Raw genomic sequence first — 57671 nt, forward strand, 5'->3', positions numbered from 1 at the left:
ATCGCGGAGACGCTGAAGGCGCAGAGCGCAGACATCGACACGGTGTCCGGCGCGACCATCACCAGCGACGGCTACAAGCAGTCGCTCCAGGCCGCGATCGACGACAACACGAAATCGGCCTCCTCTTCGCCCTCCCCGTCGGCATCGGCGTCCGCCTCCGCGACCACCGCCGCTTCCCGGACGGTGGCGGGCTCGACGGTGAACACGGACAAGGGGCCCGTGCAGGTCCAGGTGACCTTCTCGGGTGACAAGATCACGGCTGTGAGGATGCTTCAGCAGCCGAACCATCCGCAGACGACGGCCGCGGTGCCGAAGCTGATCGCGGAGACGCTGAAGGCGCAGAGCGCAGACATCGACACGGTGTCCGGCGCGACCATCACCAGCGACGGCTACAAGCAGTCGCTCCAGGCCGCCATTGACGCGAAGGGCTGACCGGTATGCACCGCGTCGAACACGTCATGGGTTTCCCGGTGTCGCTGCGGGTCGACGACGAGGGCTTCGACGAGACGGGGGCGTCGGCCGCCGACGCGGTCTTCGCGTGGCTGCGCGAGGTCGACGCCCGGTTCAGCCCGTTCAAGGCCGACAGCGAGGTGTCCCGCTACGACCGGGGAGAGCTCGAACTCGCGCAACTCAGCGATGAGTTGACCGAGGTCCTCGACCTGTGCGAGCACTATCGGGCCGCCACCGGCGGCGCGTTCGACGTACGGCTGCCGGGGCGGGGGCTCGACCCCTGCGCGGTGGTCAAGGGCTGGTCGGTGCAGCGCGCGGCGGACCTGCTGAGGGCGGCCGGGGCGAGGCGCTTCGTGCTGAACGCCGGGGGCGATGTGGCCGCCTCCGGCGGGCCCTGGCGCGTGGGCGTACGGCACCCCGTCCACGCCGACAAGCTGTGCACGGTCCTGGAGCTGACCGACGGGGCGGTGGCGACCTCCGCCCGCTACGAGCGCGGCGACCACATCATCGACGGGCGCACGGGGCGTCCGGCGACGGGGTTGCTGAGCATGACGGTCGTGGCGGCCTCGCTGACAGAAGCGGACTCGGTGGCCACGGCGGCCTTCGCGATGGGCGCCGAGGGCATCGGGTGGGCGGCCTCGCTGCCGGGCTGCGAGGTGTTCGCGGTGGACGGCGCAGGGCAGGTGCTGCGGACGGAGGGGTTTCCGGTGGCCGAGGAGTCGTCGACAGCCGCCTGACACTGGCTAACCTGACGCCGTGACCATCGAGTTGACCCTGCTGTCCGCCGTCTCCCACCGCGGCCGGGAGATCACCGCGCCCCGGCTGCGCGGGCTGCTCGCGCTGCTCGCCGGGGAGTTGCGGGCGGGGTGCGGTGCGGCTCGGCTGGTCGACGGGCTGTGGGGGGACGAGCAGCCGGAGAATCCGACGAAGGCGCTGCAGATCCTGGTCTCGCGGGCCCGTAAGCAGCTCGGCGCCGAGGTCATCGCCGGCACTCCCACCGGCTACCGGCTCACCCTGCGCGAGGACCAGGTCGACACCTCGGCCGTGCTGCTGTTCGCCGCCGCTGCCGCCGAGAAGGCCCGGGCCGGCGACCACGCGGGCGCCCTCGCCGAGGCGACGGAGGGGCTGGCGCTCTGGGACGGCGCACCGGCGGAGGGAGAGGCCGAACCCGGCGATCCCGTCGGCGAGTTGCGCGCCGCGCGCGCCTCCACCCACCGCTCCCTCGCCCGCTCCCGTGCCCTCGCCCTCTCCCGTACCGGCCGCCGCGACGAAGCCGTCGGCCCGCTCGCCGAACTGGTCGCGGGCCGGCCCCACGACGAGGAACTCCTCCTGGAGCTGATGCGCTGCCAGACGGCCACCGCCGGTCCCGCCGCCGCCCTCGCCGCGTACGACACCCATCGCCGCCGCCTTCGCGACACCCTCGGCACCGACCCCGGTCCCGCCCTCCAGGAACTCCACCAGGAGCTGCTGCGCGGCGAGGCGCCGGTCGTCCGGCGCGGTGTGCCGCACGAACCCAACCCCCTGCTCGGCCGGGACGCCGACCTCGCCCAGGTGACGCGGCTGCTGCACACCGCCCGCGTCACCTCCGTCGTCGGTCCCGGCGGCCTCGGCAAGACCCGCCTCGCGAGCGCCGTCGCCCGGGACGCCGAGCAGCGTGTCGTGCACCTGGTGCCGCTGGCCGGTGTCCGCGAGGACACCGATGTCGCCGCCGAGGTCGCCTCCGCGCTGGGCGCCTCCGGCACCGATCCGGTCGTCGGCATCGTCGGTGCCCTCGGCTCCGGACCCGCGCTGCTCGTGCTCGACAACTGCGAGCAGGTGGTGCGCGGTGTCGCCGACCTGGTCCAGGCCCTCGTGTCGCGGACCCGGGACCTGCGGATCCTCACCACCAGCCGGGCGCCGCTCGGGCTGTCGTCCGAGACCGTCCATCTGCTCCCCGAGCTGGACCCCGTCACCACCGTGGAGCTGTTCGAGCAGCGCGCCCGAGCCGCCCGCCCGGACGTGGACCTGCCCGCCGATGTCGTGGCCGCACTGTGCGGCCGCCTCGACGGCCTGCCGCTCGCCGTCGAACTCGCCGCCGCCCGGGTGCGGGTGATGTCGGTGGCGGAGATCGCCCGGCGTCTGGAGGACCGGTTCGCTCTGCTGCGGGGCGGCCCCCGGGACGCCCCGCAGCGACACCGCACCCTGCACGCCGTCGTCGACTGGAGCTGGAACCTCCTCGACGAGCCGGCGCGGTCCGCGTTGCGCGCCCTGTCCGTCTTCCCGGCGGGGTTCACGGCCCAGGCGGCCGAGCAGCTCGTCGAGGATGTCTGGGAACTCCTGGAGGACCTGGTCGACCAGTCCCTGCTGAAGGTCGCCGACACGCCGTACGGTGCCCGCTTCCGCATGCTGGAGACGGTCCGCGAGTTCGCCGCCGCGCACCGGGAGGAGGCGGTCACCGGCCGATTCCTGCGCTGGGCGCGGGAGTTCGGCGTCACTCACCACGACGCGCCCTTCGGCACCGACCCGTTCACCTGCTGGCAGCTGATCCGCGCCGAGCAGGACAACCTCGTCCAGGCCCTGCGGCTCGCGCTCGCTCGCGAGGACCTCGACACCGTCGCCCCGGTCACCGCCGTACTCGGCGCCCTGTGGACCACGGAGACCAACTATCCCCGGATGATCGCCCTCACCGAGGACACCGCCCGGCCCCTGTCCCACTACCGGCCCGGCCCCGAGTACGTCGAGCCGACCCGCACCGCCGCCGCCCTGCTCACCGCCAACCTGTACCTGGGCGTCGGACCGGGCGCCGTCCGTACCCTGGTGACCCTGCGCCGGCTGCCGCCCGCCGCACCGGACACGCTGGTACGAGCCATCGCGACGGTGCTGTGCGCCTTCCCGCAGGTGCTCGCCGACCATGACGCGCTCGCCGAACTGTGCGACAGCGACAGGCCGTTGCTCGCGGGTGTCGCCAACTGCGTGGCCAGTTACGTGTGGGAGGGCGAGCACCGACCGGACCTCGCCCTCGCCGCCGCCCGTCGCATGGTCGAGGCGCTCGGCGACGGGGACATCCCGCTGCTGCGGATCTGGCCGGCGTCCCGACTCGCCGAACTGTGCCTGCAGACCGAGCGCGGAGGCGAGGCCCTGGCGCACATGGAGCGTGCGGTGGACGCCCTGGAGGGTCTCGGCGAGTGGAGCGACACGATCGGCATGCGGTGGGGTCTGATGCTCGCCAACCTGCAGACCGGTGACCTCGACGGCGCCGAGCACTGGCTGGAGGAGGCCCTGCGGAACCAGCCCGAAGGCAGCGCCTCCGACGCCTTCACTCCCGACCTGGGCGCCCGTGCCGAGATCGCCCTCGCGCGCGGCGACATCGAGACGGGGCTCGGTCTGTGGCGCCGGGCCCTGGAGCGGCTGGCGCGCACCGCCGACCCGGTCTTCGGCGACGAACTCGTCATGGAGGGATGGGTGTTGGAGCTCCAGTCGGTCGCCCTCACCGCACACGCCCGGCACGGCCGCACCGACCTCGTCGCCCCGCTCGCCGCCGCGCTGCCCGCCCGCCTCACCGCCCTGCTGACCCGCCCCACGGCCGCCCCGCACTACGTGACCGTCGACTTCCCGGTCTGCGGCGCGCTGCTGCTCGCCCTCGGCACGGCCGCCCTGGCCGACGGCGACGGCGCTCGCGGCGCCCGGCTGACCGCCCTCGCCGAACGCTTCCGCGCCCTGCGCAACTTCCAGCCCACGATGTCCTCGGCCCGCGCCCGCGAGGACGCCACGAACGCCGACAGGGCGGCCTACGAGGACGCGGTGTCCACGTACGCCGCCCTGGACGCGGAGGGGCTGCGGGGAGCCGCCCTCGACCTGGTGCGGGTCGCGGCGGAGGGGGCCGCGGCCCGACGGGTCACAGTCTGACCGGCAGGCTCAGCAGGTGGAAACCGTCGCCGGGCCAGTGCCCGAACCGCACGTCGGCGCGGTCCACGGCCAACTCCGGTGCCGCTGACCGTCGTACGAGAAGCTCCTCGAACACCACGCCCGTCACCAGCCGGCCGAGCGCGGCGCCGATGCAGTAGTGCGGGCCGTGCCCGAAGGCCAGGTGGCCGTCGCCCCGCCCGAACTCCCTTGTCACGTCGAGGCGTTCGGGGTTGTCGTAGGCGGCGGGGTCGTGGTCCGCGGCGAAGAGGGCGACCGTGACGGCCTCGCCCTTCGTCAGTCGGGTGCCGGCGAACACGAAGTCCTCCGTGGCGTACAGCGTGGCGCCCATGCGGACCAGGGTGACGTGGCGCAGCAGCTCGGGGACCGCGCGGCCGAGCAACTCCGGCTCTGTGCGCAGTCGTTCGAGCTGGTCCGGGTGGTCGAGGAGGGCGAGGACCGCGTGGGCGAGAAACAGGGCGGGCGGGGTGATACCGGTGTTGATCAGCAGGAAGAAGACGGTGACGATCTCGTCATCGGTCAGGCCGCCGTCCGCCAGCAGGGCCGAGACCAGGTCGTCGGCGGGCTCGGTGCGGCGGCGGGCGACCAGGTCCTTCGTGTACCCGACGACCCCGCCGAGCCCTTCGAGGGCGCGGCTGCCGTCGCCGTACGCGAAGTCCCGGATCCAGCCGCAGACCCTGTCCTGGTCGGCCCCGTCCACGCCGACGAGGGCGCAGATGACGGCCGTGCTCAGCGGGTAGGCGAACTCGGCCAGCAGATCGGCCTGTTCGCGTGCGGCGAGGGTGCCGATCAGCTCCCGGGCCGTCTTCTCGACGAAGGGGCGCAGGGCCGCCACCCGGCGGGCGGTGAAGGCGCGGGTCAGGGGGCTGCGGCGGCGAGTGTGCTCGTCGCCGTCGAAGAGGGCCAGATGGCCGGAGAGATACTGCGCGTATTCGGGCGGGAGCCCGCCTGTGCCCTGTGCCAGCAACTCGGCCTGTGGGTCCGGCATGTCGGAGTCGGGGATGGTGGATCTGTCCCGCACCAGGCGTGGTTCGGTGAGCGCGGCCTTCACGTCCTCGTGGCGGGTGACCAGCCGGACCGGGGTGTCCAGGCCCGGGAGGACGACATGGCCGAGGCCGGGGCGGCTGCGGAGGCCGGCGTAGGCGCCGACGGGGTTCTCGACGAGCTCGGGGGTGAGGTGCAGGGCGTCGGTGGTCATGGCAACTTCCTTTCTCCGGTGGGGTGTTCAGTGGGTGTCGCGGTCGAACAGGCGGAGCGACCACACGAACCCGAGGACCGCGACGGCCATGCTCCACGCCACGGCCATCCAGCCGTTGTGCCCGATCTCCGTGCCGGTGAGCAGTCCGCGCACGGTCTCGACGACCGTGGTGAAGGGCTGGTACTCGGCGAACCAGCGGATCCAGGACGGCATCGAGTCGACCGGCACGAACGTGCTGCTGACGAAGGGCAGCAGGAACGAGATCGGCAGCGGGGCGTTGCTGGCCCCCTCGGGCGTCTTGCTGATCAGCCCGAGGCCGACCGAGAGCCAGGTCAGCGCGGTGACGAAGAGGACGAGCAGCCCGATGGCCGCCACCCACTCCGTGAAGCTCGCGTTCGGGCGGAAGCCGATGGCGACGGCGACCGCGGTCACCAGCACCAGGTTGATCACCGTCTGGACGACCGACCCGACGACATGGCCGACCAGGATCGACGGCCGGGAGATCGCCATCGTGCGGAAGCGGGCGACGATGCCCTCGGTCATGTCCGTGCAGACGGCGACCGCGGTCGGTACCGCTCCGGTGCCCGCGGTCATCAGCAGGATGCCGGGGACGAGATAGGCGAGGTAGGCGGTGCGGCCGCCGCCCTGGCCGATTCCGGTGCCGAGCGCGCCGCCGAAGACGTACACGAAGAGGAGGAGCAGGAAGACGGGGATGAGCGCGACCTGGAGGGTCATCGAGGGGTAGCGGCGGGCGTGCAGGAGGTTGCGGCGCAGCATGGTGAGCGAGTCGCGGGTGTGGAGGGCCTGGATGTTCGTGCTCATCGGGTCTGCACCTTCTCGTGGTCGGGGCGGTCGGTGACCGCGAAGAAGACGTCGTCGAGGTCGGGGGTGTGGACGGTGAGCGAGTCCAGGGCGACGGACGCGCGGTCGAGGACGTCGAGCAGGGCACGCAGGGTGTGGACGCTGCCGTCGCCCGGGACCTGCAGGGCGAGCGCCTCGTCGTCCCGGACGCCCACGCCCAGCACCCGGGCGGCGCGGGCGAGTTCGGCCGGGTCGAGGAAGCGGAGCCGGACATGGCCGCCGGGGACGAGCCGCTTGAGCTCGTCCGGGGTGCCCTCGGCGACGATCCGGCCGTCGCTCAGGACCGCGATGCGGTCGGCGAGCTGGTCGGCCTCCTCCAGGTACTGCGTGGTGAGGAAGACGGTGACTCCGCCGTCGACGAGCTCGCGGATGATCTGCCACATGGAGTGCCGGGCGCGCGGGTCCAGGCCGGTCGTCGGCTCGTCCAGGAAGATCACCTCGGGGGAGCCGACCAGCGTCATCGCGATGTCGAGACGGCGGCGCATACCGCCCGAGTAGGTGGAGGCGGGCTTCCTCGCGGCCTCGACGAGGTCGAAGCGCTCCAGCAGTTCGACGGTGACGCGGCGGCCCTCGGCGCGGTCCAGGTGGTGCAGGTCCGCCATCAGCGCCATGTTCTCCTCGCCGGTGATCAGGTTGTCCACGGCGGAGAACTGGCCGGTGACACCGATCGCGGCCCGCACGGACTGCGGTCGCGCGGCCAGGTCGTGCCCGGCGACTCGGGCGGTCCCGGCGTCGGCGCGGATCAGGGTGGAGAGGATCTGGACGGTGGTGGTCTTGCCGGCGCCGTTCGGGCCGAGCAGGGCGAAGACGGTGCCTCGGGGGACGCGCAGGTCGATGCCGTCGAGGACGAGCTTGTCGCCGTATGCCTTGCGGAGGTCGGTGGCCTCGATCGCCGTTGTCGTCGGGTTCATGCGGCAGAGCGTGCAGGGGGTCGGATTCAGCGTGGCTTCACGGCGGTTTCAGCCGGTGGGGCGGGCTGAAACCAGGCATGCGAAAGGGCGGGCCGCCGGCAGGGGAGTCCGGCGGCCCGCCCGCTGTGGGGGGGATGGGGGGATCAGCTGACGTCGGAGGCGTCCAGGCGGTAGAGGCCGCTGTACGCGCTCACGGCCGTGCCGTGCTTCTTGACCCAGGTCGAGATCTCGGAGTTGGTGCCCTGGCCACCACTGCTGCTGACGACGATGTAGTGCAGCTTGCCCGACTTCACCAGGCTCTTCAGCTTGGCGAGGGTCATCGCGTTGTCGCTGCCGGACCAGCCGCCCATGGAGATGACCGGCTGACCGGACTCCAGGATGATCGAGGAGGCCGTCTGGTCGGTGGCCACCGCGACCAGCCAGGTGGCGCCGTCCTGGTGCTTCTTCAGGTACGTGATCATCGCGGAGGAGACCTGGGTGCCACCGCCCATTCCGCCGCCGCCCGAGCCCTTGCTCGACGAGCTCGACGAGCTCGACGAGGAGCTGGAGTTGCTGCCTGACGGAGGCGTGCCCATCGACGTGCCGCTGCCGGAGCCACTCGGGGCGTTCCCGCTGGGCTTGGTGCCGCTGGAAGCCCCGCCCTTGCTGCCGCTCGGACCGCCGCCCATGCCACCGCCGCCCATGCCGCCACCGGTGTTGGGACCGGCCGTCGGGTTGGTGCCGTTGGTGCTCGCGGTCGTCGCCGCCGAGACCGAGTAGGCGGCCGGACCGGCGAGCAGGGCCACGATCGCGGCCAGTGCCGCGAAGCCGACCAGTTTCTGCCGCTTCATGAACCGCCCGACCAGCAGACCGAGCACCGACGCCGCACCCGCAAGGCCGACGGCGATCTCCGCGACCGTGTACAGCGTGCCGGAGCCGGAGACCCGCTGGAGCAGGACGATCGCCCAGACCGAGCTGACCGCGATGGCGCCCGGGAGCACCCAGCCCCTCCCCCACGCTCGAATACGCTCGCGCGGGGGGACCCCCACCGCCGCCGAGCCGTCCTTGAAGGCGTTGTGGAGCATGACCCCGCCCGCACCGGCCAGAGCCGCGATACCGGGGGCCATGGCGGTGACGTAGTACGGGTGGAAGGTGCCCTCGGCGAGGGCGAAGGTCAGGTAGTGCAGGACGAACCAGCCGCCCCAGAGCATCAGCGCGGCCCGCTTGGCGTCCGTACGCGGCACCCGGCCGCGCAGCACCAGCCCACCGATCAGGGCGATGGCGGCGAAGGGGATCAGCCAGGAGATCTGGCCGCCCATGATGTCGTTGAACATCCGGTAGATGCTCGCGGTGCCGCCGAAGCTCGCGCCGTTGCCCTGCGAGCCGACCGACGAACTCGCCCCGAAGATACGGCCGAAGCCGTTGTAGCCGATGACGAGGTCCCAGACGGTGTTGTCGGTGGAACCGCCGATGTAGGGGCGGGACGAGGCCGGGATCAGGTCGACGATCACCATCCACCAGGCGCTGGAGGCGATCAACGCCACCGTGCCGACGGCCAGGTTGCGGATCCGCCTGCCGAGCGAGACGTTCGCCGCCCACAGGTAGACCAGGAAGAACGCGGGCAGGACGACGTACGCCTGCATCATCTTCGTGTTGAACGCGAAGCCGATCGCGACCCCGGACCACACCATCGGCATCAGCCGCCCGGTGCGCACGGCCTTGAGCAGCGCGGCCGCGCCGAGCAGCATCAGGAAGACCAGGATCGGGTCCGGGTTGGTGTCGCGGTTGATGGCGACGGTGATCGGCGTGAGAGTGAGGGTGAGCGCGGCGATGGTGCCGGCCACGACCCCGAAGTCCCGTTTGACGAGCCGGTACAGCAGGGCCACGGACCCGGTGCCCACGGCCACCATCGGCAGCATCAACTGCCAGGTGCCGAAGCCGAAGGCCCGGGCCGACAGGCCCATCACCCACAGCGCGAACGGCGGTTTGTCGACGGTGATGAAGCTGCCCGAGTCCAGGGCGCCGAAGAAGAACGCCTTCCAGCTCTTGGTGCCGGAGTAGACGGCCGCGTTGTAGAAGGTGTTGCCGGTGATGGAGGAGAGGTTCCAGGCGTACAGGGCCGTGGCCAGGACCAGGATCGCCCACAGCGCGGGGCGGGCCCAGCGGGGGTCCTCGGGGCTGCCCGTGAAGAGCCTTCTCGCGCGGGACACGACGGGCGGGGCGGCGGCCCGGTGCCTGCCCTCCTGGGCGGGCGCGGGGGGCGGGGCGAGGGTCGTCATGACGCGTACTCCAGGTGGGAAGAGGCCTTCGCCCCGGTGGGCAGGGAAGCGGAGGTGGTGCGGGCGGCCGGCACCTGCGGAGTGCTGGTCCGCCGGGGTACGGGGACGCGGGTACGGCCGGTGACGGTGGACCGGAACATCCGGCGCATGCCCCTCAGGTCGTCGAGGGCGGTGCGGACGATGTCGACCCGGCTGTCGGGGTCGTCGGTCCAGTCGACCGGAACCTCGTGGATGCGGAGCCTGTTGCGCTGGGCGAGGACGAGGAGCTCGGTGTCGAAGAACCAGGCGGTGTCGTGGATGTGCGGGGCGAGCGCCCGGAACACGTCCGTGCGGACGGCCTTGAAGCCGCACTGCGCGTCCGAAAAGCGGGCGGCGAGGCCGAGCTTGAGGAGCAGGTTGTAGGAGCGGGAGATGAACTCCCGCTTGGCGCCTCGCACCACGTCCGACTGCCGGTGCAGCCGGCTGCCGATGGCGAGGTCGCTGTGGCCGGAGAGCAGCGGCGCGACCAGGGGCAGGAACCCTTCGAGACCGGTGGACAGGTCGACGTCCATGTAGGCGACGACGTCCGCCGTGGAGTCGGCCCACACCTGCTGGAGCGCGCGGCCCCGGCCCTTGGCCTCCAGGTGCACCGCGTGCACGTGGGGGAGGCGGAGGGTCAGGTCCGTCGCCTCCTGCCAGGTGCCGTCGGTGCTCGCGTTGTCCGCGACCGTGATGCGGAACGGGAACGGGAAGGACTCTTCGAGGTATGCGTGGAGACGGCCGATGCTGTCGGCGAGGACATGCGCCTCGTTGTGGACCGGCACCACGATCTCGACCGACCGCTGCCGGACGCCTCCCGCGTTCGTTTCGTTCATGACCATGACGATCGGGGGCGTCCCTGTGGGATCGCTGAGCGGCTTCTGAGCGGAGAGTGAGAATCAGTGAACTCACAGGTTGGTCACAGAGTGGTGTCCGCTCGGTGCATACCGGATTTCGCCGAACTCGCGACTGAATTCGGCAACACAAGCGGTCTAGACTCTGCCTCCAACAGTCCAGACCCGAAGGGTATTCGGCGTTTTGATACGGATAGAATCAGTCACCAAGCGCTACCCCGACGGCACGGTGGCGGTCGACAACCTCTCCCTGGAGATACCCGACCGTGCGATCACCGTCTTCGTCGGCCCGTCGGGCTGTGGCAAGACGACCACGCTGCGCATGATCAACCGGATGATCGAGCCGAGCGAGGGCACGATCACCATCGACGGCAAGGACATCACGCAGCAGCCGGTGAACACGCTGCGGCGGTCCATGGGTTACGTCATCCAGAACGCCGGGCTCTTCCAGCACCGGACGATCATCGACAACATCGCCACCGTGCCCCGGCTGCTGGGCTGGGACAAGGCGAAGGCCCGCGCGCGGGCACGGGAGTTGATGGAGCGGGTGGGTCTGGACGGCACCCTCGCCAAGCGGTATCCGTACCAGCTGTCCGGCGGTCAGCAGCAGCGCGTCGGGGTGGCGCGGGCGCTCGCCGCCGACCCGCCGGTGCTGCTGATGGACGAGCCGTTCTCGGCCGTCGACCCCGTGGTGCGGAAGGGGCTGCAGGACGAACTCCTGCGGATCCAGGACGAGTTGGGCAAGACCATCGTCTTCGTCACCCATGACATCGACGAGGCCGTGAAGATCGGCACGATGGTCGCCGTGATGCGCACCGGCGGCCATCTCGCCCAGTTCGCGCCGCCCGCCGAGCTGCTGTCCAACCCCTCCGACGCCTTCGTCGAGGACTTCCTCGGCGCCGACCGCGGCATCCGGCGCCTGTCGTTCTTCTCCTCCGCCGGCCTCGACCTCCTCACCACGCCGATCGTCGCCGTCGACGCCACCGCCGCGCAGATCGCCGAGCGCAGCACCAAGGATGTGCCGTACCTCCTCGTCACCGACGTGGACGGCAGGCCCCTCGGCTGGAGCGAGCCGGGCGCCCTGACCGCCGGCGCCGTCGATCCGGCCCGACTCCTGCCCTACGGCCGCCCCTTCGAGCACGGCAAGGAGTCCCTGCGCGCCGCCCTCGACGGTGCCGTGCTCTCGCCGACCGGCTGGGCCGTCGCGGTCGGCGCCGACGGCCGGGTGACCGGCGTCGTCTCCCAGCAGACCATCGGCGAGGCCATCCGCAGCGCCCACGCCGAGGGCCGTAGCGACGAGAAGGTCGCCGGATGAGCGGCGGCCTCTTCGACATACCGAGCGACCTCCAGAACACCTACTGGGGACTCGTCGGACAGCATCTGCGCGAGGCGCTGATCCCGGTCGTCGCCGGTCTGGTGGTGGCGCTGCCGATCGCCCAACTCTGCGTGCGGCTGCGGTGGTTGTATCCGCCGGTGCTGTGGGTGACGACCATCCTCTACGCCATCCCGTCGCTCGCGTTCTTCGTCGTGCTGATCGACTACACGGGGCAGACCGAGACGACCGTGATGATCCCGCTGGGCGTCTACAGCCTGGTGGTGTTCGTCCCGGCGATCGTGGACGGCGTGCGGTCCGTACCGCAGGAGACACTCGACGCGGCAACGGCCATGGGCCTCGGGCCCGTACGCCGCTACTTCCAGGTCCAGTTGCCGATCGCGGCGCCCGCCATCATCGCGGGTCTGCGCGTCGCGACCGTCTCCAGCATCTCCCTCGTCTCCGTCGGCATGCTGATCGGCAACCAGGGCGGGCTCGGCAACCTCCTCAACGACGGCATGATCTACCACCAGAACCGCCTGGTGTGGCTGTCCGTCATCGGTACGGCCGTCCTCGCCATCCTCGCCGACGCGCTGCTGGTCGTCGTACGGCTCCTGGTGACGCCCTGGATGCCGCGCGGCACCCGCAAGCCTCGTCCCGTGGACGAGCCCGAACCCGTCACGGCCGCTCTGGAGGACGCCGTCCGATGAACGTCCTCCACTTCATCAACTCCTTCTTCAGCGACAGTTCCCACTGGCACGGCTACGACGGCATCCCCACCCGGCTGCGCGAGCACGTCCAGTACTCGCTGATCGCCCTCGCCATCGCCGCGGCCATCGGCCTGCCGGTCGGCCTGCTCACCGGCCACACCGGACGGGGCGGCAACACGGTCGCCTTCATCGCCACCGCCGGCCGCGCGCTGCCCAGCTTCGGCCTGCTGGTGCTGATGTTCGTGCTGCTCGGGCTGGGCCTGACCCCGGTGATGATCCCGCTGGTCGTCCTCGCCGTCCCCCCGATCCTGGTGACGACCTACGAGGCGGTGCGCTCCGTCGACCCGTCCCCGGTGGACGCGGCCCGGGGCATGGGCATGGCCGAGTCGCGGGTCCTCTTCCAGGTCGAACTCCCGGTCGCGCTCCCGCTGATCCTCAGCGGCCTGCGCTCGGCGGCCATCCAGATCGTCTCGACGGCCACGATCGCCGCGTACGTCTCGCTCGGCGGCCTCGGCCGGTACATCGTCGACGGTCTCTACCAGCGCAACTACGAGAAGGTGGTGGGCGGCGCGACACTGGTGGCTGTACTGGCCCTGGTCACGCTCGGGTTCTTCGGCCTGGTGGCCCGCTTCACAGTGTCACCGGGGGTCCGCCGAAGCGCCCCGTGAGGGGCGCGGGGAACTGCGCGAGAAGCCCCACCGGGCCGCGGTTGCGCGGACTGCCGGTGGGGCCTTTTCGTCAGCACTCCGTACGCGCCAGCGCCAACTCCAGTACGACCAGCAGCGCGTCCCGTACCGAACCCCTCTCACGCGCGTCGAACACGAGCACCGGAACCCGCTCGGCGACGTCCAGCGCCCAGCGGACCTCGTCCAGGGTGTGCTCGACCTTGCCGTCGAAGGCGTTGACGGCGACCGCGAACGGGATCTGCTTGTGCTCGAAGTAGTCGACGGCGGCGTAGCAGTCGTCGAGCCGGCGGGTGTCGACGATGACGAGGCCGCCGACCGCGCCCTCGACGATGTCGTCCCACATGAAGCCGAACCGCTCCTGTCCGGGCGTGCCGAACAGGTACAGCTTCAGGGTCGGGTCGATGGTGATGCAGCCGAAGTCCATCGCCACGGTCGTGGTGGTCTTGCTCGGGGTGTGGCTGAGGTCGTCCACGCCCGCCGCGACCTCCGTGATGGCGGCCTCGGTGGTCAGCGGCTCGATCTCGGAGATGGAGCCCACGGCGGTGGTCTTGCCCACGCCGAAGCCGCCCGCGATCACCATCTTGACCGGCAGCGGCGGTCTTACGGCGGCCACCGAGGCGGCCTGGAACGTGCCGGCCGGTTCAGTCGCTGTCACGGAGTACCCCTCGGGAGTCGGGGATGGCACGCAGGGCGTCGATCACCCTGCGCAGGACGGAGGCGTCGTGGGTGACGCCGGAGTCGGGGACGTGCACCACCAGATGTCCGGAGGCGCGCAGGTCCTCGGCGAGGACCCGTACGACGTTCAGGTGCAGCCGCAGCCGGGCCGCGACTTCCGCGACGGACTGCGGCTGCCGGCAGGCGGCGACGATGTCGTGCTGCTCGAAGGCGAGGTCGTCGAGCACGGCGAGGCCCTCGGCGGTGGCCACCACCTGGGTCTCCACCGGTACCGGTCGGCCGGACGCGGTGGGCGCGACCCGGCCGGCGGTGACCAGGAACGGCCGTACGGCGGGGGCGGGACCGACCGGTTCCGGGCCGTCCGGCGGTGCGGAGCCGTCCGCCATGGCGTGTCTTCTTCCTCCTCGACCGCGCCCTCGGGATCTGTCTTCGGGGCGGCGACCGGTCAGCGCGCGGTTGCTGCGCCGACGCTGTTCTTGAGCTGGAGCACGAGCTGGGGGCTGAGCGCGCTGCCGGCCCGGTTGGCGAACAGCGTCATCTCGTAGGCGATGTTGCCCAGCTTGGCCTCCTTGTCGGTGACGACGCCGAGGACGGCGCCGCTGCCGATCGCGGAGACCAGGACATGGCCGCCCTCCAGGTCGATGATCACCTTGTTGAGGCCGCCCAGGCCGTAGTTGCCGGAGGCGCCGGCGGCCAGGCTGGTGATGCCGGAGACGATCGCGGCCAGTCGCTCGGAGTCGGCGTGTTCGCGCAGTTCGGACACGGCGATGAGCAGCCCGTCGGAGGAGACGGCGATGGCGTCCACGACGCCCGCGGTCTCGGTCGCGAATCGATTCAACAGCCAGGTGAAGTCGGCTGCGGCGGCCTGCAGTTCGGCCGGCGTGGTGGCTCGCGCGTGGGGAGTGTCGCCTGTCGACGTGCTCACTGCTCGGCTCCTTCCGGGAGGTGCTTCTGGTCGTGCGGGTCGGTGGTCGTTCGCGGGGCGGCTCCGGCACGGCGGTCACCGTCGCCGGTCCCCTCGGCCTCGCCCCGGCTGTCGCGGTTGGCCCGTTCCACGGCCGCCTCGAACTCGTCGAGCGCGTCCCGGACGGCGTCCGCGTCGGCGGGCCGGGCGACCTGCCGGGCCGCGTACTGGGCGGCGGCGTCGGCGGTCGTGTGGAGCGTGGCACCGCGCACCCGACGCCGGAGGGGCCGGGAGCCGTCGCCGGAGGCGATACCGGATACGGGCGTGGACGGCGTTGTCGGGCCCGGTGCGACCTCGGAAGACGATACCGGTCGATCAACATCGCCCGAGCGGCCGGGGGTTACGTCATCGGGGCGGGTATGGGTCACGCCGGCGGCCGCCTCGGTTCGGGCCTGGGGGATGAAGGGGGGCTGGGGGGCGCCGGGAGGGGCAGGGGGTGCCGTGTCCGGGTCCGTGCTCGGCCTGGCCCACGACGGGATGGTGCGTGCCGTGTCGGGGTTCGTGTCCGGCGCGGGGCTGGGAGGGGCGGTGGGCCCCTCGGCCGCGTGCGTGTTCGGCGCCGATGCCGGCGGGGCAGAGGGCGCCCCCTCCGCAGCCGCGCCGGATGCTTCGGCCGCGTCCGTCTCCCGACGGGGCACCCGGCGCGGGAGCGGCCCGGGGTGGCCGTTGCGCGCGGTGTGGTCGGACGGTCCGGTGCCGTTCCGGACGGCGGCACCCGGACGCGGGCCGGAAGCGGCACCGTGTCCCGGTCCATCGTCGGCACCGGAGACGGACAGGCCACCGGACCCGTACACCGACCGGTCGCCGGCACCCGGCGTCCGCGCCGCAGCGCCCGGCGCCGATCCGCCGCCCAGGGTCTTCGGCGTGCCGCCCGTCGTCGAACCGCCGGAGGTGCCCCCCACCGGACTCATCGCCAGCAGCAGCGAAGCCGGTACCGAGACCTCCGCCGTCACACCGCCGCCGGGTGTCCGTGACAGCGTGACGGCGACGTCCCAGCGCCGGGCCAGGGTGCCGACCACGAACAGGCCCAGGACCTTCGTCGGTACGACGTCCAGGCGTTCGCGGCGGATGAGGCGGGCGTTCTCCTCGGCGAGGCGGTCGGCGCCCATGCCGAGGCCGTGGTCGGCGATCACGATCGTCGCGCCGCCCGCGGACTCCTCGCCGGTGGTGTCGCGGACGTACACCTCGACAGGGCTGCCCGCCGGCGAGAAGGACACCGCGTTCTCGATGAGCTCGGCCACCATCAGCGTCAGGTCGCCGATGATGTCCGGTTCGACCATGACCTCGGTGCGCGCGTGCAGCTGCACCCGCCGGAAGCCCTCGATCTGACCGAGCGCGGCGCGTACGACGTTGGTGAGCGCCGTCGGCCCGGAGTCGAGGACCGTCTCGCGGATGCCGGCCAGCAGCATCAGACTGTCCGCGTTGCGGCGCAGACGTACCGCGATGTGGTCGATGGAGTAGAGGCGTTCGAGGAGCGCCGGGTCGGTCTCGCCCCGTTCCACCGCGTCGATCAGGGCCAGTTGGCGGGTCGTGAGGTTGCTGACCCTGCGGCCGACGTTGCCGAACATCTCGGCGACGTTGCGGCGGCTGAGCACCTGGCGTTCGAGGAGCGCGATGGCCGTGGTCTGGACCCGGTTGAACACCTCGGCCAGCTCGCCGATCTCGTCGTTCGCGGTGACCGGCATCTCGCGCAGCTTCGGCGGACTGTCGTCCTCGTCGTCGTCGGCGACCCGGGCGAGCTCGCGGCCGGCCACCTCGGCGACCTCCGTCGCGGCACCGGTGAGGGCCATCACGGGCCGTACCACCGAGCGGCGGACGAGGACCGAGAAGGCGAGCCACAGGACGAACCCGAGCAGGGCCGCGGTCAGCAGCAGACCGGCCCGCCACCAGGCTTCCGTGGACGCGCTGTCCGCGCCGTCGGCGATCTGGTCGATCAGCGACGAGGTGATCCGCAGCCGGGCCTCCGCCTGCTTCGGGTACGCGGGATAGTCGCTCAGCGCGTCCTGGAACGCGGTCTTGATCTCGGCCGGCGTGGTGGCCTGGAGCGTGCTGGGGGCGACCTGGAGCTCGGCGTACGCCTCGGCGATGTCCCGCTGGGCGTCGGTGTGCTCGATGCCCGACAGCTCGTCGGCCTGCTGGTCGGTGGCGAACCGGGCGAACCGTTCGACCTGGTTGTTGTAGAGCTCGTAGGCGCCGACGGCGGTGCTGAACTCGATCTGCGCGTTGGTGTCACCGGTCGTCGCCGAGAACACCCCGGACTCGAACGAGCCGTGCGCGGCGTCGGCGCGCAGCAGGGAGTCCAGCAGGTTGCCGGTGAAGGTGGCCGCCAGCTCCGCGTTCCGGTCCAGGCCCAGACCGCCGATCACGGTCCTGGCCGCGTTGTTGTAGGCCGGGTCGATGTTGCTCGCGGGCAGATAGCTCTGCTCGACGGTCCCGCGCAGGCTGGTGAGGCCCTCGACCTCCTTGAGCGCCTGCGCCTCGCCGGCGGGCAGCCCGTCGCCGAAGACCTCGCGCACCTTCGCGATCTGCGCGTCCACCTTCTTCTGCGTCGTGCGGTAGTCGGCGAGCGTGGACGCGACGCCCCTGCCGCCCGCCTCGTAGCGCACGGACAGCAGGATCGCCAGCTGGTGCTCGCTCTCCAGGTCGTTGACCAGCCCGGCCACCTGCTCGCTGTTGCGCACCAGGTCCGCCGCGGACGCCGCGTCCCGCGCCTGGCCCACCTGGCCGGCGATGAGATAGGAGAGCAGCGCCGCCACGACGGCCAGCGGGATGCCGACCAGGAGGTTGAGCTTGAGCCGGAACGGCCACCGGTCGGCGAAGCCCCGTGGACCTCCGCTCCTGACCTGCGGCGGAGCCGACCGGGGCGGCGCGTCCACCTCGTTCGTGGACACCGGGCCTCCTTCACGGGGGATCTCGATCCATGCGCGACCACGCGCATGACCGATTCTGATCGATGCTGAAACAAGAAGAAAAGGTGCGGATGACATGGCAGCGGCCCCCGTACACCGCTGTGACCGACGCCAACTTGCGTGAGACTACCGCCTCATTGAACGGTCGCGTGCGTTGCCCTACGTCAAGAATCCGTTACAAAGCGCCTCCGGATCCACCCCGCCCTGTTCACACTGCATTCACAACTGATCACGCATTGAGGCCAATTGGTGACCGGGCTGCTCTTGACTGAGTGAGAACTGGCTGGATTGGATCAGTGGCAGAGCTTGTCTCTCATCAATCCCCCGAGTCCGGAACGGGAATCGTGACTTCCAAAGCCCCACGCAGCAGGTCCATCAAGAGCTACCCCGCGGCGGCCGTCGCGCTCGCCGCGACCACGGCCCTGCTGGCGGGATGTGGCTCTTCGAACGACAACAAGTCCAACCCTCTCGACGGGGGCGGCAAGTCCGACAGCAAGACGGTCGTCGTCGGCTCCAACAACTTCGCCGAGTCCATCCTGATCGCCGACATCTACGGCGAGGCTCTCAAGGCCAAGGGTGTCAAGGTCACCTACAAGCCGAACATCGGAAGCCGCGAGACCACCTACGGCCTGCTGAAGAACGGCTCCATCACGGTGCTGCCGGAGTACAACGGCGCGCTGCTCGCCTACCTCGACCCGAAGGCCACGCCGAAGACGGTCGAGGCGACCACGGCCGCGATCGAGGCCAAGCTGGACTCCAAGCTGACGCTCCTGACCCCCGCCTCGGCGCAGGACAAGGACTCGGTGACGGTCAACAAGGCCACCGCCGACAAGTACAAGCTGACCTCCGACTCCTCCATCGCGGACCTCAAGGACATCGCGAAGGACCTCACCATCGGCGCCTCGCCGGAGTTCCAGACCCGGCAGCAGGGCCTGGTGGGCCTGAAGTCGGTGTACGGCCTGGAGTTCAAGGGCTTCAAGGCGCTGGACGCCGGCGGCCCGCTGACGCTCGCGGCACTCAAGAAGAACACCGTGCAGGCCGCGGACATCTTCACCACGGACCCGAACGTCATCAAGGAGAAGTTCGTCGTCCTCCAGGACCCGAAGAACCTCTTCGGCTTCGAGAACGTGCAGCCGCTGGTCTACAAGAGCGGCCTGTCCTCGGACGGCGTCGCCGCCCTCAACGCGGTCTCGGCCAAGCTCGACACCAAGTCCCTGCTCGAACTCGACTCCCAGGTCCAGCTCGAGAACAAAGACCCGCTGGACGTCGCCAAGGCCTGGCTGAAGTCGGCCGGCCTGGACTGAGTCCGCACCTCGGACGACTGGGCGGAACTACCGATGCGGGTGCCCTCCCGGGCGGGGGCACCCGCATCGTGCTGCCCGAACTGCTGCCGGTGCTCGCGGAGTGGGGAGACCTAGTAGCCCACGGAGAAGGTCGCGTCCTGCTGGTCCGTCGTGGTCGAGATCGGGTCGATGCGCAGGACGTAGTTGGAGTGTCGGATGTAGCGGGTCGGGTTGTTGTACGAGCGGAACGACGACCAGGAGGCGTCCGCCAGACCCGCGGTCCGGTAGAAGGTCGCGTCGGCCGCGAACGTCGACGTGCCGTCGTTCACGTCGAGTTGGAGCGCGTAGTTGTAGTGACGGAGGTAGCGGGTCGGGTAGTTGACCGACTGGAAGGAGACACCGGACGAGTCCGCGAGGCCCGGTACCAGCTTCCACAGCGAGTCCGTGTACGGGTCGAAGGCGTACTCGTCGATACGGCCGACGAAGTTGGAGTGGCGGACGTAACGGGCCGGGTAGTTGTAGGACTTGAGCCGGTTCCAGGCGGGCGTGCCCCACGTGGCGACGAGGTTGTCGTACTCGGTCGTGGTGATCGGCTGGATGCCGCAGTGCTTGGAGTTCAACGGCTGGGTGTAGGTCTTCTGGTCCAGCGCCGTCCAGGTGCCGGCGGCCAGGCTGCTGGTCTGCCAGGCGTAGAAGACGCCGTTCGGGGACCAGGTGTCACCCCAGAGGTACCAGGTCGAGCTGGAGGAAAGGGACTTGACCAGGGTCGGCGCCTCCGTGCCGTTGTGCGAGACCGCGGTGCTGAACTCCGTGAAGCTGCCGGGGTCCAGTGAGGTGGAGCGGGCACCGACCAACGTCGAGTTCTTCTTGAAGTAGAGGTAGTTGACGCCGTTCACGCCCACGGCCAGGTCGCCGTCGATGACGTCGTAGCCGGGGTCGAAGAAGACCTGGGGATCGCCGGCGGTGATGAAGTCACCGGTGTAGTTGATCATGATCACGTTGTGGCCGCTGGAGTTGACGGCCGAGTAGATCACGCCGTACGTGCCCCGGCCCGCGTCCCAGAAGGCCTCCGGCGCCCAGCTGTGGGTGTCCATGTCGTGCAGCTTCATCCGCCGGTAGCCGGTGAAGGTGCGCAGGTCGGTGGAGTCCCAGACATGGATGTACTGGCTGACGTAGGTCCAGTCGGTGCCCTTGAGGTCGGTGGCCAGCACCACGAACGTGCCGTCCTGCTTGCGCAGGATGAAGGGGTCGCGCAGGCCCGTGGAGCCCGCGGTCGGGGTGGCGACGGGGTCGTTCTGGTTGAGGGGTGTCCACTGCAGACCGTCCTTGCTGACGGCCAGGTGCAGTCCGTAGTTGGCGGCCAGCATGTCCGGCGACTCGGTGAAGTAGCACATGACATAGGCCGAGTTGGTGGCCGCCCGAGCCGTCCCGGCGCCGAGCGCCAGGGCGCCGGTGGCGGCCAGCGGGACGGTCGCCGCCATGCCGAGGAAGTGGCGGCGGGAGGGGTGGGGGAGGGGGTGCGGCGGTCTGGCGTTCATATGCGCTCCAGTGCGTGCGGGGGCGGGCGTGCGGGGGTGCCCGATGGCCGGTATATCGAACACAGTTCGGTAAACCGATCAGAAGGTAGGGATGTGACGGATGCGCGTCAATCGCGCGGTCGCTCTTGGCTGATTTCCGACCGTTATCCACAGGTAATCAACAGGGAGGATCACGGGATCCCGCGCCGCCCTGGCCGACCGCGCCTATGTGAGGGACGGACGCTGGGCGGGGGAGATGGACTGAGCGAGGGGCGGGCCCGGGGGAATCGGGCCCGCCCCCTCATACCCGCGCGGCCGACCCGAGTTCCGCACGGACCCGCGCCGCCGCCCCGACGGCCACCGCGTCACGGCCGAGCCCGGCGGGCAGCACGCGGACCGGGCGTCCGCTCACCGGAGGCTCGGCGGCCAGCGTCCGTGTGATCGCCGGCTCGACCAGCGCCCAGGAACGGCTGACGCCCCCGCCGATCACACACGTCGTGACGTCGAGCAGGCCGGCCGCGATCAACAGTGCGCGGGCCACGCCGGCCCCCGCCGCCTCGTACACGGCGAGCGCGTCCGGGTCGCCTCGCCCCGCCGCCTCGGCGACGGCGCCGGCGGTCACCGTCCGGCCGGTGCGCTCGCCGTAACGCGCGGCGAGCGAGCGGCCCGAGGCCAGCGTCTCCAGATGCCCCCGCCCCCCACAGGTGCACGGCAGCTCTCCGAAGCCGGGCACATGCCCGATCTCGCCGGCCGCCCCGTGCGGCCCCTCGTACAAGGCCCCGTCCAGCCACAGCGCCCCGCCCACCCCGGTCCCCAGCGTCATGCCGAGCACGTCCGGTTCGCCCGCCACCGCGCCGGCGGTCACCTCGCCGCGCAGGAAGGCGTTGACGTCGTTGTCGAGGAACGCCGGTACGCCCAGAGCCCCTTCGACCTCCGCCGTGACCTCGAACCCGGCCCACCCGGTGAACGAGTCGCTGGCCACCAGAATCCGGCCGGCCCGAGCGTCCACCACCCCGGCAGCCCCGATCCCGACCCCGACCAGCTGTACGGGAGTTCGCTCCAGCAGCCGCCGTACGGCGTCCAGCGCGGCGCCCACCATCGCCGCCCCGCCCTCGGTGGCCGGCGTCGGCACCTCCAGGCGCGCGGTGACGCTCAAGTCCCGTGCACAGAGGACTACTTGGATACTCGTACCGCCGATGTCGATGCCCGCGACGACCCCCGTCACGCGGTGACCCCCGTCCGCCGCTGCCGCTGCACCACCGGATCCGGCACCGGCACGGCCGCGATCAGCCGCCGTGTGTAGTCGGTCCGCGGACGCAGCAGCGTGGACATGGTGGGCCCCTGCTCCTCGACCCGCCCGGCCCGCAGGACGACGACCCGCTGCGCGAACTCCTGTACGACGGCCAGGTCATGGGAGACGAACAGACAGGCGAACCCAAGCTCGCGCTGCAACTCGGCGATCACCTCGAGGACCGTCCGCTGCACACTCACGTCGAGCGCGCTGGTCGGCTCGTCGGCGACCAGCAGCCGGGGCGAGAGCACCAGCGCCCGCGCGAGGCTCACCCGCTGCCGCTGACCGCCGGACAGCTCACGCGGCCCGCGCGCCCCCAACTCCGCCGACAGGCGCACCAGTTCGAGCACCTCCGCGACCCGGGCCCGCCGCTCGGCCGCCGACATGCCCCGCCGGTGCATCCGCAGCGGCTCGGCGACACACTCGGCCACACTCATCCGGGCGTCCAGCGAGGCCACCGGATCCTGCAGCACCACCCCCACCCCGGACAGCAGCGCCCGCCGCTTCCGCCCCCGGGAACGCCCGAGATCGGTACCGAAGAGCGACACGGTCCCGGAGTCCACCGGCACCAGCCCCAGGGCGACCCGTGCCGCCGTCGACTTGCCGGACCCGGACTCTCCCACAAGACCCACGGTCTCGCCGGGCCGGACGTCGAGCGAAACGCCGTCGAGGGCACGCACGGCCCGCGACCCACGCCCGAACTGCACGCCCACATCCCGGAGTTCCACGACCGGAGCGTCCTGACGCGGCGGGGCGTCCTGCCCGCTCAAGGCCAGCCGAGGCACCGCCGCCAACAACGTCCGCGTGTACTCGTGCCGTGGCCGCAGCAGCACCTCCTCCACCGGCCCGGTCTCCACGATCTCGCCCTGCCACATCACCGCCACCCGGTCGGCGAAGTCGGCGACGACGCCCATGTTGTGGGTGACCAGCAGCACGCCGGTGCCGGAGTCGGCCGCCAACCCCCGCAGCAGATCCAGGATTTCGGCCTGCACGGTCACATCCAGAGCCGTCGTCGGCTCGTCCGCGACCAGCAGCCCCGGCGAGTTGGCGATGGCCATCGCGATGACGACCCGCTGCCGCTGCCCGCCCGACAACTGAAACGGAAAGGCGGACGCCCTTCGCTCCGGCTCGGTGATGCCGACGCGACGCAGGAGTTCGACCGCCTCGCGCGCGGCCTCCGCCCGCCCCATGGGACGGTGGTTCCGGATGACCTCGGCGATCTGCGCACCCACCCGGGTGAGCGGATCGAGCGCGGTGGCCGGCTCCTGGAAGACCATCGACGCGGTACGGCCGCGCAGCCGGGCGAGTTCGGCCTCGCCGGCTCCGACGACCTCCGTGCCGTCGACCGAAATCCGCCCCGAGGCACGGGCGTTGGGGGACAGCAGCCCCATCGTGGCCAGTGCCACCGTCGACTTCCCGGACCCCGACTCGCCGACCAGGGCGAGCGTCTCACCGGGCCGGACGTGCAGGGAGACACCCCGCACGGCGGGCACCTCGCCCGTGTCCGTGCGGAAGGTGACGTCGAGTCCTTCGACCTCCAGGATGTTCATGCGCGTCCCTTCACGTCGAAGGCGTCGCGCAGCCCGTCGCCGATGGCGTTGAACGCGCAGACGACCAGGATGATCGCGAGGCCCGGCGGAACGATCAGCCACCAGCGCCCGGAGTACGCCGCCGTCAGCCCGGCCGACAGCATGCCGCCCCAGTCGGTCTTCGGAGGCTGGACGCCCAGCCCCAGATACGAGACGTACGCGATGAGCAGGATCGCGTCGGCGACCTGGAAGGTGGCCGCGACGACGATGGTGGACACCGAGTTCGGCAGGATGTGCCGGGTGACGGCCCGGGTGTGCGTGCCGCCGGTCGCGCGCAGCGTCAGCACGTAGTCACGGCTCTTCAGGGTCAGGGTCTCTGCCCGCACCAGCCGCGACGGCACCAGCCACGACACCAGGCCCAGTACGAGAATCAGCCCGGCCGTGTCCGGAGTGGTGATCGCCGACACGACCAGCAGGATGAACAGCGCGGGAATCGCGATCCCGGCGTCCACGATCCGCATCATCGCCGCATCGACCCATCCGCCCGCGTACCCGGCGACGGCCCCCCACAACGTCCCGATGACGGTCGCGAGAACCCCGGCCGCAAGCCCGACGAGCAACGAGACCCGCCCGCCGTACATGAGCCGCCCGAGCTGGTCATGTCCCACGGCGTCGGTACCGAGCCAGTGGGCCCCACTGGGCGAGAGATTGACCTGCGTCAGATCGGTATGGGTTTGATCGGTGGAGTAAATCAGCGGCCCGACGAAACAGAACAGCAGGAAAAGGGTTACGACAACAACTCCGGCCACTGCAAGCCGATTGCGCGCGAAGCGCGAACCCTTGAGGGGCGCGGGGCTGTGGTGAGGGGCTGCTCCGCCGCGGGGCGCGACCAGCCTCCACCGACCGGCACTCTGAACACTCACGCCCGCCCCCCTTTCACCCGAGGATCCACAACCCGCTGAACGACATCCGCCAGCAACGACCCCACCACCGTCGCCACAGAAATCACCAGCACACACCCCAGCAACACCGGATAGTCGGAAGACTGCGCCGCGCTCCAGAACAACAGCCCCATCCCCGGATAGTTGAAGAGCTGCTCGACCACCAGCGCACCCCCGAACAGCACCGGCACGTAATACCCGAGCATGGCGATCACAGGAGTCAACGAGTTGCGAAACACATGCCGAAGCAGAATCGCCCCCTGCCGAGCCCCGCCCGCCCGAGCCGTACGGACGTAGTCCTCGGACAGGTTCTCCAATGTCGCCGCCCGCATATACCGACTGAACACGGCCACCATCGACGCGGCTCCCGTGACGACCGGCAACACCAGCGCCACCGGATCGGCGAACACCTGGGCCAATGTGTCCCCTTGCGGCGCCTGCGACGGAAACCATCGCAGCGTCTGCGTGAACACCAGCACCAGGACCAGCCCCAGGAAATACACCGGAGTCGAGTAGGCGACAAAGCTCAGCGTCGTGATGACGTAGTCGGCCGGCTTGTTCCGCCGAACCGCCTGCCACATGCCGAGCGGAATCGCCGGCACCAGCCCGACGACCGCCGACAGCACCGTCAACACCAGCGTCTTCGGCAGTCGCTGCCCGATCAGCTGCGACACCGCCTCGTTCAGGGTGTACGACGTCCCCAGGTCCCCGTGCAGCAGAGTCCGCAGGTAGTAGACGTACTGAACCGGCAACGGCCGGTCCAGCCCCTGCTCATGGTTGAACGCGGCGATCTGCTGGGCCGTGGCCTGCGGCCCGAGGATCCCGCGCGCGGGACCCCCGGGCAGGGCGTGCAGCAGGCAGAAGACCACGACCGTGACGATGAGGATCACCACGAGGGCCTGAGCCGTCCGCCGGGCCAGATAGACGAGAGTCTCCATGCCTCAGCTGGTCCACTTCCACTGGGCCGGGTGGAAGTTGGCGAGCGAGTCCTGGGAGAAGCCGCCGAGGCCCTTCTTGATGACGGAGATCTGGTAGTCGGGCTCCGGCAGCCAGATCACCGGCAGGTCCTTGGCGAGGGCGGCGCTGTAGTCCTGCACGGCCTGGTTCGAACTCGACGTCGTGGAGGCGGTGATGAGCTTGTCGACGTCCGGGTTGGAATAACTCCCGAAGTTCGAGCCGCCCTTGGTCTGGAAGAGCGAGTCACCGGTGGGGAAGGCGTTGAAGTACCAGCTGCCCGCCGTGCCGAAGAAGGACAGCTGCCACGTGCAGAGGGACTGGCTCGCGGTACACGGCGGGGTCTGCGAGAGCACCGAGTTGACCGGCGCGGTCCTGATGGAGAACTTGATGCCGGTCTTCGCCAGCGAGGACTGGATCGCGCTCATCATGTTGTCGGTGACGGTCGACCCGGACTGCGAAAGCACCGTCATCTCGAACTTGGTCCCCTTGGCGACCCCGTCACCGCACTTCGCCGGCTCGGTGCAGGTCATCACGCCACCCTGCTCGGCCCAACCATGGCTTGTCAGAAGGGACGTGGCGGCCGACGTCGAGAACGGATATGGATTCCCCTTCTGCGTCGGCGAGACGAAGTCGGACGCCTGCCCCTGCGGCACCGGCCCGTACCCGGGGATCGCCGTCCCGTTGAAGACGACCTTCGCGAGGCTCGTCTGGTCGATCGACCGCTGCACCGCCTGCCGGGCGTACAGCTGCTTGAACACGGCGCCCATGGAAGGGTTGTTGAAGTTGTACGGCATATACGTGATCGCCCACCCCGACCACGGCTTCACCTCATATCCCTGCCCGGTGAAGCTCGCCTTCTGGTCGAGGTCGGTCGGCTCGATGTAGCCGTAGTCGACTGTGCCGGAGCGCAGGGCGTTCTTCTCGGCGTCGGTGGTGGTGAACGGCAGCAGGTTCACCGTGGAGATGCCGGGCTTCTCCCCGCCGTCGTACTTCTTGTTGGCGGTGAGGACGACCTTGCCGGCCGTCGAGAAGGACTTCACGGAGTACGGCCCGCTGATGGTCCTCCAGAGCGGGTTGGAGGCATAATCACCGATGTTCTTGGCGGCGTTGTTGAGGTACGTCCAGGTCTGTTGGGGGTCACCCTTGTCCCAGACGTGCTGGGGCAGCGGGTTGATGGAGTTCAGCTCGTTCGCCAGCATCCACTGCGGGTTGTACGCCTTGTCGAAGGTGATCGTGAAGTGGCGGGCGTCCTCGACCTTGAAGGACGTCCAGTTGTCCGGTGCCTTGCCGGGGTTGTAGCCCGCCCACTGCGCCTTGTTCGCCTTGATGAGGTCGAACCAGAACTTGACGTCCTCGGAGGTGATCGGCTTCCCGTCGCTCCAGTGGCGGTCCCCGAGGGTGATCCTCACGCTCTTGTTGTCGGCGGCGAAGTCGGCGGCCGTGGCGATCGAACCGGCCTTGTTCCAGCCGATCTTGCCGGTCGAGCCGTCATAGGCGATCAGCGGTTCCCAGAGCGTGTTCGCGATGGAGATGTTGTTGGTGTTCAGGTGTGCGGCCGTGCCGATCGGCAGGATCCAGTTCGGCGTGAAGTTCGCGGGCAGCGCGTAGTCGATGGAGTCCTTGGAGGCCGACGACGTGCCGCTCGAACCCGAGCAGCCCGCGAGCAGCAGCGTGCCCGCGGAGAAGGTGACACCGGCGGCCAGGAGTCTCGTGCGGGCAGGGGACATGGCTCTCCTCGAAGAAAGGCGGGCGGAGGCGGGGGCGAGGACAGTCAACGACCCGAGTGTTCGTAGAAACAGACACACAGCTGTAAAAAGCCTGTTACTGCCGTTCTGAAAAAAGCGTGGAGGGGCGCGGGTTGGCCTACGCTCGTCGCTCCGACCGCCGTCGACGGAAGTTACTTCGTCCATGACCGAAAAAAGTCCGCCGCGCCGGAAGAACGGCGCCGGCGTCTCCTCGCTGGCCGAGCGCGTCCTCGAACTCCTCGCCTCCGGACAGGCGTCGACCCGTACGGAGATCGCCGGACTGCTGGGTGCCGCGCCCTCGACGATCTCGTTCACCGTGGCCCAGTTGCTGGACCACGGGCTGGTCGCCGAGGAGGGCACGGTGTCGTCGGCGGGCGGACGGCCGCGCAAGGTGCTGCGGCTGGGCGGCAGCGACGGGTTCGCGGTGGCGGCCGAGCTCGGGGGACGACACGCACATGTGGGCGTGGTGCTCCCGGGCGGCGGGCTGACCGAGGTGTCGACGGTGCCGTTCCCGACGGCGGACGGGCCGCAGGCGGCGCTGCCCGGACTGGCCCAGACCCTCGAAGACCTCGCCGAGCAGCACGGGCGGTCCCTGCTCCGGGGCGTCGGCCTCTCCCTCCCCGGCCCGGTGGACGTGGCCTCCGGCGTCGTCACGCTCCCGTCCCGGATGCCCGGCTGGAACCGTTTTCCCGTCCGTTCCTGGCTGGAGGACCGCTTCGGCGTTCCGGCGGCCATCGAGAACGACGCCAACTGCATGGCCGTCGGCGAGCACACCGTCCAGCCCGTCGAGCGCCGCCAGTCGATCATGGTGAAGACCGGCACGGCGATCGGCGCCGGCGTCATCGCCGACGGCCGCCTCTACCGCGGCGGTACCGGCGCCGCAGGCGAGATCACCCACGTCCGCGTCGAGGCCGCCCACGACATCCCCTGTTCCTGCGGGAACACCGGATGCCTGGAGACCGTCGCCTCGGGCGCGGCCCTCGTCCGCATCCTGCGCGAACGCGGCCTGGAGGTCGCCTCCACCGAGGACGTCGTACGCCTCGCCACCGACGCCGACCCGGAGGCCACCCGTGCGGTCCGCCAGGCCGGCCGCTACCTGGGGCAGGTCCTCGCCGCCAACGTCAACTTCTTCAACCCCGACGCGGTGTACCTGGGCGGCATCCTCTCCACACTGGAGCCGTTCGTCGCCGCGGTACGCAGCCAGTTGTACGAGGGCTGCCATCCGCTCGTCACCGAACACCTGGCGATCGAGCGAGCGAGCCTGGGCGCGGACGCGGGCCTGGTCGGCGCAGGCCAGTTCGCGTTGCAGCGAGCATTGGCACACGCGCTGCAAACGGCCACGGGCGAATCAAGGCCCAGGTGACCGACCTTCTTCGGGGGCGCGGGGCTGCATCGATGTGCGGCTCCGCCGTATGTGCGCGACCAGCCACAACGAATCCGCAGAGAACATACGACCTGGAGCAATCGTGTCTTCTTCCCGTCCCGTCATCGCGATCGCAGGCCTGGGCATCGAGTCCTCGACCTTCTCCCCGGCCCGCACCGAAGCCCCCGCCTTCCACCCCCAGCACGGCGACGACGTCCTCACCCGCTATCCCTTCCTCGCCCCCGGCACCCCACTCCGCCAAGCAGCCGACTGGCACGGCGCGTTGGTCGGCAAGGCGCTGCCCGGCGGCACGGTGACGGCGTCGGCGTACGCCGAACTCTCCGCCGAACTCCTCGACGGACTCGGCCGGTTGGGTCGTATCGACGGACTCTGGTTCGACATCCACGGTGCGATGACGGTCGAGGGCCTGGATGACGCGGAGGCCCAACTCCTCGCCCGCGTCCGGGAGACGATCGGCCCGGACGTCATCGTGTCGACCTCCATGGACCTGCACGGCAACGTCTCCCGCGAGCTCGTCCACCGGAGCGACCTGATCACCTGTTACCGCATGGCCCCGCACGAGGACGCGATGGAGACGAAAGAACGGGCCGCCCGCAACCTCGTCGACCTCCTGACGAGCGGCGAGCCCAGGCCGGTCAAGGCGTGGGTCCCCGTGCCGGTGCTGCTGGCCGGGGAGCAGACGTCCACCCGGATCGAGCCGGCGAAGAGCGTGTACGCGGCCGTGGACGAGGTCGAGGCTGTCAACGGCGTTACCGACGCGGCCATGTGGGTCGGGTACGCATGGGCGGACGAACCCCGCAACCGGGCGGCGGTCGTGGTCACCGGACCTGACCGCGAGGCGGTGGCAGCAGGTGCCGAACACCTCGCCCGCGGCTTCTGGACCGCCCGGCACGACTTCGACTTCGTAGCCCCCACCGGCACGCTCGACGACTGCCTCGACGAGGCCCTCGCCTCCGCCGCCCGCCCGTACTTCATCAGCGACACCGGCGACAACCCCACCGCCGGCGGCGCGGGCGACGTCACCTGGGGTCTTCAACAGGTCCTGTCCCGCCCGGAGTTCAAGGACCCGGCCGGCCCGACGGTCATCTACGCCTCCCTGCCGGGACCGTCCGCTGTCGACACGGCCGAGAAGGCCGGCATCGGAGCGACCGTCACCGTCACCGCGGGCGCCGAGGTCGACGACCGTCACGCGGGACCGCTCACGCTGACCGGCGTGGTCCACGCCATCCGGCACGGGGACCGGGACGCGGAGACGGAGGTCGTGCTGCGGGTGGGCGGCGTGCAGGTGATCCTGACGCGGCTGAGGAAGCCGTACCACCACGAACACGACTTCACCGACCTGGACTTGGACCCGCGCACGGCAGACGTCGTCATCGTCAAGATCGGCTATCTGGAACCCGAGCTCTTCGCCATGGCCGCCGACTGGAAGATGGCTCTGACCCCCGGCGGCGTCGACCAGGACCTGCCCCGCCTCGGTCACCACCGCATCCGGCGCCCCATGTTCCCCTTCGACCCGGACATGCCCGCCCCCGACCTCAGGGCCAGGGTCATCCCGTCCTCCACCGAACCCCTCACCGGCCCGGACGAGTGAGCGTCCCGCCCCCCTCGGCCTCTTCCGCGACGGCGATCAACTGGTCGAGCAGGGCGATGAGTACGTCCCGGCACGAGCCGCGCTCGCGGGCGTCGCACAGCAGGACCTGGACATGGTCCGGCAGGGCGAGGGCGTCGCGGATCTCGTCGGGCGGGTACGGGTGTTCGCCGTAGAAGCCGTTGACGCCGACGACGAAGGGGATGCCCCGGCGTTCGAAGAAGTCGATCGCGGCGAAACTGGACTCCGGGCGGCGGACGTCGACCAGGACGACGGCGCCCAGCGCGCCCAGGGCGAGGTCGTTCCACATGAACCAGAAGCGCTGCTGGCCCGGGGTGCCGAAGAGGTACAGGACCAGGTCGTCGCCTATCGTGATCCGGCCGAAGTCCAGGGCCACCGTGGTGGCCTTCTTCTCCTCGATGCCGGCGAGGTCGTCGATGCCCAGGCCGGCCTCGGTCAGCGGTTCCTCGGTGCGCAGCGGGGCGATCTCGCTGACCGAGCCGACCATGGTGGTCTTGCCGACGCCGAAGCCGCCGGCGATCAGAATCTTGACCGTGTCGGGCGCGGCCCGAGTGACGGTGTCAGAGTCGGCCAAGGCCGTCCCTCACTTTCTGCAGCAGGTCCAGGTCCGGGGTCTGGGAGACCGGGCGCGGCGGGCGGACGGTGATCCGTCCCGCCTCCAGCAGATCGCACAGCATGATCACCACCACACTGACCGGGAGGTCGAGCAGGGCGGCGAGTTCCGCGACGGCGATCGGCCGGGCGCAGTGGCGCAGGATGCGCTGCTGCTCCGGCTGCGGTCGGGTGGCCCAGGTCGGCGGCGGGTCCACCGCGGTCACCGTCGTGATCAGCGTGAAATCGGCGCGGCTCGGCCGGGTGCGTCCCCCGGTCAGGGCGAACGGTCGTACGAGACGGCCTGCCGTGTCGCCTCCGCCCACCTCACGCGCCGGAATCGACGGTGGGGCCGATGCCGGCCCGGGGAGCCGCGCTGAGGTGCTCGCCGATCTTCTTCACCAGCATGTTCATCTGGTACGCGACCACGCCGACGTCCGCTCCCGCGTTGGTGAGGACGACGAGGTGGGCGCCGGGACCGGCGGAGGTGAGTATGAGAAAGCTGTTGGCCATCTCGATGAGCGCCTGCCGGACCGGCCCGCCTCGGAAGTCCATGCTCACTCCCTTGCTGAGGCTCATCAGCCCGGACGCGGTGGCGGCCAGCCGCTCCGCGTCGTCGCGCAGGAACCCGGTGGACTTGCTGACGACCAGGCCGTCCTCGGAGAGCACCACGGCGTGGTTGACCTCGGCGACCCGGTCCACCAGGCCGGTGAGCAACTGGTCCAGTGCGGTGTGGGTGGCGGGGATGGGGCGTGTCATGACGTGTCCTTCGTCAGCGGTCGGCGGGCGGGGGCGAGGGGACGTGGGGGCCGGTGGCGGGCACCTGTGCGGCGGTGGCGGGTGGCTGCGGGTCCGGATCCTGCGGGTCTTCCGGTACGGGGGTCTCCTCCTGGTCGTACTCCGCCGTGCCCTCGTCGTCACGTGCCCGGAGCGTGCCGCGCTGGAACCCGGCGAGCGAGGAGGCGGCCTGCTCCGCGGTGAACTCGTCGACATGCCCGTCCTGCCGGATCTCCGACTCCTCCCGCAACTCGGCGGCCAGGCTGGTCTGGGGGACCCGGCGGGGGAGGGGGGCGAGGCCGGGACGGCGGGTGAGGGGCTGGGGCTCGGCGTCCGCGGGTTCGGCCGCGCCCCTCCGTCCGCCAACGGTGTCGGCACGTCCGCCGCCGACGGTGTCGGCACGTCCGCCGCCGACCGCGTCGGCACGTCCGCCCCCGTCCGCCCGTCCACCGTCCGCGCTCCCGCCGCCGCCCGCCCGTCCGAGGCCTCGGGCAAGCCCTGACTCCCGGTCGAGCCCGGCTTGCTGGCCTGGTCCGGCTCCGCGGCCTTGCCCGGCTTCCCGGTCGAGCCCGGCTTCCTGGCCTTGCCCGGCTTCCCGGTCGAGCCCGGCTTCCTGGCCTTGCCCGGCTTCCCGGCCTTGCCCGGCTTCCCGGTCGAGCCCGGCTTCCCGGCCCTGCCCGGCTTCCTGGTCGAGCTCCGCAGGGCGACCCTGGCCGACTACGTATTCGCCTCCGGGGGCGGAGCCACGTATGGCGTCGGCTGCACGGCCGGTCGCGGCCGTGTCTCCGGCTTCGTCCGCCTCTGCCGGCGTGGCACCAGTTGCGTGCCTGCCTCCGCCGGCGCCGCGCGCCTTCGACGTGCCCTCGGTCTCGTCGGCAGCGCGGGCGGCTGCGGCGTGCCTGCCTCCGCCCGTGCGCGAGCCGTCTCCCGCACGGTCGGCCCCGTCCGCCCCGGCGTCCGCGACCCTGTCCCCACCTGTGCCGCCGCCCATCTGCGCGGAACCCGAGCGCGCGTCGCCTTCCGCCCGCCCGGTGTCCTCGGCGTGGCCGGCCTCTCCCGGGCCGTCGGTCTCCTCGGCGCGGGCGTGCTCGCCTCCGTCCAGGGCGTCCCGGCCACGTGCCGTCGGAACCGAGGCCGAGACCCCGGCCGGTGCCTCAGGGACATGCTCCCGGTCGGCGTCCCACGCCTGTTCAGCGGCTCCCGTGCCCGCGGCGTAGCCCCGTCGGGCACCCCCTCCGGCCCCGGTCCGCTCCCCGCCGTCCGCCGCCTCCCGCACCACGATCTCGTGCGGCAGCAACACGATCGCCGTCGTGCCGCCGTACGGCGAGGCGCGCAGGGTGACGGCTATGCCGTGGCGGGTGGCGAGGCGGGCTATGACGAACATGCCGAGGCGGAGGTCGCCGGCGAGGGCCACCACGTCGAACTTCGGTTCCACCGCGAGCTGTTCGTTGAAGGAGGCGTAGTCCTCCTCGGACATGCCGAGTCCGCGGTCCTCGACCTCGACGACAAGGCCCTTGGCGACCATCGCGGCCCGCACCCCGACCGGCGCCGGCGAGGGCGAGTACGCCGTCGCGTTGTCGATCAGCTCGGCGAGGAGGTGGATCACGTCGGCCACCGCGGGCGGCGCCAGGTAGACGTCCTCGTCGGTGTGCACCTCGACCCGCCGGTACTCGGCGACCTCACCCACCGCACTGCGCAGGATGTCGATCAGCGCGACCGGCTCCCGCCAGCTGCGCCGGGGCTGCTCCCCGCTGATGATGACCAGGTTCTCCTCGTACCGCCGCAACTGGCTTGCCGTGGAGTCCAGTTCGTACAGGCCCTTGAGCACGTCCGGGTCGGTGTGCTCGCGCTCCAGCGCGTCCAGCTTGGTGAGCTGCAGGTTGACCAGGTTCTGCGACTGGCGGGCGATACCGAGGATGACCTTCTGGAAACCCCGCCGGATGTCGGCGAGTTCGACCGCGGTGTGCACGGCCGTGCGCTGCGCCTTGTTGAACGCCCTCGCCACCTGGCCCAGTTCGTCGCCGCCGTAGTCCAGCGGCGGCGTCGCCTCGTCCGCGTCGACCTTCTCGCCCCGGTCCAGCCGCGCCACCACGTCCGGCAGCCGTTCCTCCGCCAGGCTCAGCGTGGCCTCCCGCAGCCCTCGCAGCCGCCGCGACAGCGAGCGGGTGATCCGCCAGGACATGCCCACGCACAGCAGCAGCGCGATCAGGCCGCCCGCGCTCAGCCAGGCGGCGGTGACCAGGAGGCTCTGCGCCTTGTCGGCGCTGTGTTCGAGCAGCCCCGACGTCTGGGCCTGGATCATCCGCCCGTACTCGTCGCCGACCTTCGAGAAGGCGGCCGCCCACTGGTCGCGCGCGTCCGGCAGCGCGATCCTCCCGCCGGCGGCGGAGGCCCGGGCCGCGAGCACCTTGTCCTCGATGTCCTGCACGCCCTGCCACTCGGGGCTCTGCAGGATCCGTTCGGTCTGCGTCTTCGCGCTGCCGGTCAGCGACGGCACGATCTGGTCCTCGACCAGCCAGCGCCGGGTGTTGACCAGCTGCGCGAAGGTGGCCCACTGCTTCTCGCCCAGATGTCCGGACGGCCAGGCGAGGGTCAGCTGCGCGTCCTCCTGCGCCACCAGCTCCGCCGCGTGCTCCAGCGCGACCAGCGGACCGGCCTGCGAGGTGAGGTCGCCGTCGTCGACCTGGGAGAGCTCCTGGAAGGCATGGATCTGGTCGTCGATGATCGAACCGTACTGGTCCAGCGCCTGCGCGGTGGTGATGTCGGTCGGGTCGTCCACCTGCCCCCGGTAGTACTCCAGGCTGCCGACCGAACCGAGCACCGAGTACAGCCGGTCCGAGATGCGCGCCGGCGCCTTGTTGATGGCGTCGGACTGGCCGACCAGCTTGGCGACCGCCTTGTCCGTCACCTTGCGCTGTGCGTCCAGCGCGGCCCGGGAGCCGCGCGGGTCGTGGGCCAGCCAGGCCGCCGACAGACTGCGCTCCCGCTGCAGCGCGAGCGTGGCCTCGGTGCCCATGGCACCGGTCGCCTGGCTCAACTCGGTCTGCGCGCGCAGCCGTAGCCCTTCGGTGAACATCTGGGTCGTCGTCACACCCCACATCGCGGCGAGCGTGACGCTGGGTACCAGGGCCAGCAGGATCAGGGAGAGACGTATGGAGCCGAGCCGGCGCCGGGGACCTTTCCGTGGAGACATCGTCGTCCTAGGCGATCAGCGGAACGGAGAAGGGGAGGGGAGACGGAGACGGGGGTGGCCGTGAGCTGGGAGAGAAGGGGTGCACAGGATGCTATCCGTACAAGTGACCGCACGTGCCACTGGTCTCCGATTCTTTCGCGACATTGCTGTACGAAATGTCGTCCGGCGGCCGGCTCAGCGCGTCCCACGCTCCGCGAACCGGGCGACCGCGGCCACGTTGGTCCTGGTCACGAACGCCGGTCCGGTGAGCACGGGGGAGACACCGCCGCCGCTGATGTTGCCGTTGGTCCGGTACAGCCAGAGCCCGTCCACCGCGAGATAGCCCTGCAGATACGGCTGCTGGTCCACGGCGAACTGCACACTGCCGTTCTGGACGGCCTTCACCAGGTCCTTGTTGAGGTCGAAGGTGGCGACCTTGGCCCTGCTGCCCGACGCCTTCACCGATTTGACGGCCAGCAGCGCGAACTGGGCGCCGAGGGTGACCACTTCGTCGATCGTCGGGTCCTGCCGCAGCCGGGCCGTGATCACGGCGGCGGTCGCGTTCGCGTCGGTGCCCTCGACGTAGAGGTTCTCCAGCTGGCCGTCGAAGGTCTTCTTCATGCCCGCGCAGCGCGCCTCCAGCGCCACGTTGCCGCGCTCGTGGATGACGCACACGGCGTGCTTGGCCTTCAGGCCGTCCAGCTTGGTGCCGACGGCCTGTCCGGCCACGCTCTCGTCCTGCCCGAAGTACTCCAGCAGCCCCTCGGACTTCCAGGAGTCGATACCGGAGTTGATCCCGACCACGGCGATGTCCGCCCCCCGCGCCTGGGCCATCGGCCCCTTCATCGCCTGCGGTTTGGCGAGGGTCACCGCGATGCCGTCGACCTTGTCCCGGATCGCGTCCCGCACCAGCTCGGCCTGCCCGGCCGCGTCCGAGTCGCTGGCGTACGTCAGATCGACGCCGTCCTTGGCCGCCGCGTCCTCGGCGCCCTTCTTCACCAGGTCCCAGAAGGCGTCGCCCTTCGCGCCGTGCGTGACCATGGCGACCTTGATGCGAGCGCCGCCGCCCGCCTTGCCGACGGCGTCCGCCGTGGCGTCCGACCCGTCGCCGGACGCGGAACAGCCCGCCATGAGCAGCCCGGCGACCACGGCCACGGCCGCGAGGCGAACCGGTCTGCGGGAGAGGGGGGATGAAGGAGGAGTCTTCATGGGAGTGCGGCACCTCGCTGTGCGGCCGAGCTGGAGGAACAGCGCGAACACGTCACCGGCCGTTGTCCGGCACGCCGCACGCCGTCCGGGTGACACTCGCTGGCCGGAGCCAATCGCGTGTGACCGCCGGTAGTCAAGTGAGCAGCCACTTTAAGTGAGTCACTGGTGCCGCTTCGTGATGTTTGACGACCCTGGAACGACCGTGCGGTCGTTGCCGGTCGGCACCCATCATGGGATGCCAGTCGGCCCCATGAACGTCAGAGCCGTGCCGAGACGAATTTCCTCACCTTGTCGGCCAGCGCGCCCGGGGCGTCGTCCGACGCCGTGATGGCCGAGACGTGGGCGTGCGAGGAGGTGGTGCCGACGAGAACGAACTGCTGGCGCGGGTTGGCCTTGGCGGCGGCCTCCGTCGCGGGTCTCATCCCGGTGCCCACCGCGAAGATCAGGCCGCAGTGGTGCTGGACGGCGCCGTTGATGTACGGCAGCGCCGCCTTGGCGTCGACGGTGGGGGCCGTGAAGCGCTGTGCGTTGACCTTGCCGGTGTCGGCGGCAGCCCGCAGGCCCTGCCAGGTCGCCCGGGTGAGGGCGGCGTCGGTGGAGTTCGCGGGGGAGTCGAGCAGACAGGCGCGAAGGTTGCGGGAGACATTGGCGGCCCGTGGGGCGGACCGGCCGCCGGTCAGGAACACGGTGAGGAGCACGCCGGTGAGGACGCCCAGGGCGACAGCCGCGGCACTCACTGCGGGGTGGCGGCGGACGAGGGCGGTGAAGGGGGCGACGCGGTGCGGTACCTGCATGCGGATCCTCTGGTCGACGGGGGTGTCAGCGGGTGCGCGGAGCGCGCCGACGACGGCGGTGGACGACGATGCCCGCGGCCACCAAGACGCCCGCCGCCCCGACGGCCCCTGCCGTCCAGGCCGCCCGGCCCGGTCCGGTCGCCGACCCCCGTCCCGAGGGGGCGGCGGCCGAGCCGAGCAGCGGGTTGGCGCGGGACGCCGGTTCCGGCGCGTGGAGCGCCTTGAGCGGGTCCACGACGCCGTAGCCGAGGTGCTCGTCGCGCCGGGGCCCGTCCGCGGAGCGGTCGGCGGTCCCGATGAGCCGGCCGATGATCTGTCCGGCGCTCTCCTTCGGGTACCGGGACCGCAGCAGCGCGGCCGCGGCGGCGACATACGGGGCCGAGTAGCTGGTGCCGTCCTCGGTGAGGTGGCCGCCGCTGTTCTTCGCCGAGTAGATGCCGACCGCGGGCCCGGCCAGGGCGACGTACGGGCCCGACTCGCTGGTCTGCCAGAACGTTCCGGTTCGGGTGGTTCCGGAGACGGCCACGACGCCGGGGAAGGCCGCCGGGTAGGTCACGGGGTTCCCCGCGCGGCCGCTGTTGCCCGCGGCGGCCACGACGACGATGTCGTGCTGGACGGCGTAGGAGACGGCGTCGCGGAGTTGTGGGTCGGCGGTGGTGGTGACCATGGACACGTTGATCACATCGGCCCCGTGGCGGGCCGCGTAGACGATTCCCTGGGCCAGCGCGAGCGGGTCCGCCGCGGTGCCGGAGCTGACCCGCACGGGCAGGACGGTCGCCCTGGGCGCCAGGCCCGCCACCGCTCCGTCCTTGCCGCCGCCGCCCGCGATGACTCCGGCGATGGAGGTGCCGTGGGAGTCGTCGGAGAGGTCCACCTGGCCGGTCGCGGCCTGGTGGGTGAGATCCGTGCCGGGCAGGACCCGCCCGGCCAGGTCCGGGTGACGGGCGTTCACGCCGGTGTCCACCACGGCCACCGTGACGTGGTCCCCCTCGCTGAGCGGCCAGACCCGGGACGCGTCGAAGTGCCGGGCGTCCAGCGGCCATTGCGCGGCGGCGGGTACGGGCGCGGCCGGGGCCGACCCGGTGGACAGCACCAGCAGCGACGGCAGGGCGGCGTACGCCCAGGACCTGACAATCCCCCGCACGGAATTCTTCCCCCGCCTGTGCCCTGACGGCACATCAACTTCCTTGCTTCACAGGAAGATTGGCCTGCAATGTTGGCATGGAACAGTCAAGGGTGACTCATGAGGTCTTCAAACCTGCGTGTGTCATGTGATGTTTCTGTGGTGATGTCCGGAGATAGAAGGCTGTTGCAACGACCCGACCGGCTGATACAACCCCTCGCTGTCAGAAGTTCGTAGACGAACTGTGCGGTGGCGGGGGAATCCACACATGGGCCGCTTCGGGACATCCCATCGGCGTGCGCGCTTTTCACTGAGAGCGACGGCGCTCGTCGCTGCCGGCGCGTTGTTCGGTGCGTTAGCCGGACAGTCGGCACAGGCGCTGCCTGTGTCGGCGGCTCGGCCGGCCACCCCGCGGCAGCCGGCCGGCACGGCGGCGGGCAAGAAGCATGAGGTGTCCGCGTCGGCGACCAAGAGCAGAGCCCGGTCGAACCTCGCCGCAGCGGGCCCCGCCAAGGTGAAGGGCGCCGTCGGCGCCTACCGGGCCCACGGCAGACAGAACACACCGATCGGCTCGGGCAGCAGGATCCACAAAGCCCCGAAGGCCGTCTCCGCCCCGTCGGCGACAAAGCCTCGGGGCTTCCACATGTCCACCAGCGTGGAGCAGCCCAGACTCGACACCGCGACCACCACCGTCTACAAGAACGCCGACGGCACCTATACGGCGCAGATCCACACTCATGCCGTCAACCGCCGGCGCCAGGACGGCAGTTGGGAACGCATTCCCAAGACGGGCACGAGCGCCGCGTCCGGCGCGCACCACGCGGGCACCGCGTCCTACGAGACCGGCCGGACGGCGCGGGCGGCCACCGGCAACCCGACCGGCCAGGGCAACGCCTCCTCCTCGACCTATGTCGAGTCCGGGGTCACCCAGAACTTCCACGGCAACGGGCAGCTGTACGTCGGCAAGTACCAGAGCCACGACTACAACACGTTCCTCCAGTTCAGCGGCTTCGGTACGCAGTTCGCCAACGACTACGTCGTCAACTCGACGCTGTGGCTGGACACCGAGTACTCCGGCCAGGACACCACCGGCACTTGCTCCGCCCAGGCGGTGAACGTGGCGCCGGTCTCCGCCTCCTGGGATCCGACGAAGATCGACACGTACCCAGGTCCCGCGGCCGGAGCGCAGATCGGCACCGCGAGCTTCGCGGCCGGCACCGACTGCTCCAACGGCCGGCAATGGGAGGGCATCAGCCTCGACACCAAGACGGTGATGAACTGGGCCCACGGCTGGGCGTCCAACTACGGCGTGCGGCTCAGCGCGGCCTCCACCGCGGCGGCGGCCAAGGAGTTCTACGCCGACGACCCCTACCTGGCCGTCGAGTACACGCCCAACGGCGCCGGAGCGTCCTACTCCGAGGTCAGCTACGCCTCGCCCTGGAACAACCAGCCCGGCTGGGGCAAGGTCACCGTGCAGAACCGCGGTACCGCCACCTGGACCCCGACCAACGGCTACAAGCTGTCGTACCAGCTCTACACCGTCTCCGGCACCACCCGCACTCTGCTCACCAGCCCCGCCGCGACGCCGGCCGCGATGCCCTCGACAGTCGCGCCGAACAAGCCGGTCACCGTCACCGCGTCCATTCCCGCGCTCACCGCCGGGCAGACGTATCTGATCTGCTGGGACATGTCCTACAACGGGACACTGTTCTCCACCTACGGCGTCCCGCAGACCTGCTACTCCCTGCCGGTGGTGAACAACCCACCGATCATCGACACCTTCACCCCGGGCAACAACGGCTCGGTGTTCAGCCTCACCCCGACGCTGGCGGTGACGGCGCACGACGCGGACAACTACCCGGCCACCGGACTCAGTTACTCGTTCAATGTCTACGCCAACGGGTCGACGGCCGCCCTGGCCTCCTCGGGCTCGCTCACCACGCCCGTCTGGACCGTGCCGTCGGGCAAGCTCGCCTGGGGCAAGACCTTCTACTGGACCGCACAGGTCAGCGACGGAAACGCCGCCTCGCTCTGGTCGGCGCCCGACTACTTCACCATCCCGTCCGCCCCGCAGCCGCTGGTCACCGCGCACCTCGGCGCGGCTCCGTACGACGCCACCGTCAAGGGCGTCGACCCGCAACTGGGCGACTACTCGACCGAGACCACCGACGCGACCGTCCGCGGCCCGGCCGAGGGCCCGACGCTCAGCGTCGACCGCACGTACAACAGCCTGGACCCGGGAGTCTTCAAGGCGTTCGGTGCGGGCTGGTCGTCCGTGTTCGACATGCGGGCGACGGAGGACGCGGACGGCTCGGGCAACGTGGTGATCACCCTGGCCGACGGGCGACAGGAACGGTTCGGCGCCAACGGCGACGGCACCTACAGCCCGCCGGCCGGTGACTACGCCGTCCTGTCGGCGCCGCCGGCCGGATACGGCACCAGCGGCTTCATGCTGACCCAGAGGTCGGGCATGCGGTACCTCTTCCAGAACCAGGTCACCGATCCGGTCACCGGACAGGCGTACTGGGGCCTGACCGAGTTCGGCAACCGCAACGGCCACGGCCTGGACCTGGAGTGGAAGCCGGTCACCCTCACCCTGCCCGACGGCAGCACGATCCAGCCAGAGGAGCCGACCCAGATCGGCTACTCCCTGGACCAGGACAACGGCTTCAACGACGGCGCCACCAACCACCTCCCCGACCAGACCGTCCTGCTCGAACTCACCTGGGGCGTCCAGCAGGTCACGGCGTCCGACGGCACGGTGAAGAACGTGCCGCACGTCGGCCAGGTGACCACCCGCAGGGTCTCCGGGACCGTCAACCCGTGGACGTACGGCTACGACAGCGCGGGCGACCTCACCTCGGTGTGCCCGCCGGCCTCCAGCTCCACCCCCTCGACGGCGTGCACGAAGTACGGCTACACCTCGGGCAGCGGTTCCGGATCGCACTTCGCCTCGATGGTCCTGGACTCCAACCCCACCGACTACTGGCGGCTCGGTGACGCCACCGGCTCCGCCACGGCCAAGGACGCCGTGGTCGTGGGCGAGGGCACCACCGACGCCACCCTGGCCAATGTCACCCTGGGCCAGACCGGGCCGCTGGCCGGCACCCCCGCCACCGCGGGCTCCTTCAACGGCACCAGCTCGTACATGGCGTTGCCCGACAACCTGCCGGCGAACAGCACGAACCTCGCCGTCGGCATGTGGTTCAGGACCACTCAGGCGGGCGGCACGCTCTTCTCGTACCAGAGCGGCAAGCCCGGCACCTCGGTCTCCTCCGGCTACGTCCCGTCGATCTACGTCGGCACCGACGGCAAGCTCCGCGCCGAGTTCTGGAACGGACACGCCGCTCCGATGGCCTCGCCGAGCGTGGTCAACGACGGCACATGGCACTACGTGGTGCTCTCCGGCGCCCGTACCGACCAGACCCTGTTCCTGGACGGTGCCAAGGTGGCCACCCTCACGGGCAGCACCATCAGCTTCGGAGCCTGGCCCTACACCACCGTGGGCGCGGGCGAACTCGCCGGCTCCTGGCCCTCGGTCCCGTCCGGCAACGCGCTGGGCTGGTTCAACGGCCAGATCGAGGACGTCTCCTTCCTCCAGCATCCGCTCGGCCTGCCCGCCGTGCAGCAGGAGTACGCCTCCGCCACCCTCGCCTCCCGCGAACTGACCGGCACCACCCTGCCCTCCGGCAAGACCGCGCTCACCGTCGGCTACAACGCGCTGACCGACCGCGCGTCCACCGTCACCGACGCCGACGGCGGCAGCTACCAACTGGCCGCCCCGGTCACCACCGGCAGCAACGACTACTACTACGGCGCCGTCCGCGGCACCCGCCCCTCGCTCGACTACCCGATGACCGAGTCGTCCGGTCTCACCGCCGCCGACCAGTACGGCATCGACACCACGGCCGACGGCGCCTCCGACGGCATCTACAACGACGTCATGCTCGGCGAACCCGGCATCTTCGGTCCCGGCGGGGACTCCGCGGCCGGGTTCAACGGCACCTCCTCCTATCTGTCGCTGCCGTCCGGGGCCCTCGACGACAGCGGCGGCAGTGCGTCCGTCGCCCTGTGGTTCAACACCAAACAGGCGGGCGGTGTCCTCTTCTCGTACCAGAACGGCCAGATCGGGACCACGCTCAGCGGCAACTACACCCCGGCGCTGTACATCGGCTCCGACGGTCTGCTGCGCGGCCAGTTCTGGGACGGCAGTCTCTCCCCGATGGCGTCCAAGGCGGCGGTCAACGACGGCAACTGGCACCTGGTGACGCTGACCGCGAGCGGCACGACCCAGACGCTGTGGCTCGACGGACAGAGCCAGGCCACCCGCAGCGGCAAGTCCATCGCGGGCCAGGTGAAGACCTGGGGCGAGTCCACCGTCACCGTCGGGGCCGGATACATCGCCGGCTCCTGGCCCAAGCCTCCCACCAACGCGCTCGGCTACTTCACCGGGGAGATCGGCCAGGTCGGGATCTACCGTACCGACATCGGCCAGAGCAGCGTCGAGGCCGCGCTCGGGCTGTACCAGGCCAAGGGCTCGGCGACGCTGCTCATGCCGTCGACCAGGACGACGGTCACCGACCCCGCGCAGCACACCGAGACCTACGCCTTCGACCCGGCGAACGGCTTCCGCACCACCGCCGTCACCGACGCCCTCGGCGGAAAGACGACGTACGCCTACGACTCCCTCGGCTTCCAGGACGCCGTCACCGACCCCGACGGGCACGCGACCAGCCGTCAGCACGACGCGTACGGCAACGTCCTGTCGACGACCACCTGTCGGCAGGTCAACTCCTGCCAGACGTCGTACTTCAGCTACCACACCAACGCGGCGAACCCGATGGACCCGCTGAACGGCAAGGTCCTCTACGCCGCCGACGCCCGCTCCGGCGCGACCGGTACCGCCGACCCGGCCCACCGCACGGCCTACACCTACACCCCGTTCGGCGCCCTGGCCTCCGTGACCACACCGCCGACCGGCGACTACCCGAACGGCCGGACCACCCGCTACCGGTACTACAGCAAGAGCGAGACCTACACCGACAACGTCGGCCGTGTCGACACCGAGCCGTTCGGCATGCTCGCCTCGGTCACCGACCCGAGCGGCAGGGTCACGCGCTACCACTACTGCGGCACCTACTCCCTCGGGCAGGTCTGCAGCGAGACGGCCCCGTCCGGCCAGGTCGCCTACTACGGGATCGACACCCTCGGACACCGCACCTGGAAGGCGGTCGGCTCCGACACGTACCCGGTGACGTTCACCTACTACGGGGCGCCCGTCGGCGGCGTACAGACCCAGTACACGTACGACGCCCTGGGGCGCACCGCCACCATGACCGGCCCGGCGACCACTGACGCGGTCAGGGGCGTCACCCACACGCCGAAGACGACCTATGGCTATGACGCGGACGGCGACCTGCTGTCGACGTCGACCGCCGACACCACCGGCCACGACACCACTCGCGCCACCGTCTACACCTACGACGACAACGACCGCGTCAAGACCGTCACCGACCCGGCCGGCTCCGTCACCGCGTACACCTACGACACCTTCGGCCGCAGGGCGACGCAGACCGACCCGGCCGGCACCACCTACCGCTACGCCTACTCGCCGACGGGTCAGCTCCTCACCACCACCCTGCTCGGCTGGACCGGGGACCCGACCGCGCCCTCCGATCCGACCGACCTGGTCATGGAGTCCCGGGCCTACGACCCGGCCGGGCGGCTCGCGTCCGTCACCGACTCCATGGGCCGGACCACCTCCTACAGCTACTTCGACGACAACCTGCTGCAGTCGCAGACCGATGCCTCCGGCACCTCGTCCGCCGTCACCACCAAGGCGTACGACTACGACGCCGCCGGCAACATGACCTGGGAGTGCGACGTCTGGTCCGGCACGGCCTGCGTCAAGCAGACCCAGTACACCGTGGACGCCGCCGACCGCATCACGAAGACCGCGGTCGACCCGTCCGGCGTCAACCGGATCACCGTCAACACCTTCGACCCGGACGACAACGTTCTGTCCCGCGTCCTCACCGGCGGTGGCCAGACCCGGCAGATCGGCTACTCGTACGACGCCGCGGGAAACCGCACCGCGCAGTCCGTGCGGACCGACACCACCGGCCCGACCGGCTACTGGCCGCTCGCCGAGGGCGCGGTCGGCGCCGCCGACTCCTCCGGGAACGGCTTCACCGGCACCCCGGGCACCGGCGCCTCCTGGGGCCCGCCCGGCAGCAACTACACGTCCTTCAACGGCACCTCCGGCGCGATCCTCACCAGCGGCACACCCGTGGTGGACACCAGCAAGGCCTTCTCCGTCTCGGCGTGGGCCTATCTGAACGCCACCAGCACCACGAAGGACTTCACGGTCGTCAGCCAGCAGGGCGCCCAGAACAGCGCCTTCCAACTCGAGTACAACCACACCACCAAGTCCTGGGCCTTCGTCCGGGCGAGCAACGACACCACCTCCGCCACGAGCTACGTCGCCTCCGCCACCGCGGCTGCCACGGCCGGCACCTGGACCCATCTGGTCGGCGTCTCCGACGCCCTCGGGAACATGAGCCTCTACGTCAACGGCGTCGAGGTCAGCGGCGTCTGCGACGGCTGCACCGCCGTGTCCGACCCCACTCCGATGGCCAGCACCGCGGGCGTGGCGATCGGCCGGGGCAAGGCCGCGGGCGCCTCGGTCAATTGGTTCGCCGGCCGGATCCACGACGTCCAGCTGTACGGACGCGAGCTCACCGGCGCCGAGATCGGCCAGCTCTACTCGTCGTCCACCACCACCGGCGAGTCGCCGGTCTCACTGGGTGCGGCGGGCTGGTGGAAGCTGGACGACGGCGAGAACCCGACCGCCGGCGACCGCTCCGGCGCCGGGAACGCCGGCAATCTCAACGCGTCCACGAGCTGGTCACCGGAGAACGGCGGCTCCGCCGTCTTCACAGGCGCCGGACAGATCACCACGGGCGGGCCGGTGCTCGACACGGCCAAGAGCTTCTCGGTGTCCGCCTGGGCGAAGATCACCACCACGCCCAGCGGCACCTGGCAGACCGTCATGGCCCAGCAGGGCACCCAGGCCGCCGGGTTCTCGCTCGACTACAACCCGACCGCCGGCCGCTGGGCCTTCGACCGCGCCACCACCGATGTCGCGTCACCCACCCTCGCCGGCGCCACCTCCACGGCGGCCCCCACCCTCAACACCTGGACCCACCTGGTCGGCACGTACGACGCGAGCAGCGGAAAGATGACGCTGTACGTCAACGGCACCGTCCAGAACACGGCGACGGACACCACACCCATCGCCGCTTCCGGACCGTTGGTGATCGGACGCGGGTACACGGCCGGGGCGGCCGCCCAGTACTTCAACGGCTCGATCGGCAACGTCCAGACGTACAACCGCGTCCTCACCGCGGCCGAGGCGGCCTCCCTGCACACCTCGGGCGGCACCGCGGGCTCCGCGCCGCAGACCACCTCCTGGACGTATGACCAGCGGGGCCTGCCGCTCACGATGACCGACGCACGCGGTAACGCCCCCGGCGCCACCGCGTCCGCGTACACCACCACCTACACCTACGACGAGGGTGGCCGGCTCACCACCACGTCCTCCCCGCCCGTCAGCACCGAGACGGGCGGGGGCGCCGCCCAACAGACCGTGGCCGTAGCGAAGTCGGGCTACGACACCTTCGGCGACCAGGTCGAGTCCGACGACGCCGACGGGAACATCGTCACCACCACCTACGATCTCGACGGGCGCGTCCAGGCCGTGTCCGATCCCGCGTACACCCCGCCGGACGGCTCCGGCACGATCACCCCGACCACCTCGTACACCTACGACGCGCTCGGCGACGTGCACACCGTGACCGACCCGCTGAACAAGATGGCGTCGTACGTCTACGACCAGCTGGGCGACCAGGTCCGGCAGACCCTGCCCGGCGACAGGGTCACCCACATCGGCTACGACACCGACGGCGAGGTACTGAACACCACCGAGCCGACCGGCGCCCGGACCGAGGCCACCTACGACGCTCTCGGCCGGCGCGCCACCAGCACCCAGGTGGAGCGGAAGCCCGCCTCGGCGGCCTACACGACGACATACGGCTACGACGGGCTCGGCGACCTCACCTCCATCAAGGACCCGCTGGGCAACACGGCCACCGCGACCTACGACGCACTCGGCGAGACCAGCACCGTCACGGACCCGCTCGGCAACACCACCGCGTACGCGTACGACGCCGCCGGGCAGGTCGTCAGGACCACCGCCCCCGACTCCACGGCGACCACCCAGGGCTACGACCAGGCGGAGCGCCTCGTCTCGACCGCACGCCTCGACGCGAACGGCGCCACCCTCAGCTCCACCTCGTACGGCTACGACGCGGCGGGCAACCAGACCTCGGCCACCGACGCGCGGCAGCATACGACCACCGCGACCTTCGACGCGCTGAACCGGACCGTCAGCCAGACCCAGCCGGTGGACGCGACCACCTCGATCACGACCTCCTTCGGCTACGACGCCGCGGGCAACGAGACCCGTTACACCGACGCCGACAAGAACGCGACCTCCTACACCTACAACCCGCTGGGCACACAGGAGACCAGCGTCGCTCCCAGCGTCACCGGCCTCACCTCGGCCGCCGACCGCACCACGACCTTCTCCTACGACGCCGACGGCAACCAGCACACCATCACCCGTCCCGGCGGGGTCACGATCACCGAGACCCATGACGAGAACGGCTTGCTGACCGCCGAGTCCGGTACCGGCGCCGAAGCCGCCACCGCGGCCCGTGCCTTCGGCTACGACGCCGACGGCCGCCTCACCTCCGTCTCCGCACCGACCGGCACCGACACCTTCGCCTACGACGACCGAGGCCTCCTCCTCACCATGGCCGGCCCCGGCGGCACCGCGAACTACGGCTACGACCCGAACGGCGACATCGCCACCCGCACCGACGCCACCGGCACCGCCACCTTCGGCTACGACGCCGACGGCCGTGTCGACAGCGAGTCCGACCCGCTGACCGGCACCACGGCCACGCTCACCTACAACCAGCTCGGCCAGACCAAGGGCGTCAGCTACGGCACGGGCGGCGCCACCCGCAGCTACGACTACAACACGTCCCACCAGCTCACCTCCGACGTCCTGAAGACCCCTTCGGGGACCACGGAGGCGTCGGTGGCGTACACGTACAACGCCGACGGCCAGATCGCCACCCAGACCACCACCGGCACCGCGGGCTCCGGCACCAGCACGTACGACTACGACTACGCCGGCCGTCTGAAGTCCGCGGCCACCGGCTCGGCCACCACCAGCTACGGCTACGACGCCAACGGCAACCGCACCAGCGCCGGTTCCGCCACCGCCACCTACAACGCCCGCAACGAACTGACCTCCGTCACCAGCGGGTCGGCCACCACCACCTACGCCTACACCGCGCGCGGAACGACGTCGAGCGTCACCTCCGGCGGCTCCACGACCACGTACACCTCCGACGCCTTCGACGAGCTGACCGCCACCGGAACCGGCGGCAGCTACGGCTACGACGGCCTGGGCCGTCTGGCCACCGCGACCTCGGGCGGCCGCAGCGCCACCTTCAGCTATGCCGACGGCACCAACAGCCCCGTCTCCGACGGCACCCAGGACTTCGCCCGGGACCCGTACGACGGCGTGCTCGCGGTCGGCGCGGCCGACGGTACGGGCGCCGGCCTCGCCCTGACCAACAGCCATGGCGACGTCACCGGCACCTTCACCGCCACCGGCACCGCGCTCACCGGCTCCACCGCCTACGACGCCTACGGCACGCCCACCTCCACCAGCGGCAGCAGGACCGACCTCGGCTACCAGTCCGGCTGGACCGACCCGGGGACGGGCTACGTCAACGCCGCCGCCCGCTGGTACAACCCCGCCGCCGGAGACTTCACCAGCGCGGACACGGTGAGCAACCCGCCCACCCCGGCGGTCAACGCCAACCCGTACGCCTACGGAAACGACGACCCGCTCGACGCCACGGACACCTCCGGCCACGACGCCTGCTCCAGCGACGACATCAAGGCACAGGAGGAGGCCTACGAGGCCCAGCAGGCCTGGCTCAAGCAGTGGCAGGCGGGCGCCTGGGACCGGCTGGAGAAGTACTCCCGGGACCAGCACGAGGCCTGGGAGCGGGAGAACGCCCGGGAGATGGCCCGCCAGGCCGCCGACGAACGAGCCCTGCAGCAGCAGATCGCCGACCAGGAGCGGCAGTTCCAGAACGAGTTCGACGAGGCGATGAACTGGCAGCCGTCGGTCCACTCGAGCGGCCACGGCTCGGGCTCCGGCAGCGTCTCGTACGGCAACTCCTATGGCTCGTACGGCTCGTCCGGGAGCAACTACTCGTCCCTCTACTACGGAGTCGCGCTCGGCGGCGCGCTGTCCTACGGCTACGGCGCCGCGAGTTCCGCGAGCGGCGGGGCCGCGGCCGAAGGCCTGGAAGCGGTCGGCGACGTCATCTGGGAGGAGCTCGCCTCCGCCAGTGCCGAGGAACTCCTCTTCGGCCTCGCCCTCGCCGCCTCGACGGCCGACGACTGTGGCGCCCACGGCATCCCGACCCGCCCCAAGAACCAGAACGTCGGGGGCGTCAACACCACCCCCGTCATCGGCACCACTCCGGACGAGGACGCGGCCGCGGCCGCCGCCCACCAGGCCACCAGCTCGTCGGCGGCCGTCGACACGGGCGTCGCGACGGCCACCAACGGCTCCGCCGGCAACGGGACGGCGACCGACGAGGACACCAAGTGCGGCACCCTGCCGCGTGACGTTCGCTACCAGTATCAGGACCTCGACGACGAGAACCGGGCCCAGGGGGCGACCGCGTTGATCTGTCCGTCGGACCTCAAACCCAGCGGCAGCAAACGGGACAGCATTTCATCGGTCCCGGTGGCCGGATTCCCGGACGGCCCCTCGAACAGTCTCGGCCCCGGAAGGGCGACCTACAACAAGACCCACATCATCGGTGACCAGTTCAACGGGGCACCGAAGGCCGAGAACCTCTTCACCGGATTCGACCGTATGAACAAGAGCGGCATGCGGCGGTGCGAGAAGAAGATGGAGGCGCAACTCAAGCAGGGCAACTGGGTGCACTATTCCGGAACCCTGGAGTACGCCAACGACACGGACCCCATACCCACCGGAATACACATGACGGCCAGCACCAAGGCCGGGCCGCTGTTCGACGTGACAGTGGAGAACAACTCGAGCTGGCAGGACACATGCTGAACGTTGCGGACCTCGAACGCACCATCCAGGGACTGCGGGCCCTGCGTCCGGCCTCGGCCCGCCGGGTCGACTGGCCCACCCTGGAGCGCTCACTGGGCGTCGGCCTGCCGGCGGACTTCAAGGAGTTCGCCGAGGCCTACCCCCCGGTCGAGATCGACGAATTCCTGCGCATCTGGAGTCCGACACCCGGACGGGAGGAGGAGTTCGTCGAAGGAGTGCGGTACGGCCTTGAGATCCTGCAGGATCTGCGGGAGTCCGGCGACACCGAGGACTACACGGCCTACCCGGAGCCGGGCGGGCTGCTTCCCTGGGGCGAGTCACTCGACGGCGACGTCTTCTACTGGCGTACCGCCGGCCCGGATCCGGAGCGGTGGCCCGTGGTCGCCAGCGGGCGCAACGGCGCCTGGTGGGAGTGCGCGGGCGGCATGCTCGCGTTCCTGGTCGGCGTGGTCGACGGGACGGCCGAGAGGTCCGAGCTGCCCGACGGCGTCCTCGGACCGGCCGCGTCCGTGGTCCTGCTCGGTGCGTGAGGCGGACCGGCCTCCCGCTCACGGCTTCCGCGCCACCGCCCCGTACATCGCGATGTCCTCGTCGCGGATGGTCTCCTCGTCCGTGCCGTCCGGATGCCACTTGTGGACCTGGACGATGCCCGGTTCGACGAGGTCGAGGCCCGTGAAGAACTCCTCGGCCTCGGCGAAGGTGCGCAGTCGCATCGGCATGTCGCGGGCCGCGTACTCGCGGGCGACCCGCCCGACCTCCTGCGGCGCGAACTCCGCGGTGCCGATCGACATCGCCAGGTAGCTGCCGGACGGCAGCGGTTCGAGGAGGCGGCGGACGATGCCGACGGCGTCGTGCTCGTCGAGCAGGAAGTGCACGATCGCGATGACGGTCAGGGCGACCGGCTCGGCCAGGTCCAGGGTGTCGCGGAAGGCGGGCGAGTCCAGGATCGCCGCCGGGTCGCGCATGTCCGCCTCCACGTACGCCGTCCTGCCCTCCGGCGCGCTGTTCAGCAACCCCTCGGAGAGGGCGAGGACCAGCGGGTCGTTGTCGACGTAGACGACCCGGGCGGCGGGGGCGGCCGACTGCGCGATCTCGTGGATGTTCGGCGAGGTGGGAATCCCGCTGCCGATGTCGAGGAACTGCCGAACCCCCGCCTCCTCGGCGAGCCATCGCACCGCACGGTTCATCCAGTCGCGGTTGGCCCGCATATGGATCGGCAGGGCGGGCCACTCCCGGCACATGGCGTCGCCCGCCTCCCGGTCGGCGGGGTGGTGGTGCTTGCCGCCGAGGATGTAGTCGTAGATCCGCGCGGCGTGAGCCGTTTCGTCAACTCCCATGCAGAACAGGGTAGTTGGTGGGCGCCTGGCGCGCTTCGGACGGGGCGTGCGATTTCTTCGATCCGAGTCCGTGTGCTGGAGGAAATCTTCGATCCATCAGCTGTGGCTGGAGTGTGCCCCTGCCGCCCTCCGACGCTGACGAACACCGTCAGAGGACCTCGGAGGAGAGGAAACACCATGACCACCACGAGCAGCCGAGCGACGTCACCGCCCGGCACGGTCCACCCGTGGCGCTGGGCCGCGCTGGTGGCCCTGCTGCTCGGCGAGGCGATGAACCTGCTGGACGCCACCGTCGTGCAGGTCGCCGCGCCCGCGATCCACGCCGATCTGGGCGGGGCGGTGGCGGACGTGCAGTGGTTCGGTGCCGCCTACACCCTGCCGTTCGCGGTGCTGCTGGTCACCGGCGGGCGGCTGGGTGACATCGCCGGGCGGCGGCGGGTGTTCGTCCTCGGGGTCGTGGGATTCACGGTCGCGTCCGTGGCGTGTGCCCTGGCGCCGAGCCCGGCCGTGCTGATCGGCTTCCGGGTGGTGCAGGGGGCCGCGGCGGCGGTGATCATCCCGCAGTCCGTCGGCCTGATCAAGGCGATGTTCTCGGGCCCGGAACTCTCTCGTGCGCTGGGCAGCATCGGGCCCGTGATGGGGGCTCGCGGCGGTCTGCGGACCGGTGCTCGGCGGGGTCCTCACCCACGCCGACCTGTTCGGTTCCTCATGGCGTGCCGTGTTCCTGGTGAACGTCCCCGTCTCCGCGGCCGTCCTCGCCCTCGCGCCCCGCCTCCCCGAGAACCGCGCCCCGCCCGCCCGCAGATCGGCGAGCCGGCGGGCCACGGTGGCCGGGGTCCAGCCGGTGGGCCCGGGCCAGCTCGCCCTGCTCGGCCCGCCCGTCCTTCTGCAGCGCGGCCGGCAACCGGGCGTCGCCGGGCCCGGGTTGACGCGGAACCGGCACGTAACCGCCGCCGGACTCCGCCCGCTCCCGCAACTCCCGCTGCTGCCGTTCGTCGAGCGCGTCGGCGCTGCGGCGCCAGTTCGTGGGGCCGCCCAGGTAGGTGTGCAGCAGACAGTGCGCGGAGACCGCGGTGACGCCGTCGGTGCGCGGAATGTCCTGCAGGAGAAGGGAGTTGTGGGTCGCCTCGGTCGGGGCGTGGATGATCGCCACGATCTCGGTGCCGCCCGAGGCGAGTTTCACCCACGAGGTGTCGGGCCGCCGTACGAGCGCCGCCGCGATGTCCTGCGCCGAGCGCGCCGTCGCCGTCAGCCGCACCAACCACTGTGTACGGCCCGCCTGGTGAGGGTCCGTCAGCCCGACGACCCGCAACGCCGCGTGCTCCCGCAGCCGACGGTGGCGACGGGCGACGGTCTGCGCCGAGACCCCGAGGACGGCGGCGATCCGGCTGAAGGGCACGGCCGTCGATGTGCAGCGCGTGGATCAGCGCACGGTCCACGTCGTCGAGGTGGACGGGGCCGGGAAGGTCGCGGTGCGAAGGGCGGTCGGGGTGGTCGCGCATGGCGCCATCCTCGCGGGTCCGGTGTGTCCCCGGGGCGCAGGTCGGTGCTCGCGGTGCGGCTCAGGCCGGAGGACCGCCCCGCCCCGCAGCCACCCCGCAAGGCTCGCGAGGCGGCCGAGCCGGCCCCGGGGCCCCTAAACTGGTCCGGTTCCTACGGCAGGAGCGCGGACCCGGAAACCCGAGACCGGACAGGAGAGCGACGACGTGGCGGCAGCCGGCAGTGGCTTCGAGGATCCCTCCGCCGACGTGCTCGACCGCGCGGCCGCGGCCTTCGGACTGCTCGCCTCGCCCGCCCGGCTGCACATCGTGTGGGCGCTGGCCCAGGGCGAGAGCGATGTGACGGGGCTCGCCGAGCGGGTCGGCGGCGCGCTCCCCGCCGTCAGCCAGCACCTGACCAAGCTGAAGCTCGCCGGCCTGGTCCGGGCCCGCCGCGAGGGCCGCCGCCAGGTGTACCTGGTCGACGACCCGGACGTGGTGGACGTCGTACGCCTGCTGGTCGACCGACTCTCCGACCGCACGGGCGACATCCCGGCCCCCCGCCTCCGTGGCCTCTGACCGGCACGCCGCTCCCGCGCCCTCCGACCGGCAGCCCGTTTCCGGGGTGTCCGACCGGCCTGCCGCCCCCGGAGCCGGTGACCGCGGTTCTGCCTCTGGGCCCGGCGACCGGCAGCCCGTTTCCGGGGTGTCCGACCGGCCTGCCGTTCCCGGAGCCGGTGACCGCGGTTCTGCCTCTGGGCCCGGCGACCGGCAGCCCGTTTCCGGGGTGTCCGACCGGCCTGCCGTTCCCGGAGCCGGTGACCGCGGTTCTGCCTCTGGGCCCGGCGACCGGCAGCCCGTTTCCGGCGTGTCCGACCGGCCTGCCGCCCCCGGAGCCGGTGACGGCCGTGCTGTCCCCGCGCCCTCCGAGCGAGGCTCCGCTTCCGGGGCCGCCCCTCTGCGTGCCGTTTCCGGAGTCCCTGACCAGACCCCCGCCTCCGTGCCCTCTGCGACGGCCGTCGGCACCCCGCTCCAGGTGCTGCGCCGGCTGGAGAGCGGCCCCCGCGGTCTCACCGACGCCGAGGCCTCGGCGCGGCTCGCGGAGGTGGGTGAGAACACGTTGCCCGAACTGCGTACGCCGTCCTGGCCGCGCCGTTGCGTACGGGGCATACGGGACCCCTTCACCGCCGTACTGCTCGTCCTCGGCCTGGTCTCCGCGGCCGTCGCCTCCTGGGGCACCGCGGCCGTCATCCTCGCGCTGGTCGCCGTCAGCTGTGTGCTGCGGGCGAGCGGCGAGCACCGGGCCGACCGCTCGATGGCCACGCTGCGCGCACTCGTCGCCGGCACGGCCACCGTGCTGCGGCGCGGCGAGGGAGGGGAGTCGGCCCGGGAGATACCGGTCGCCGAACTGGTCCCGGGCGATGTGATCCGGCTCGGCCCGGGCGACCGTGTCCCCGCGGACGTACGGCTGCTGCGCTCCCGCGGCCTCACCGTGCACCAGGCGGCGCTCACCGGAGAGACCGAGCCGGTCCCCAAGGCCGCGGCGCAGGCCCCCGCCGCCCCGGCCGACGGCCCGTTCGCCGAGCCCCACCTGTGCTTCCAGGGCAGCGGCGTCGCCACGGGCAGCGCCACCGCCGTCGTACTGGAGACTGGGGCACGGACGCGGCTCGGCACCACCTACCGGCCCGACACCGGAGCCCCGCCGGAGGGGACCGCCTTCGACCGTTCCGTCCACGGCATCTCCTGGGTGCTGATCCGGTTCATGCTGCTGACACCCCCGCTGGTCCTCATGGCGGGCGCAGCACTGCGCGGGCGGGGGCTGGAGACGTTGCCGTTCGCCGTGGCGGTCGCCGTCGGGCTCACGCCCGAGATGCTGCCGGTGATCGTCACCACGTGTCTCGCGCGCGGCGCGGCCCGGCTCGCCCGCCGCCACGACGTGATCGTCAAACGGCTGCCCGCCCTGCACGACCTGGGCGCGACCGACGTCCTGTGCGTCGACAAGACCGGCACCCTCACCCAGGACCGGCCCGTCGTCGTACGCTCCCTCGACCCGGCCGGCCACGACGACCCGGAGGTCCTGCGCTGGGCCGCCGTAGCCGCCTGGTGGACCCTCCAGCTCGCCGAACTGCCCGCTCCGGACGCCCTCGACGAGGCGCTGCTGGAGGCGGCGGGACCGGTCGCGGAGGAGTACGACGGGGTGGGCGCCGCGCCCTTCGATCCGGTACGGCGGCTCGCCACCGCGGTCGTCCGCGGCCCCGGCCTCGGCACGCACACCGTCGTGGTCAAGGGCGCCGTGGAGGACGTACTGGAGCGGTGCGCGCTCACGCCGGAGGAGCGCGTACGACTGCTCGCCCTCGCCGCGCGCGAGGCGGACTCCGGCCTGCGGCTCCTCGCGCTCGCCACCGCCCGGCGCCCCGCCCGCCCCCGCGACCACGCCCCGGCCGACGAACACGGCCTCGCCTTCCGCGGCTTCGTGAGCTTCCAGGACGCCCTCGCACCGACCGCGGCCGAAGCGGTGCGCGCGCTGACCGCCCGCGGCGTCACCGTACAGATCCTCACGGGCGACCACCCGGCGACGGCGGCTCGCGTGTGCCGGGACCTGGGGCTGGAGCCGGCGGAGGTGCGGGTGGCGGCGGACGTCCTCGAGGGGGCGGACGGGGCCGGCCTGGCCGAGGCCGGCCCCCGCCCCACCGTCGTCGCCCGCTGCACCCCCGACGACAAGGTCCGTGTCGTCGCCGCCCTCCGGGCCGCCGGGCACACCGTCGGGTTCCTCGGGGACGGGGTCAACGACGTGCCCGCGCTGCGGGCCGCGGACGTCGGGATCGCGCCGCGGGACGCCGTGGACGTGGCCCGGGAGAGCGCCGACGTGGTGCTGGCGGCGAAGGACCTCACGGCGATCGGGCACGCCGTCACCGTCGGCCGGTACAGCAGCGGCAACATCGCCTCGTATCTGCGCGTGACGCTCTCCTCCAACCTCGGCAACGTCCTCGCGATGCTCGCGGCCGGCCTGCTGCTGCCCTTCCTGCCGATGCTCCCGGCCCAGGTCCTGGTGCAGAACCTCTGCTTCGACGCCGCTCAGCTCGCCTTCGTCTACGACCGCCCCGGCGCCGCCGCCCTGCGCCGCCCCGCCGGTCTGCGGCCCTGGGCCTTCCTCAGGTTCATCACCGGCTTCGGTGTCCTGAACGCGATCGCCGACCTCGCCACCTTCGGCATCCTCGCGCTCGCCCTGCACGGCTCCGGCCAGGTGGCCGACCAGCCCGTGTTCCACTCGGCCTGGTTCACCGAGAACCTGCTCACCCAGGCTCTGGTGATGCTCCTGCTGCGCACCGGCCGACGGCTTGCCGAGGGCCGCGCCCCGGGCCCGCTCGGCTGGTCCGCGACCGTGCTCGCCGCCGTGGGTCTCCTCCTGCCACCGAGCCCGCTCGGCGCCGCCCTCGGCATGACCGCCCTGCCGGCCGCCTACCACTTCCTCCTCACCGTCGTCCTCGCTCTGTACGCCCTCGCCCTGCTCGCGGCCAGGGGCTGGTACGAGCGCCGAAGTCGCTAGGAAGGGCGGCTCGGCACGCTCCGATGTTGGTTGTACAGTTGCGCAAGGTGGCAACCGTCGACGAGCGTGCGAGCAGCGGCGAGTGTCCTCTGCCGACGTCATGAGAAGTTGAGGAAAGGGAGGGAGCGGCCATGCTCCGCAACGGACTGGAACCCTGGCACCTGCTGGTCGTGGCGATCGTCGTCATCGTGCTCTTCGGCTCGAAGAAGCTCCCCGACACCGCCCGCGCCCTGGGCAAGTCGATGCGCATCCTCAAGAGCGAGGCGAAGGCGATGAAGGACGAGAGCCCCGCGGCGACGCCCGAGACGACCGCGCGGACGGCGCAGACGGTCGTGGAGCCGACGGAGGTCACCAAGAGCGCCCCGGCGGCCTCCTGAGGGGTCCGCTTCCCGAACACGCAGCCAGGCCGACCCGGTAGCGCCGGGGACCGCTTCTCGCGGCCCCGCGTACCGGGTCGGCCTGTCGTGTGTCCTGCGCCGGGGCGACGGACGTCCTACGCCTGGACCGCCTGTGCGGCGGCCCGTGCTTCCTTCTTGCGCTGCCTGCGGCCGACGCGCGGCTCCTGGTCGGGCAGCCAGCCGAAGACCATGCAGCTGCCCACCGCGCCGAGGGCGAGGCCGATGAAGAAGCCGCCCAGGTTCGAGGTGAGCCAGGTGCCCAGGGACGCCAGAACGCCGATGACCGAGTAGAACAGCCGCTGCCCGGGGCTGAACAGCGTCAGCAGCCCGCACAGCACCATCACGGTCGGCAGCAGATAGCCGGCCAGGCCCTGCATCCCGATGTGCATGATGACCTTCAGCGAGGCCTTCTCGGTGAGCAGGATCTCCCCGCCGCCCAGGGTGAGCAGCAGCCCGCCCCAGAACGGCCGACGGGCCCGCCAACCGCGGAAGGCGGGCCGCCACCCCTCGGGTGGAGTGTCGGCGGTGGACATCAGCAACCCGAGTCGCTGAAGCTGAGTTTCAGACCCGGGAGCTTGAACACCCCGGCCGTGGTCGCGTAGTTGGTCTGGCGCAGGTTGTCGATGTGCACCGTGTCGGACTGCTGGCTGAAGACGCCCTTCGGGCCCTTGACCCCGGCCTTGGTGAGCTCGCTCGCGTCGTTGCCGATCTCGATGTTGTTGAAGGACGCGTCGCCCGTGAGCTGCGTCGAGTCGGTGGTCAGGTCGGTCGCCTGCACCTTCGACGAGCCGCTGCCCGCCTTGATGAGCAGGTTGGTGCCGCCGAGGTCCACGCTCTGGCAGAGGCTGTCCAGCGTCGCGGTCTTGATGGCGGAGGTGACGACCAGCACCTGACCGCCGGTGTCGCCCTCGTTGGGGCTGCCGGGGGCCATGCTGTCGAGCGCGCCGAACTGCTCGAAGCCGGTGCCGTCGAGGGACTTGGCGGTGACCGTGAAGGGCATGCCGGAGATCGAGAACGACACCCCCAGAGCTCCCTCGGCGGTGAGGATCCCGAGGCCGGCCAGGGCGAGGACGGCGGGCACCGCCATCACCGCGGCGCGGCGCGCCCGGACCCGGCCGCGTCTGGCGGGCTCGGACGAGGAACCGCTTTCGGGGTTCTCGGGGGTGTGGTCGTCGGACGAGTTCACGTCCGGGGACGAGGCCATTTCTGCTCCCATGTGCATAGTCAGTGCGGGTTGGGCATCAGCGGCGCGTTGTCCTGGCGCGGACAGCCTGCGGGCGCACGGCGGCTCCCAACTCCCGGTGGCTGGAAGGGCTTACTCGTACTCCGCAGTAGCCGTCGAGGAAGTTACCCGTGGTTACTTTCGAGGGTCAAGGCAGTTGTGAAAAAAGGGTGTTGATTATGAGCCGCCTGTGGGACGTGGTTCGACCGTTCCTCCCCTCTTCTTGAGCGAAGTTCTTGAACGATCGTCAACTCCCTTGCTGGAGCTTGACGTTGACTGATCCTCAGGTCTACAACTGCCCGTGGCTTCCCCCGGATCCGTGGCGCCGGATCCAGCCACGCGGCACCGTCCGCGTATCCCGGACAACTTCTGTCCAACGCGGGCGCTTCACCGCCCGACACAAACCCTCCACGGCCCGGCACGGGCACTTCCCCCCTGGTCCACGCCGGGCCGTCTGCCCGGCCCGGACCGACCGGCGGCCCTCCCCACGGGTCGGCGGCCGGTCCCGGCCGGTTGTCGTGGCCGGCCCGTGACGTACGGAGAAGGCGTCACGGACCGGCCATGGCGGACGCTTCCTCGCACCCCAACTCCCGTCGCCCCCAGGCGACTTGGACCCTCAGTCCCCCCACTTCCGAAAGAGGTACTCACGCATGCGCACTCGCACCCTGCTCACCCTGGTCGGTACCGTCGCGGCCCTGTCGATCCCCGCGATCGCCCCCGCCTCGGCCGCCGACACCGCCGTCCTGACCACCGGCTCCGCCGGCGGCACCGCCGTCGCGGTCGGCGACACCCTGTCCGCCCCGCTGGCCAGCGGCA

General features: G+C 71.1%; 40 protein-coding genes and 2 pseudogenes (1 of these 42 running past the window's edge). 16 read left to right on the forward strand and 26 right to left on the reverse strand.

What is annotated here, in order from left to right:
- From ACWC09_RS20230 to ACWC09_RS20240, 3 genes are all read left to right on the forward strand, one after another.
- On the forward strand, positions 1-432 hold a 432-nt coding region (locus ACWC09_RS20230; RefSeq protein ID WP_450851929.1), incomplete at its 5' end, for an FMN-binding protein.
- A gap of 5 nt (positions 433-437) precedes the next feature.
- Positions 438-1187 (forward strand): FAD:protein FMN transferase, encoded by a 750-nt coding sequence (locus ACWC09_RS20235; RefSeq protein WP_450851930.1) that lies wholly within the window; start codon positions 438-440, stop codon positions 1185-1187.
- A 19-nt stretch (positions 1188-1206) separates the two neighbouring features.
- The gene (locus ACWC09_RS20240; RefSeq protein ID WP_450851931.1) at positions 1207-4335 is read left to right on the forward strand and encodes an ATP-binding protein; all 3129 of its coding nucleotides are present in this window, start codon (positions 1207-1209) and stop codon (positions 4333-4335) included.
- On the opposite strand, the gene ACWC09_RS20245 is transcribed toward ACWC09_RS20240, so the two are convergent.
- The 5 genes from ACWC09_RS20245 to ACWC09_RS20265 form a co-directional block, all read right to left on the reverse strand.
- Entirely contained in the window at positions 4325-5551 is a 1227-nt protein-coding gene (locus ACWC09_RS20245; protein WP_450851932.1) for a cytochrome P450, read from the reverse strand. The two genes, ACWC09_RS20240 and ACWC09_RS20245, sit on opposite strands and share 11 nt — an antisense overlap.
- Positions 5552-5578: 27 nt before the next feature.
- Entirely contained in the window at positions 5579-6373 is a 795-nt protein-coding gene (locus tag ACWC09_RS20250) for an ABC transporter permease (protein ID WP_450851933.1), read from the reverse strand.
- Positions 6370-7323 (reverse strand): ATP-binding cassette domain-containing protein, encoded by a 954-nt coding sequence (locus ACWC09_RS20255; RefSeq protein WP_450851934.1) that lies wholly within the window; start codon positions 7321-7323, stop codon positions 6370-6372. The genes ACWC09_RS20250 and ACWC09_RS20255 overlap by 4 nt, the downstream gene beginning before the upstream one ends.
- A 143-nt stretch (positions 7324-7466) precedes the next feature.
- Positions 7467-9581, reverse strand: a complete 2115-nt coding sequence (locus ACWC09_RS20260; RefSeq protein ID WP_450851935.1) for an ArnT family glycosyltransferase — start codon at positions 9579-9581, stop codon at positions 7467-7469.
- Positions 9578-10435: a dolichyl-phosphate beta-glucosyltransferase gene (locus tag ACWC09_RS20265; protein ID WP_450851936.1), complete on the reverse strand. Its 858-nt coding sequence runs from the start codon at positions 10433-10435 to the stop codon at positions 9578-9580. Before ACWC09_RS20265 ends, ACWC09_RS20260 begins: the two co-directional genes overlap by 4 nt.
- 202 nt (positions 10436-10637) lie before the next feature.
- Between ACWC09_RS20265 and ACWC09_RS20270 the strand changes: the two genes are divergently transcribed.
- From ACWC09_RS20270 to ACWC09_RS20280, 3 genes are read left to right on the forward strand one after another with little or no spacing between them, the layout of a single operon-like run.
- Positions 10638-11768 carry an ABC transporter ATP-binding protein gene (locus ACWC09_RS20270; RefSeq protein WP_450851937.1) on the forward strand — a complete coding sequence of 377 codons (1131 nt, stop codon included), beginning with the start codon at positions 10638-10640 and terminating at the stop codon, positions 11766-11768.
- Positions 11765-12475 carry an ABC transporter permease gene (locus ACWC09_RS20275; protein ID WP_450851938.1) on the forward strand — a complete coding sequence of 237 codons (711 nt, stop codon included), beginning with the start codon at positions 11765-11767 and terminating at the stop codon, positions 12473-12475. The genes ACWC09_RS20270 and ACWC09_RS20275 overlap by 4 nt, the downstream gene beginning before the upstream one ends.
- Positions 12472-13143, forward strand: coding sequence for an ABC transporter permease (locus tag ACWC09_RS20280; RefSeq protein ID WP_450851939.1), 672 nt, complete (start codon positions 12472-12474; stop codon positions 13141-13143). Before ACWC09_RS20275 ends, ACWC09_RS20280 begins: the two co-directional genes overlap by 4 nt.
- A 70-nt stretch (positions 13144-13213) precedes the next feature.
- Here ACWC09_RS20280 and ACWC09_RS20285 read toward each other — a convergent pair whose 3' ends face one another.
- Genes ACWC09_RS20285 through ACWC09_RS20300 form a run of 4 tightly spaced genes read right to left on the reverse strand, consistent with a single transcriptional unit; the run spans position 13214 to position 17691 of the window.
- Positions 13214-13816, reverse strand: coding sequence for a GTP-binding protein (locus ACWC09_RS20285; protein ID WP_450851940.1), 603 nt, complete (start codon positions 13814-13816; stop codon positions 13214-13216).
- The gene (locus ACWC09_RS20290) at positions 13803-14222 is read right to left on the reverse strand and encodes a DUF742 domain-containing protein (protein ID WP_450851941.1); all 420 of its coding nucleotides are present in this window, start codon (positions 14220-14222) and stop codon (positions 13803-13805) included. The genes ACWC09_RS20285 and ACWC09_RS20290 overlap by 14 nt, the downstream gene beginning before the upstream one ends.
- Positions 14223-14281: 59 nt before the next feature.
- Positions 14282-14761 (reverse strand): roadblock/LC7 domain-containing protein, encoded by a 480-nt coding sequence (locus ACWC09_RS20295; RefSeq protein WP_450851942.1) that lies wholly within the window; start codon positions 14759-14761, stop codon positions 14282-14284.
- Entirely contained in the window at positions 14758-17691 is a 2934-nt protein-coding gene (locus tag ACWC09_RS20300) for an ATP-binding protein (protein ID WP_450851943.1), read from the reverse strand. The genes ACWC09_RS20295 and ACWC09_RS20300 overlap by 4 nt, the downstream gene beginning before the upstream one ends.
- Positions 17692-18053: 362 nt before the next feature.
- Between ACWC09_RS20300 and ACWC09_RS20305 the strand changes: the two genes are divergently transcribed.
- Positions 18054-19013, forward strand: coding sequence for an ABC transporter substrate-binding protein (locus tag ACWC09_RS20305; RefSeq protein ID WP_450851944.1), 960 nt, complete (start codon positions 18054-18056; stop codon positions 19011-19013).
- Positions 19014-19123: 110 nt separating this feature from the next.
- Here ACWC09_RS20305 and ACWC09_RS20310 read toward each other — a convergent pair whose 3' ends face one another.
- The 6 genes from ACWC09_RS20310 to ACWC09_RS20335 all read right to left on the reverse strand — a co-directional run bounded on the left by ACWC09_RS20310 (position 19124) and on the right by ACWC09_RS20335 (position 26954).
- A complete protein-coding gene (locus ACWC09_RS20310) occupies positions 19124-20530 on the reverse strand; it encodes a glycoside hydrolase family 43 protein (RefSeq protein ID WP_450851945.1) in 1407 nt (468 codons plus the stop codon).
- Between the two features lie 280 nt (positions 20531-20810).
- Entirely contained in the window at positions 20811-21734 is a 924-nt protein-coding gene (locus tag ACWC09_RS20315; protein ID WP_450851946.1) for an ROK family protein, read from the reverse strand.
- On the reverse strand, positions 21731-23350 hold the full coding sequence (locus ACWC09_RS20320; RefSeq protein WP_450851947.1) for a dipeptide ABC transporter ATP-binding protein: 1620 nt from the start codon (positions 23348-23350) through the stop codon (positions 21731-21733). The genes ACWC09_RS20315 and ACWC09_RS20320 overlap by 4 nt, the downstream gene beginning before the upstream one ends.
- A complete protein-coding gene (locus ACWC09_RS20325) occupies positions 23347-24222 on the reverse strand; it encodes an ABC transporter permease (RefSeq protein WP_450852019.1) in 876 nt (291 codons plus the stop codon). Before ACWC09_RS20325 ends, ACWC09_RS20320 begins: the two co-directional genes overlap by 4 nt.
- A gap of 26 nt (positions 24223-24248) precedes the next feature.
- The gene (locus tag ACWC09_RS20330; protein ID WP_450851948.1) at positions 24249-25208 is read right to left on the reverse strand and encodes an ABC transporter permease; all 960 of its coding nucleotides are present in this window, start codon (positions 25206-25208) and stop codon (positions 24249-24251) included.
- A gap of 3 nt (positions 25209-25211) precedes the next feature.
- Complete coding sequence (locus tag ACWC09_RS20335) at positions 25212-26954, reverse strand: peptide ABC transporter substrate-binding protein (protein ID WP_450851949.1); 1743 nt, start codon at positions 26952-26954, stop codon at positions 25212-25214.
- A 181-nt stretch (positions 26955-27135) separates the two neighbouring features.
- Here ACWC09_RS20335 and ACWC09_RS20340 point away from each other — a divergent pair, with 181 nt between their 5' ends.
- On the forward strand, positions 27136-28335 hold the full coding sequence (locus ACWC09_RS20340) for an ROK family protein (protein ID WP_450851950.1): 1200 nt from the start codon (positions 27136-27138) through the stop codon (positions 28333-28335).
- A 49-nt stretch (positions 28336-28384) separates the two neighbouring features.
- A complete protein-coding gene (locus ACWC09_RS20345) occupies positions 28385-29947 on the forward strand; it encodes a M81 family metallopeptidase (protein ID WP_450851951.1) in 1563 nt (520 codons plus the stop codon).
- On the opposite strand, the gene ACWC09_RS20350 is transcribed toward ACWC09_RS20345, so the two are convergent.
- The 7 genes and pseudogenes from ACWC09_RS20350 to ACWC09_RS20380 all read right to left on the reverse strand — a co-directional run bounded on the left by ACWC09_RS20350 (position 29928) and on the right by ACWC09_RS20380 (position 37652).
- On the reverse strand, positions 29928-30539 hold the full coding sequence (locus tag ACWC09_RS20350) for a GTP-binding protein (protein WP_450851952.1): 612 nt from the start codon (positions 30537-30539) through the stop codon (positions 29928-29930). The two genes, ACWC09_RS20345 and ACWC09_RS20350, sit on opposite strands and share 20 nt — an antisense overlap.
- On the reverse strand, positions 30526-30882 hold the full coding sequence (locus ACWC09_RS20355) for a DUF742 domain-containing protein (protein WP_450851953.1): 357 nt from the start codon (positions 30880-30882) through the stop codon (positions 30526-30528). The genes ACWC09_RS20350 and ACWC09_RS20355 overlap by 14 nt, the downstream gene beginning before the upstream one ends.
- Position 30883: 1 nt before the next feature.
- Positions 30884-31315 carry a roadblock/LC7 domain-containing protein gene (locus ACWC09_RS20360; protein ID WP_356353792.1) on the reverse strand — a complete coding sequence of 144 codons (432 nt, stop codon included), beginning with the start codon at positions 31313-31315 and terminating at the stop codon, positions 30884-30886.
- Positions 31316-32597: 1282 nt separating this feature from the next.
- A pseudogene (locus ACWC09_RS20365) lies at positions 32598-34526 on the reverse strand (nitrate- and nitrite sensing domain-containing protein); the annotation flags it as partial.
- Between the two features lie 174 nt (positions 34527-34700).
- On the reverse strand, positions 34701-35714 hold the full coding sequence (locus ACWC09_RS20370) for a substrate-binding domain-containing protein (protein ID WP_450851954.1): 1014 nt from the start codon (positions 35712-35714) through the stop codon (positions 34701-34703).
- Between the two features lie 257 nt (positions 35715-35971).
- Positions 35972-36508 carry a hypothetical protein gene (locus tag ACWC09_RS20375; protein WP_450851955.1) on the reverse strand — a complete coding sequence of 179 codons (537 nt, stop codon included), beginning with the start codon at positions 36506-36508 and terminating at the stop codon, positions 35972-35974.
- Between the two features lie 25 nt (positions 36509-36533).
- Entirely contained in the window at positions 36534-37652 is a 1119-nt protein-coding gene (locus ACWC09_RS20380; RefSeq protein ID WP_450851956.1) for a S8 family serine peptidase, read from the reverse strand.
- Between the two features lie 430 nt (positions 37653-38082).
- Here ACWC09_RS20380 and ACWC09_RS20385 point away from each other — a divergent pair, with 430 nt between their 5' ends.
- Together ACWC09_RS20385 and ACWC09_RS20390 are read left to right on the forward strand one after the other, a co-directional pair.
- The gene (locus ACWC09_RS20385; protein ID WP_450851957.1) at positions 38083-48873 is read left to right on the forward strand and encodes a LamG-like jellyroll fold domain-containing protein; all 10791 of its coding nucleotides are present in this window, start codon (positions 38083-38085) and stop codon (positions 48871-48873) included.
- The gene (locus ACWC09_RS20390) at positions 48867-49403 is read left to right on the forward strand and encodes an SMI1/KNR4 family protein (RefSeq protein ID WP_450851958.1); all 537 of its coding nucleotides are present in this window, start codon (positions 48867-48869) and stop codon (positions 49401-49403) included. The genes ACWC09_RS20385 and ACWC09_RS20390 overlap by 7 nt, the downstream gene beginning before the upstream one ends.
- Positions 49404-49421: 18 nt before the next feature.
- Here ACWC09_RS20390 and ACWC09_RS20395 read toward each other — a convergent pair whose 3' ends face one another.
- On the reverse strand, positions 49422-50210 hold the full coding sequence (locus ACWC09_RS20395; protein WP_450851959.1) for an SAM-dependent methyltransferase: 789 nt from the start codon (positions 50208-50210) through the stop codon (positions 49422-49424).
- A gap of 270 nt (positions 50211-50480) precedes the next feature.
- On the opposite strand from ACWC09_RS20395, the pseudogene ACWC09_RS20400 reads away from it, so the two are divergent.
- Positions 50481-50777, forward strand: a pseudogene (locus tag ACWC09_RS20400) (MFS transporter); the annotation flags it as partial.
- A gap of 139 nt (positions 50778-50916) precedes the next feature.
- Here the strand turns inward: ACWC09_RS20400 and ACWC09_RS20405 are convergent.
- On the reverse strand, positions 50917-51609 hold the full coding sequence (locus ACWC09_RS20405) for a hypothetical protein (RefSeq protein ID WP_450852020.1): 693 nt from the start codon (positions 51607-51609) through the stop codon (positions 50917-50919).
- A gap of 307 nt (positions 51610-51916) precedes the next feature.
- Here ACWC09_RS20405 and ACWC09_RS20410 point away from each other — a divergent pair, with 307 nt between their 5' ends.
- The 3 genes from ACWC09_RS20410 (at position 51917) to tatA (ending at position 55612) form a co-directional block, all read left to right on the forward strand.
- On the forward strand, positions 51917-52267 hold the full coding sequence (locus ACWC09_RS20410) for an ArsR/SmtB family transcription factor (protein WP_450851960.1): 351 nt from the start codon (positions 51917-51919) through the stop codon (positions 52265-52267).
- A 421-nt stretch (positions 52268-52688) separates the two neighbouring features.
- Complete coding sequence (mgtA, locus tag ACWC09_RS20415; protein ID WP_450851961.1) at positions 52689-55235, forward strand: magnesium-translocating P-type ATPase; 2547 nt, start codon at positions 52689-52691, stop codon at positions 55233-55235.
- A 131-nt stretch (positions 55236-55366) separates the two neighbouring features.
- Positions 55367-55612, forward strand: a complete 246-nt coding sequence (gene tatA, locus ACWC09_RS20420) for a Sec-independent protein translocase subunit TatA (RefSeq protein ID WP_450851962.1) — start codon at positions 55367-55369, stop codon at positions 55610-55612.
- A 116-nt stretch (positions 55613-55728) separates the two neighbouring features.
- Here the strand turns inward: tatA and ACWC09_RS20425 are convergent, their stop codons facing one another.
- Both ACWC09_RS20425 and ACWC09_RS20430 read right to left on the reverse strand, forming a co-directional pair.
- Positions 55729-56166, reverse strand: a complete 438-nt coding sequence (locus ACWC09_RS20425; protein WP_450851963.1) for a DUF6114 domain-containing protein — start codon at positions 56164-56166, stop codon at positions 55729-55731.
- A complete protein-coding gene (locus ACWC09_RS20430; protein WP_450851964.1) occupies positions 56166-56837 on the reverse strand; it encodes a DUF6230 family protein in 672 nt (223 codons plus the stop codon). The genes ACWC09_RS20425 and ACWC09_RS20430 overlap by 1 nt, the downstream gene beginning before the upstream one ends.
- A 668-nt stretch (positions 56838-57505) precedes the next feature.
- Between ACWC09_RS20430 and ACWC09_RS20435 the strand changes: the two genes are divergently transcribed.
- Positions 57506-57671 carry the 5' portion of a Tat pathway signal sequence domain protein gene (locus tag ACWC09_RS20435; RefSeq protein ID WP_450851965.1) on the forward strand. Its footprint extends 488 nt past the window's final position, so the window shows 166 of its 654 coding nt (coding positions 1-166); the start codon lies at positions 57506-57508; its stop codon lies beyond the right edge, outside the window.

It is taken from the genome of Streptomyces sp. NPDC001617 (assembly GCF_053596855.1).

What these genes read in the sequence shown, in the direction of transcription:
- ACWC09_RS20235 (WP_450851930.1), top strand. Translation starts at nt 438, where the DNA reads ATGCACCGCGTCGAACACGTCATGGGTTTCCCGGTGTCGCTGCGGGTC.
- ACWC09_RS20245 (WP_450851932.1), bottom strand. Translation starts at nt 5,551, where the DNA reads ATGACCACCGACGCCCTGCACCTCACCCCCGAGCTCGTCGAGAACCCC.
- ACWC09_RS20250 (WP_450851933.1), bottom strand. Translation starts at nt 6,373, where the DNA reads ATGAGCACGAACATCCAGGCCCTCCACACCCGCGACTCGCTCACCATG.
- ACWC09_RS20255 (WP_450851934.1), bottom strand. Translation starts at nt 7,323, where the DNA reads ATGAACCCGACGACAACGGCGATCGAGGCCACCGACCTCCGCAAGGCA.
- ACWC09_RS20260 (WP_450851935.1), bottom strand. Translation starts at nt 9,581, where the DNA reads ATGACGACCCTCGCCCCGCCCCCCGCGCCCGCCCAGGAGGGCAGGCAC.
- ACWC09_RS20265 (WP_450851936.1), bottom strand. Translation starts at nt 10,435, where the DNA reads ATGAACGAAACGAACGCGGGAGGCGTCCGGCAGCGGTCGGTCGAGATC.
- ACWC09_RS20275 (WP_450851938.1), top strand. Translation starts at nt 11,765, where the DNA reads ATGAGCGGCGGCCTCTTCGACATACCGAGCGACCTCCAGAACACCTAC.
- ACWC09_RS20280 (WP_450851939.1), top strand. Translation starts at nt 12,472, where the DNA reads ATGAACGTCCTCCACTTCATCAACTCCTTCTTCAGCGACAGTTCCCAC.
- ACWC09_RS20290 (WP_450851941.1), bottom strand. Translation starts at nt 14,222, where the DNA reads ATGGCGGACGGCTCCGCACCGCCGGACGGCCCGGAACCGGTCGGTCCC.
- ACWC09_RS20310 (WP_450851945.1), bottom strand. Translation starts at nt 20,530, where the DNA reads ATGAACGCCAGACCGCCGCACCCCCTCCCCCACCCCTCCCGCCGCCAC.
- ACWC09_RS20320 (WP_450851947.1), bottom strand. Translation starts at nt 23,350, where the DNA reads ATGAACATCCTGGAGGTCGAAGGACTCGACGTCACCTTCCGCACGGAC.
- ACWC09_RS20330 (WP_450851948.1), bottom strand. Translation starts at nt 25,208, where the DNA reads ATGGAGACTCTCGTCTATCTGGCCCGGCGGACGGCTCAGGCCCTCGTG.
- ACWC09_RS20335 (WP_450851949.1), bottom strand. Translation starts at nt 26,954, where the DNA reads ATGTCCCCTGCCCGCACGAGACTCCTGGCCGCCGGTGTCACCTTCTCC.
- ACWC09_RS20340 (WP_450851950.1), top strand. Translation starts at nt 27,136, where the DNA reads ATGACCGAAAAAAGTCCGCCGCGCCGGAAGAACGGCGCCGGCGTCTCC.
- ACWC09_RS20345 (WP_450851951.1), top strand. Translation starts at nt 28,385, where the DNA reads ATGTGCGCGACCAGCCACAACGAATCCGCAGAGAACATACGACCTGGA.
- ACWC09_RS20360 (WP_356353792.1), bottom strand. Translation starts at nt 31,315, where the DNA reads ATGACACGCCCCATCCCCGCCACCCACACCGCACTGGACCAGTTGCTC.
- ACWC09_RS20370 (WP_450851954.1), bottom strand. Translation starts at nt 35,714, where the DNA reads ATGAAGACTCCTCCTTCATCCCCCCTCTCCCGCAGACCGGTTCGCCTC.
- ACWC09_RS20375 (WP_450851955.1), bottom strand. Translation starts at nt 36,508, where the DNA reads ATGCAGGTACCGCACCGCGTCGCCCCCTTCACCGCCCTCGTCCGCCGC.
- ACWC09_RS20390 (WP_450851958.1), top strand. Translation starts at nt 48,867, where the DNA reads ATGCTGAACGTTGCGGACCTCGAACGCACCATCCAGGGACTGCGGGCC.
- ACWC09_RS20395 (WP_450851959.1), bottom strand. Translation starts at nt 50,210, where the DNA reads ATGGGAGTTGACGAAACGGCTCACGCCGCGCGGATCTACGACTACATC.
- tatA (WP_450851962.1), top strand. Translation starts at nt 55,367, where the DNA reads ATGCTCCGCAACGGACTGGAACCCTGGCACCTGCTGGTCGTGGCGATC.
- ACWC09_RS20425 (WP_450851963.1), bottom strand. Translation starts at nt 56,166, where the DNA reads ATGTCCACCGCCGACACTCCACCCGAGGGGTGGCGGCCCGCCTTCCGC.
- ACWC09_RS20430 (WP_450851964.1), bottom strand. Translation starts at nt 56,837, where the DNA reads ATGGCCTCGTCCCCGGACGTGAACTCGTCCGACGACCACACCCCCGAG.